A 56,267-nucleotide genomic window follows, 5' to 3' on the forward strand; every position below is an offset into this window, starting at 1 on the left:
CCCAGACGGTCTGGCAGAACTTTGCCGATTGGCTCGTGCAGGTACCTGCCGTCAACTACGGCATTTTCACCAACGAGCTCGATACGGCTGTCACGGCCAATTTCCCGGCGCTCTTGAAGGGCACACCGGTGGATGAGGTCTTGAAGGCGATCGAAGATCAGGCAGCCACTCAGATCCAGTAAACCCATCCCACAGGGGCCCGGCCGTCGCGCTGAGCCCCTGTCCTCCCGGAGACGTGCGGCGGAAACGCCGCGCGGCTTCCCTTCGCATAACAAGGTTCAGTGACCACTGATCGGGTTCGGGGATAACCGCATGGCCACCACATCCAGATCCAGCTTGAAGCGCTATTACGACGTCAACGGATGGCTGTTCGTGGCGCCCGCCATCGCGCTGATCTCGCTCTTCATGCTCTATCCGATTGCCCGCTCGCTCGTTCTCTCCCTGTATTCGGGACGCGGAATGATGCTGAAGTTCTCAGGCACGGGTAACCTCGTGCGTCTCTGGAACGATCCCGTCTTCTGGCAGGCACTGCAAAACACCGTCATTTTCTTCATCATTCAGGTGCCGATCATGATCACCATGGCACTGATCCTGGCGGCCATGCTGAACAATCCGAAACTGCGCTTTTCCGGCCTCTTCCGGACGATGATCTTCCTGCCCTGTGTTGCCTCGCTGGTGGCCTATTCCATCCTGTTCAAGAGCATGTTTTCGCTCGACGGCGTGGTGAACAACACGCTGCTGGCGATCGGCATCATCGGCGAGCCGATCGGCTGGCTAACGGACCCCTTCTGGGCCAAGGTGCTGATCATCATCGCCATTACCTGGCGCTGGACCGGCTACAACATGATTTTCTATCTGGCGGCGCTGCAGAATATCGATCGCTCGATCTATGAGGCGGCGAAGATCGACGGCGTGCCGTCCTGGGGGCGTTTCGCCTTCCTGACCATTCCGATGTTGAAGCCGGTGATCCTGTTCACCACGATCACCTCGACGATTGGCACGCTACAGCTCTTCGACGAGGTCTATAACTTCACCGAAGGCACGGGCGGGCCGGCGAATTCGACGCTGACCTTGTCACTCTACATCTACAATCTGACCTTCCGCTTCATGCCGAGCTTCGGTTATGCGGCAACCGTCTCCTATGTCATCGTGCTGATGGTGGCGGTTCTCTCCTTCCTGCAATTCTATGCCGCGAGGGAACGTCGATGATGACAACGCTTCGCCGCCGCCTGCCTGATATCGTGCAGTATGCCGTGCTGTCGCTTGCCGCCTTCCTCTCGATCTTTCCGTTCATCTGGATGGTGATCGGCGCGACCAATACGACAAGCCAGATCATCCGCGGGAAGGTTACCTTCGGCACGGCGCTCTTCGACAACATCGCGTCCTTCTTCGCGCAGGTGGATGTGCCGCTGGTGTTCTGGAATTCGGTGAAGATCGCGCTTGTGGGAACGGCGCTCACGCTGCTCGTCTCGTCGCTGGCGGGCTATGGGTTCGAGATGTTCCGCTCGAAACTGCGCGAGCGCGTCTATACGGTCATCCTGCTGACGCTGATGGTGCCGTTCGCGGCGCTGATGATCCCGCTCTTCATGCTGATGGGGCAGGCGGGGCTTCTGAATACCCATATCGCCATCATGCTGCCGATGATCGCGTCCGCCTTCATCATCTTCTATTTCCGCCAGGCCTCAAAAGCCTTTCCGACCGAGCTTCGCGATGCGGCCAAGGTGGACGGGCTGAAGGAGTGGCAGATCTTTTTCTACATCTATGTTCCGGTGATGCGCTCCACCTATGCAGCGGCCTTCGTCATCGTCTTCATGCTGAACTGGAACAATTATCTCTGGCCGCTGATCGTGCTGCAGTCGAACGACACGAAGACGATCACGCTGGTCGTGTCCTCGCTCGCCTCCGCCTATTCGCCCGAATACGGCACCGTGATGATCGGCACGATCCTCGCCACCCTTCCCACTCTTCTCGTTTTCTTCGCCATGCAACGCCAATTCGTGCAGGGCATGCTCGGCTCCGTCAAATAGGACTTATTCATGCGCATTATCGAGACTTTCAACAGGAACTGGACCTTCCGCGCCGGTTTTGAGCCGGGCTTTGCCTCGGCTTCGCAGCCGGGCGAGACGGTCCAGCTTCCCCATACGGCGGTCGAGCTGCCCTATAATTATTTCGACGAGAAGAGCTATCAGAAGGCCTTTACCTATCAGAAGGTCATCTCGTGGGATCCGCGTTTCGAAGGCAAAGAGGTCTCGCTGGTCTTCGACGGCGCCATGGCCGACAGCGTTGTCTATCTCAACGGCACCGAGATCACCGCGCACAAGGATGGCTATACGCCGTTCGAAGCCCGGCTCACGCCGCATCTCAAGGCTGGCGACAACCTCCTGACGGTGAAGATCGACGGTTCGGAAAACCCCGAGATCCCGCCCTTCGGCGGCGTCATCGACTATCTCACCTATGCCGGCATCTATCGCGATGTCTGGCTGAAGGTGACGGCACCGGTTTCGATCAAGAACGTCAAGATCGAGACGCCGGATGTGCTGGCCGAGACCAAGCAGGTGACGGCGAAGGTCTGGATTTCCAATCCGACCGATCAGGCGCTTTCGGGCAAGGTCACGGCTGTTCTCAGGGATGGTGCAGGTCAGGAGATCGCGCGGACCGAGGCGACCGTATCAGGCGCAGAGGTCTCGCTCGGCTTTTCCGGACTTCAGGGCATCACACTGTGGGATATCGACAATCCGGCGCTCTACCGTCTGACCGTTGCGCTGGAGACCGCTGCCGGTACCGATGAGACGACGAGCCGTTTCGGCTTCCGTTCTGCCGAATACACGATCGAGGGCTTCAAGCTGAATGGCCGTGTGGTCAAGCTGCGGGGCCTCAACCGCCATCAGGCCTGGCCACATCTCGGCTATGCCATGGGCCGGCGTGGTCAGGAGAAGGATGCCGATATCCTGAAGTTCGATCTTGCCTGCAACATCGCCCGGACCTCGCACTACCCGCAGTCGAAATACTTCCTTGACCGCTGTGACGAGATCGGCCTGCTGGTCTTCGAAGAAATCCCCGGCTGGCAGCATATCGGCGGCGATGCCTGGAAGGCGGAGAGCGTTCAGAACGTCCGCCGGATGATCGAGCGCGACTGGAACCATCCCTCGATCATCATCTGGGGCGTGCGCATCAACGAAAGCCAGGACGCCCATGACTTCTATATCGAGACGAATGCCATGGCGCGTTCGCTCGACACCACCCGCCAGACGGGCGGCGTGCGCTACATCACCGAGAGCGAGCTGCTCGAAGACGTCTACACAATGAACGACTTCATTCTCGGCATGGAGGAAATGCCGGGGCACAATCGCGAGCGGCTGGTGCTGCGCGAGCAGCGCGAGGTGACAGGGCTCGACCGCAAGGTGCCCTACATGATCACCGAATATGGCGGTCACATGTATCCCACCAAGCGCTTCGACCAGGAACAGCGGCAGGCTGAACATGTCGGCCGGCATCTGGCGATCCTCAATGCTGCTGCGGGCGACCCGTCGATATCAGGCTCCACCGGCTGGTGCATGTTCGACTACAACACCCACAAGGATTTCGGCTCCGGCGACCGCATCTGCTATCACGGCGTCACCGACATGTATCGCGAGCCGAAATTCGCCGGTTACGCCTATGCCTCGCAGGGCGATCCAAAGGATGGCGTGGTCTTGCAGCCGGTCAGCTTCTGGGCGCGTGGTGAGCGCAATATCGGCGGCGTGCTGCCGCTGATCGTGCTCACCAATTGCGACTATGTCGAAATCCGCATGGGCCAGATCGTCAAGCGGATCGAACCCGATACCAAGACCTATCCGCATCTGCCGCATCCGCCCTGCATTCTCGACCACAGCATGGTGACGCCGGAGGAATTCGGCGAATGGGGCATGACCTGGCGGGATGGCGAACTCGTCGGCTTTATCAACGGCGAGGAAGTGGTTCGCCGCCATCTGCCGGCCGATCCGCTTCCGACGACACTCGATATCGCGGCCGACGACACAGAGCTCAGGGCTGGCGAGAAGGACACGGTTCGCGTGATGCTGCGGGCGCTCGACCAGGGCGGCAATGTCTTGGGCTTCTTCGACGATCCGGTCGAGGTCAGCTTGCAAGGCCCGGGCCGTATTGTCGGCCCCTCGCTTCTGTCCTTCAAGGGTGGCGCGGTGGGCGTCTATGTCGAAGCCGGAAACGAAGCCGGTCACTTGACGCTATCTGCGACTTGCCGTCCCTTCGGGACCAAGCGCATCACCTTCAACGTCACCTGAGCGAGGCTTAAATGGCAGAGGTCCGGCTCACCGATATCCGCAAGTCCTATGGCTCGCTCGAGGTCATCAAGGGGGTGAACCTTGAGGTGCGCTCCGGGGAATTCGTCGTCTTCGTCGGTCCCTCCGGCTGCGGCAAGTCCACGCTGCTCCGGATGATCGCAGGGCTTGAGGATATCTCCTCCGGAGAGCTTACGATCGGCGGCACCGTGATGAACGATGTCGATCCGTCCAAGCGCGGCATTGCCATGGTGTTCCAGACCTATGCGCTCTACCCGCATATGACCGTGCGCGAGAATATGGGCTTTGCGCTGCGCTTTGCCGGCATGGCGAAGGACCAGATCGAGCGACGGGTGAACGCTGCCGCGAAGATCCTCGAACTCGATGCGCTGATGGATCGCAAGCCCAAAGCTCTGTCCGGTGGTCAGCGCCAGCGTGTTGCCATCGGTCGCGCCATCGTGCGTCAACCTGACGTTTTCCTGTTCGATGAGCCGCTCTCCAACCTCGATGCGGAACTGCGCGTGCATATGCGGGTCGAGATCGCCCGGCTGCACAAGGAGCTCAACGCCACGATCGTCTATGTCACGCATGACCAGGTCGAGGCGATGACGCTGGCCGACAAGATCGTCGTGATGCGTGGCGGCATTGTCGAGCAGGTCGGAGCGCCGCTTGTGCTCTATGACGATCCCGACAACATGTTCGTCGCCGGCTTCATCGGTTCGCCTCGGATGAACTTTTTGCCGGCGGTGGTGATCGGGCAGGCGGAGCGTGGACAGGTCACTGTCGCGCTCAAGGCGCGGCCGGATACGCAGCTGACGGTTTCCTGCGCGACCCCGCCAAAGGTCGGCGATGCCGTGACGGTCGGGGTGCGTCCTGAACATTTCCTGCCTGATGGTAGCGGGGATGCTCAGATGGTGGCGCATGTCGATGTCGTCGAACATCTCGGCAATACCAGCTATGTCTATGCCCATACGGTGCCGGGCGAGCAGATCATCATCGAGCAGGAAGAGCGCCGTCATGGGGCGCGCTACGGCGACGAGATCGCGGTGGGGCTTGCTGCGAAGACAAGCTTCCTGTTCGATGCCTCGGGGCGGCGTATTCGCTAGAAGAAAGGCCCGGATCGCTTAGGTCAAAAGGCGTGCGGAGTTGCGCTTTGTACTTTCGCATAGATGCTTGCCGCGTTAGGCTCAGACCCATGAAAAAGGTCTTCAATCCCCCCTCCGTCCGCCGTCCCTTCGGGCATTACAATCACGGTCTGCTCGTGCCCCCCGGTGCGAGCCTGGTCGTCACGTCCGGCCAGCTCGGCATCAGCCCCGACGATACGATCCCGCCTGACGTTACTGGCCAGGCCGAGCTGTGCTTCGAGGCGATCAAAGCCATTCTGGAAGAGGCGGACATGACATTCGCGGATGTGATCCGGATCTCCGGCTTTGTGACGCGGCGGGAGGATTTTCCTGACTATATGGCGGTGCGTGATCGCTATACGCTTGATCCGAAGCCGGTCTCGACGCTGCTCGTCGTCGGGGGGTTCACGCGGCCGGAATTCCTCGTCGAGGTCGAGGTGACGGCGGCCAAGGTGGTTTGACCGCCAACCTTTCTCTCAGAAGTTCTCCATCTCGCGGCGCACCTTGGCCATGAAGGCGGCGCGGGTTTCTTCCGTGCAGTTGTTCATGTCGTAATGGGCGAGATACTTCACCGGCGCGCCGATCTTGATCTGGGCGCGGATGACCCGCTTGACGATCTTTTTCGGCGGGTTGCCGGCGAGGAAGGCGCGCATTGGGGTGGCACCATAGGTCATGACGGCGGCGAGCTTCTTGATGTGGCGAAGCGTCGGGGTGAGCTTGCCGTCCACCAGGTCAAAGGAGACGCCGGGCAGCCAGACGCGATCGAAATAGCCCTTCAGCATGGCCGGAAAGCCGAAATTCCAGACGGGTGTGACAATCACAAGTGCTTCGGCTTGTTTCAGGCGGTCGACATAGGGCTGCACCAAAGAGAGGTTGTCGGGGATGTCGTGATAGACGCGGCGGTCATGGGCCGAGAGCACCGGGTCGAAGCCCTCCTCATAGAGATTGCAGCCGTCGACCTCGTGGCCTGCCTTTTCCAGGCTCTCGCAGGTGAGCTTGTAAAGCGCCCGGCCGAAGCTTTCTTCGAGGGGGTGGGAGTGAAGGACGAGTACGCGCATTTCAAAAGCTCCAAGTCGTTGCCCGCCGCTTTCGCAGTCGGGGTCCAGTTGAAAACTTCCGCGCCGTTTGTCCCAGCATCCCTGTCCTTCGCCGCCTGATGCCGAGGGATGGGGGATGCCATGTCAGGTGTTGCATGGGCCGGACTGATCCGGCCGGGAGTACCTTCGGAATAAGTTCGTTCCGGCGGTTATCCGTTGCGGCTCCGGAACGGGAAGCCGCAACGCATCTGATGTGCCTTATGAGGCTTCGGAAAACACCTCCAGGCCCGGGAACAGGTAGTTCTTGCCGGCGGAGAAATCGAAATCAGGGTTCTCCCAGGCAATCATCTTGCCAGGGTTGAGCAGACCCTTCGGATCGGTTTCTTTCTTGAAGGCGAGCTGCACCTGGTCGGTCTGCTTCATGCCGCCTTCTTCGAGCGTGTAGCGGTGCGGGTTGAAGATCGGGCAGCCGTTTTCCTCGTGAATGCGGATGATCTCTTCCAGCCGCTCCTTGGTGGTGTAGCGCACCAGCGGCAGGCCCGCGCACTGGATCTGGCCGTCGAACTTGATGAATTCGAGATGGCCGATGACCTCGTCCGGAAATAGCTCGGTCATCACGCGGACCTTTTCCACGTGATCGGGGCCGGGATACTGGACCTGGAGATAGGTGATGTTGGTATCGAGCTTCAGCGCCCGCAGCGTCGTGTGGTTCCAGGTCAGCTCATAGGCATGCGGGATGCCCTTCATGCTTTCGACCTGATCAGAGCGGAAACGCACATCGCCCTTCATCCGCTCAGTGAGTGCCAGGAAAGGCTCCATGGAATGCGGCGCGACCATCAGCACCACCACTGACTGGCCTTCCTTCAGCCAGGGCTTGTGGCGGGTGAAATAGTCGAATGGAATGGGGGCTGCGATCGGGGCGACTTCCTTCAGGAGAATGCCGTTCTTATGGGAGAGCGCATCGGCGAATTTCACCGCGTCCAGGAACTCGTCATAGCCGACGATGACATCGACCCAGTCATAAGCAGGTGCCAGCGGCATCTCGACTTCGGTGATGATGCCGTTGGTGCCATAGGCGTGGGAGACCTTTTGCAGATCCCAGGCGGAGAGTTCGAGCACGCGGGGCTCGGCCTCCATGGTCACAACACGCAGTCGCAGGATGTTGCCGAGATCGCGAAGCCCGCCCCAGGTGATCGATCCGACGCCGCCGGAGCCGCCGGCGATGAAGCCGGCGACTGAGGCTGTCTGCTTGGTCGAGGGATGGAAGCGCAGTTCCTGGCCCGAATGTTCCTTGGTCTGGCGGTCAAGCTCGGAGATGATGATGCCGGGCTCGCAGATGACGCGACCGGGCAGGATCTCCTTCACCTTGTTCATGTTGATGAGGTTTAAGACGATGCCACCCGAAAGCGGCATGGCCTGGCCGTAATTGCCGGTGCCGCCGCCGCGCGGGGTGACGGGAACGCCGTGGGCATAGGCGACCTTAAGCGTTCGGATGACCTCTTCTTCCGTCGTCGGGGAGACAACGAGGTCACCGACGACATTGTCGAGTTCTTCCTTCAGGATCGGCGAATACCAGTAGAAATCGCGGCTCTTCTGTTTGACCAGCGCCGGATTGTCCTCGACGGCGATGCCTTCCAGCTCTTCGATGATTTTGGCGTAGTCGGCCATGTCTATGCTCCAAGCAACGGGTCAAGTTCGCGGTAATCCGGCAGGCTGTGGTCGATGCCCATGCCATTCCGCATCACGATGCGGTCGGCCTGCGGACGGGAAAGGAATTCGCTCCAGCGGCGGGCACTGAAGAGGACAAGATCCGCCTTGCCGCCGACTGTGATGCGGCCGTGGTCGGGGCGCTTGAGGATATCGGCGGGGGTGCGGGTGACGACGCGGGCTGCGGTGTCCAGCGGATGGTCGAGATGGATGATGCGCACTGCCTCGCGGAAGACTTCGACGGGGTCGAGATCGCCATAGGCATAGAAGGGGTCGCGGGTGTTGTCGGAGGAGACGGCGGTGGCGACGCCGGCTGCTGACAGTTCGTGGAAGAGGGTGACGCCGCGCTGGCGGGGCGTGCGGCCCGGGTGACGGTCCTGCAGATACATGTTGCACATCGGCAGCGAGACAACCGAGAGGCCGGCCTCCGCCACCAGATCGATGGTGCGTTTCGCCATGTCCTCGTCCTGCCGGGCAAGCGAGCAGCAATGGCCGACGGTGATAGAACCCTCGAAGCCATTGCGTATCTTCGCCTCCGCGATGGTCTTCAGCGTCAGGGTTTCCTTGTCCTGCGTTTCGTCGACATGCAGGTCGATGTCGAGACCGTTATCGGAGGCGGTGCGGAACAGGATGTCGAGCTTTTCGTCGAGACCCGGCATCAGATAGGTCACGCCGCCGAGCAGGCCTTTGTTGGCGACGATGACCTCGACCAGATCCTTGAAGAAGGCCTCGTCGGTGATCTGGTCGAAGGGGAAGAGGGCGGCGGCCTGCAGGTCGATCTTGCCAGCCCAGGCGTCGCGGACTTCGGCGAAGACCTCGAAAGAGATGCGGTGCTGGGGCGCAAGGCTGTCGAGATGGGTACGGATCAGGCTGGTGCCATGGGCATAGGCCGTACGCAGCGAGAATTCCATGCGGGCCTTGACGTCTTCAGCCGACCAGCGGGCTTCGCGATCGGTTTTCACGGCTTCGAGCGCGCCTACGAAGTCGCCCGAGGGGTTGGGCCGGCGGTCCCAGATATGGCCCTTGTCGAGATGGGTGTGCATGTCGGTAAAGGTCGGCCAGACCATGCCGTTGCGCAGATCCGTCGACGGCAGGCCTGATGGAGCCTCGCCGGGCTTCAGGATCGCCTCGACCTTGCCGTCTGCAACGACGATGTCGGCGCTGATCAGGCCTTCACAGGCGGGCGCTTCGACGCCGTCGACGCAGACTTCCGGCAGCGTCGCATTGGCAAGGACGAAGCGCTTGGCGGCGGGCAGGTTGGTAATCGGGCTCGACATCAGTTTTCTCGTTTCAGGCTGCTCTCGTGCCAGCGATGCAGCGCCAGCCAGGAAATGAACGAGGTAATGGCGAAGATCACCACACCGAGGCAGGAAAGCAGGAAGAGGGCGGCAAACAGGCGCGGAATGTTCAGACGGAACTGGGCCTCGAGCAGGCGGAAGGCAAGGCCCGATCCGGCGCCCGCCGAGCCGGCGGCAAATTCTGCGACGACGGCAGCAATCAGGGCGAGGCCGCCACCGATGCGCAGGCCCGTCATGAAATAGGGAAGCGAGGCCGGGAGCTTCAGATAGAGGAGGGTCTGCCAGCGCGAGGCGCCGTAGAGGTCGAAGAGATTGAGCAGGTTATGATCGACGCTCTTCAGGCCCTGGACCATGTTCGACAGGATCGGGAAGAAGGCGACGAGGAAGGCGCAGATCAGCAGCGCCACTTGCGTCGAGGGGGAATAGATCAGGATCAGCGGGGCGATCGCGACGATCGGGGTCACCTGCAGGATGACGGTGATCGGGTAGAAGGCGATCTCGATCCATTTCGACTGGACGAGGGCAACGGCGATGCCGACGCCGCCCAACAGCGCTAGCCCAAGCGACATCAGGGTGATCTTGGTGGTGACCCAGAGGGCTGGCGACAGCGTGCCCCAGTCCTTGAACAGGGCGCCGGCAACCGCGATCGGGCCGGGCAGGATGTATTGCGGCACACCGGAGACCCAGACGCCGACCTGCCAAACGATGATCAGCAGGCAGACGACGAGGATGGGAACGAAGATCTTGAGCAGGGTTTCGGCTGGTCCGGTCATCAGTGATGCTCCCCACCCATGGCTTCGATCAGTGTCTTGGAGACGGTTTCACATGCCTGGCGATATTCCTCGGACGTCCGGTAGAAGGCGTCGCGGTCGAGGCTGGTCTGCAGTGGGAAGTCGGCATGCACGCGGCCTGGCCTTGCCTTCATCACCACAATGCGGCTCGAGAGGTAAGCGCTTTCGAAGACGGAGTGGGTGACGAAGATTACCGTGATGCCGGTCTCCTTCCAGAGGGCTAGCACATCGTCGTTCAGCTTCTGCCGGGTGATTTCGTCGAGGGCGGCGAAGGGTTCGTCCATCAGGAGCAGCTTCGGCTTGGTGACGAGGGCGCGGGCGATCGAGACGCGCATCTTCATGCCGCCGGAAAGTTCGCGCGGATAGGCGTCGACGAAATCCTTGAGGCCGACGCGGTCGAGGGCTGCGAGGATGTCGGCCTTCGCCGCAGACTTGGAGATGCCTCGGAGCTTGAGCGGCAGGTAGACATTGCCGAAGACTGTGGCCCAGGGCATCAGCGTCGGTTCCTGGAAGACGAAGGAGATGTCGCCTTCGGGCAGGCCCTTGGAATTGATCCGCGAGCTGGGCCAATCGATGGAACCGGTCGTGGTGTCGCCCAAGCCGGCGATGATGCGCAGCGCCGTCGACTTGCCGCAGCCGGAGGGGCCGAGCAGCGAGACGAACTCGCCGCCGTTGACGGTGAGCGACATGTCCGTGAGTGCGACCGTGCCGCTGGAAAAGACCTTGGACACGTCCTTCATCACCACGAGCGCCCGGCGCTGTTCGGGAGGGGGCGAGGTGATGGGGTCTTCGGTGGCTGGCAAACTGGTCATTCTGTCTCGCGTTACATCCGCGTTGCATTCTGGTGTTGCGGCAGTGGTGGTGTTGCGAGGTGGTTTACCCCCCCTCTGTCCTGCCGGACATCTCCCCCTCAAGGGGGGAGATCGGATTGCGGCTTATGCTTTACCCTCCCCTCGAGGGGGAGGGTCGGCACGCAGTGCCGGGGTGGGGTGATGTCAGCGGATACGGCCGATCACCCCCACCCGCAGCTTCGCTGCGACCTCCCCCCTCAAGGGGGAGGTGGAGACTACTTCTTCAGCGCCATGCCCACGCTTTTGCAGACGAACTGTGTGGTGTAGGCTTTCTTGTAGTCGAGGTCGGCCGGCTGGACGCCGATCTGGACCATGGCGTCGAAGAAGGCCTTGTACTTCTCGTCGGTCATGCAGCCGATGCCCTTTTCCAGCGCTTCGGCGGATTCGACGATGCCATATTCCTTCATCTTGGCGATCGAATACTCGATCTGACCATCCGTCATTTCCGGATTGTCCTTCTTGATGAGGTCGTTGGCGGCCTTGTTGTCGCCGTAGAGGTAGTTGTACCAGCCTTCAGCCGAGGCATCGACGAAGCGCTGGACGAGATCGGGCTTGCTTTCGACCATGGTCGTCGTGGTCGTGATCATCGTCGAATAGGGATTGTAGCCGTTGTCGGCGAGAAGGAAGACCTTCGGTGCCCAGCCGGCCTGCTTCTCGATCTCATAGGGTTCCGACGTCAGGTAACCCTGCTGCGCGGACTTCGGGTCGGCGATGAAGGGGGCGGGGTTGAAGGTATAGGGCTTGTACTTCTCGTCGGTGAAGCCCTCGAAGTTCTTCTTCATCCACTCATAATAGGTGACGTAGCCGTCCTTGCCCATGAAGATGCTATCGAGCTTGGCGAGGTCGGCAAACTTCTCGATGCCCTGATCGGGATGGGCGAGCAGGACCTGTGGGTCCTTCTGGAAGATGGCTGCGACGTCGATGAGCGGGATGCCTTCCTTGACGGCATCCATTTCGCCGAGCGGGCTGCCCATGTAGAAATCAACCTTGCCGGCGATCAGCAGTGCGCGGTTCGCAGCCTGCGGGCCGCCCTGGATCACGGTGACCTTCAGGCCGTATTTTTCATAGGTGCCGTCGGCCACGGCCTGGTAGAAGCCGCCATGTTCAGCCTGGGCCAGCCAGTTGGTGCCGTAGGTGACCTCGTCGAGGGCGAGAGCGGCGGAAGTTGAACCCAGCGATACTGCAAGGCCCATCAGGGCAAAGAGGCTGGTCTTGGTGAGCGTGTTGCGCATTGATCGTTCCCCTGTTCGTTGCAGGACCCGTTTTCGGGCTCCCTTTTCAGTCATTTGATCGGTCCGATTGCGTCTTGAAAAGCATCAAATTTCGCCCGCATCGATGCTTTTTTTGCACTGCTCACGAGATTGATGCATAGTGATGCGGCATGACTAATTTTTACGCAGCGGAGGCCTCGTGCTGCACTCCAGAAAGCTCATCTACATCAACGAAATCGTCCGTTGTGGCTCTATCCGGAAGGCAGCCCAGCGCCTCAATGTCGCATCATCTGCGGTCAACCGCCAGATCCTGGCGCTGGAGGAAGAACTCGGGGCGCCACTCTTCGAGCGTTTGCCGAAAGGGCTCAGGCTGACGGCCGCTGGTGAGCTCTGTGTCGAGCACATCCGCGATGTGCTGAAGAACTACGAGCGGCTTGAGGGTCGGATCCGCGGCTTGAAGACGCCGCATGCCGGCAAGGTGTCGCTGGTGACGACGGTCGGGCTTGCCTCCGGGCCGCTGCCGGAAATCCTTGCCGGTTTCGTCGCCGAGCATCCCCGCATCCAGATCAAGCTGCGCAATGATGGGGGCTCAACGACGATCAATCCCGTGCTGACCGGCGAGGTCGATCTCGGTCTCGGCTTCAACATCCCGGCGACCCCCGGTATCCGCACGCTTGCGAATGTCGATGTGCCCGTGGGCGTCGTGTTGCCGCCCGGGCATCGGCTGGCGCGGGAGGAGGGGCCAATAGACCTCGTCGAGGTGGTTCAGGAGCCCTTGATCCTGGCGCAGTCGGGCACCAGCCTGCGCAACATCATCGATCTCGCGCTCGCTCCGCTGCCGCTGCTTGTCGAGCCTGTTGTCGAGACCAATTCCTCGGAACTGATGAAGCAGCTGGTCAAGGCCGGTACGGGGCTCACCATGCTCAACCCGCTCGATGCCGTCGCCGAATGCCGACGCGGCGAGCTGATCTTCCGGCCCTTGACCGAGGCGCATGTCCGTCATCAGCCGATGAAGCTTTTTGCCCGTGCAAGGGCGCCGCTCGACTCCGCGACCAGCCTTTTCGTCGAATATCTGATGCAGGAGCTTTTGGCGCTTGTTCAGGATCTCAAGGCGCGGGGACATATTCCTGAGACCATTCGCGGTCGGAGCTGAGGGGTGAGTGTCCGGTCAGCCGGGCGTGTAGAGGTTCGAGAGCGGATAAGCCACGACGTCGCGCAAGAGTTCGATGAAGCCCGCGACCTGATGGCGGCAGATCGCGGCACCCTTTTCGGCAGTGCCCTTCGAGGCGTCGCCGACCACGCCGTGCGGGTTCAGGTCATGGGCGATCCAGGCGAGCGAATGCGGCGGCAGGGGTGTCAGATAATTCGAGCTGGCGCGCATCTCCTCGGCTTTCGAGATAAAGTTCTGGGCCTTGTCCATTCGGACGAGCTGGGGGCGAAAGTGCAGCATCAGCGATGTCTCGACTTCACCGCCATGGATGCCGTAGCGGCTCTCATGCTCGGAGATCATGCCCTCCGGGTTTCCGAAGCGGCCCCATTGGGTCGAGACGACGACCATCTGGTGTCGGACCCGCAGTTCGCGGCCGACAATGCTCATGACGTCGACATTGCCGCCATGGGAATTGACGATGACGAGCTTGCGAATACCGGCTTCGGCGACCTTGCTGCCGATCGCCGTCCAGGCAGGGATCAGGATCTCCGGACCGAAGGACAGGCTGCCAGGCCCGTACACATGCTCGTTGGCCTTGCCGATTTCCTGGGTGGGCAGAACGAGGAAGTCGAGATCATCGGGGCGCTGGGTCTGCAATTCCGCCAGCATGCCGTTTGCGATGGCCACGTCGGTGGCAATGGGCAGGTGGGGTCCGTGCTGCTCGGTCGAGGCGATCGGCAGGATGGCGATCGTCGTATCCGGCGAAAGCCCTGCAAAATCCGTCGTCGTCAGTTCGTTCCAGAAAAAAGGTCTGGTCATTGCCGTCTGCCTCTGCGTCTCTGTTCACCTCGTTCGATAAGGCAAAATCGTGGGGTCCGAAAAGCATCATATTCCGCTCGCGCCGATGCCAAATTGCGCTCGCGCGGCTTGCCGCTTTCAAGTTCCGGGTCAAAGGCGACCGGCGACAGCAGTGAGGCAGCGGCGCGACGCCGCATTGCCGGAAGGCAGCTTTGACCCCAGTTATGGAAGACGAAAACTCTCCCCGTGAAAGGCGACCATGTCCGCGCAGGTGACCGTCTGGTTCGACAGCAGTTGTCCTCTCTGCCAGCGAGAGATCGCCTTGATGCGCCGTCTCGACAGTCGCGGTGCGATCAACTTCATCGATGCGTTCGACCCTCAGGGCAGCTGTCCGATCGATCGAGCCGAGCTTCTGGCCCGTTTCCATGCAGAAGAAGCGGGAAAACTCCTGTCGGGTGCAGCGGCTTTCGCGGCGATGTGGCGGGCCATTCCCGTGTTGCGACCGCTCGGTCTCCTGGCCGGATGGAAACCGTTGACGCCCATCTTCGAAGCCGCCTATCGGGGTTTTCTGCGCATCCGCCCGCGCCTGCAGCGTCTGGTCCGTTCCTCCTCAACTTCATGATTCTGTTGCGGTAAGTTGTTCCTTGAGGCTTTCTCTTCGTGAGGTTGGCCAGCCTTGTCTGGGCGAATGACGCAAAGGCTCTGGATCGCCGATCTATTGATGTGTTTCCGTCTCAATTCTTGCTGCAATGCAGCAAACGCTCCGGCAATACAGTGACTCCTGCGACTAACGGAGAATGTACGATCTCCGGGGGATTCGTTACTCCTAAACAATTGTCTATTCCGCCTTGGGACAAGGATTGGCGGAATCGACGTGGAGGCAAGGGGCGTCCTGGGGGACGTCTCATCGAGGAAAGGGAGGAGTACTCGTGACGGATAAATCTTCGTCTAACGCTTACTGGTCAGCAAACGTTCGCATCATCTACATCTGCCTGGCGATCTGGGCCATCGTATCCTATGGGTTCGGTATCCTGCTTCGTCCGGCTCTGTCCGGCATCGCCGTCGGTGGAACCGATCTCGGCTTCTGGTTCGCCCAGCAAGGCTCGATCATCGTCTTCATCGCGCTGATTTTCGGCTACTCGGCGTACATGAACAAGATCGACCGCGAATTCGGCGTCGACGAGCAGTAAGGCGGACCAACAATGGATCAGTATACACTTAATCTGCTGATCGTAGGCGCGTCCTTTGCGCTCTACATCGGCATTGCCATCTGGGCTCGCGCCGGGACCACGGCCGAGTTTTACGCTGCAAACCGCGGCGTCAACCCGGTCATGAACGGCATGGCCACTGCAGCCGACTGGATGTCGGCGGCTTCCTTTATCTCGATGGCTGGCCTGATCGCCACTGTCGGCTACGGCAACTCCACCTTCCTCATGGGCTGGACCGGCGGCTACGTGCTGCTCGCGCTCCTGCTTGCTCCCTACCTGCGTAAGTTCGGCAAATACACCGTTCCGCAGTTCATCGGTGACCGCTTCTACAGCCAGGGCGCGCGCCTTACGGCTGTCGTCTGCCTAATCATCATCTCGGTGACCTACGTTATCGGTCAGATGACCGGTGCCGGCGTCGCCTTCTCGCGCTTCCTGGAAGTCAACGTCTCGACCGGTCTATGGATCGCGTCTGCCGTTGTTTTCTGCTACGCCGTTCTCGGCGGGATGAAGGGCATCACCTATACGCAGGTCGCCCAGTACATCGTTCTGATCATCGCCTATACCATTCCGGCGATCTTCATTTCGCTGCAGCTGACCGGCAACCCGATCCCGTGGTTCGGCCTTTTTGGCACGCATACGGAATCGGCACTGCCGCTCTTGCAGAAGCTTGACCAGGTCGTCACCGACCTCGGCTTCAACGCCTACACTGCTCAGGGCTCCATGCTGAACATGACCCTGTTCACGCTGTCGTTGATGATCGGCACCGCCGGTCTGCCGCACGTCATCATCCGCTTCTTCACCGTTCCGAAGGTGTCGGATGCCCGTTGGTCTGCCGGTTGGGCGCTCGTCTTCATCGCCCTTCTCTATCTGACGGCTCCGGCTGTTGGCGCCATGGCACGCCTGAACATCATCGACACGATCTTCCCCGGCGGCACGCAGCAGGAGGCTGTCCTTTACGACGAGCGTCCGGACTGGATGCGCAACTGGGAAGTCACGGGTCTTCTGAAGTTTGAAGATAAGAATGGCGACGGCCGTATCCAGTACTACAACGACAAGTCCGAAGGCTTTGCCGCCACGGCTGCCGAGCGTGGCTGGACGGGCAACGAGCTGACGATCAACAACGACATCCTCGTTCTCGCCAATCCGGAAATCGCACAGCTGCCGGGCTGGGTTATCGCTCTCATCGCTGCCGGCGGTCTTGCAGCCGCTCTGTCGACTGCGGCCGGTCTGCTTCTCGCCATCTCGTCTGCGATCAGCCACGACCTGATCAAGGACTTCCTGAAGCCTGATATCTCCGAAAAGGGCGAACTTCTGGCTGCCCGTATCGCGATGGCTGGTGCGATCCTGGTCGCAACGCTTCTGGGTCTGAACCCACCGGGCTTCGCGGCACAGACGGTCGCTCTCGCCTTCGGTCTTGCGGCTGCAACGATCTTCCCGGCTCTGATGATGGGCATCTTCTCGAAGCGCATCAACTCGGTCGGCGCCACGCTCGGCATGATCGTCGGCCTCGTGGTCACCTGCTTGTACCTGTTCACCTATCTGGGCTGGTTCTTCATTGCAGGCACCAACATGATGGAGAACGTTCCGGCCAACTACATCTTCGGCATCCCGCCGACGGCGTTCGGCCCGATCGGTGCACTGCTCAACTTCGCCACGGCCTATATCGTGTCGATGATGACCCAGGCTCCGCCGAAGCATGTACAGGATCTCGTCGAATCCATCCGCGTTCCGCGCGGTGCGGGTCAGGCGACTGGTCACTGATACCGATCAACCGGGAGGGGCGAGCATATCGCCCCTCCTGTCCCTCAAACAGCCAGGGCACGGTCGTGCCGCATGAGGGCAAATCCGATGATCCAGGCACAATCCGACGTGCTGGCATTTCTCGAGACGGTCCATCCTTACGACAGTCTCCCGAGAGACGAGATCGAACGGGTCTCTACCCGCTTCCAAGAGTTTTCCTTTTCGGCCGGTGCCGAAATCTATCACCGCGGCTCTCCGCTGCCCGGCATATTCCTCATCATGGACGGGGCCGTGGAAATCATGGATGCCACCAATACGGTGGTCTCCGAGCTCGCGGCTCGCAACTCATTCGGCGAACGCGGCCTGTTGGCCGACGGCTTTGCGGCAACGACGGCAACGGCCCGCGGCGACTGCGCGCTGCTGATGCTGCCGAAGGACGAGTTCAGCCGCCTGATGCAGGAACAGCCGGTATTCGCCCGCTTCTTCACGCGCGGCCGGTTTGCCGATAGCCGGCGCGGCGACATGGCCATCCAGAAGGTCAGCGAGTTGATGTCGCGACCCCCTATCGTCTGTGCGCCGACCGATACGGTGCGCTCGGCTGCCGCCCTCATGCGGGAGCGGCATGTCTCGAGCCTCGGCGTCGTCGATGGCGGGCGCTTTCTCGGTATCCTCACCACCCGAGACCTGGCGGGGCGCGTGCTCGCTGAAGGGCTCGACCCTGACGCGACCCCGGTATCTGCCGTGATGACCGCCGACCCGGTCGGATTGCCCGGAGAGGCTCTGGGCTCCGACATCCTGCATCTTATGCTCGAGCGGCGTGTCGGACATCTTCCGGTCGTCGAGGGTGAGCGGCTGGTGGGAATGATCACACAGACCGATCTCATTCGCTTCCATGCGATCAGTTCGGCGCAGCTGATCCGGGACATCGCCACGTCAGAAACGCCGGAGGCAATGCGTGCGATCACGACACGCATCCCGCAGCTGCTCGTTCAGCTCGTCGGCAGCAACAACGCCCATGAGGTGGTGACTCGGCTGATTACCGATATCGCCGATAGCGTCACTCGCCGGCTGATCATGCTGGCGGAGCGGGAGCTTGGACCGCCTCCTGTTCCCTATGTCTGGCTTGCCTGCGGCAGTCAGGGGCGGCAGGAGCAGAGTGGCGTCAGCGACCAGGATAATTGCATCTTCATCGAAGACGGCGTCGAGCCCGAGGAAATGCCCTGGTTCCAGCAACTGGCCGCCAAAGTCAGCCGTGGTCTCGACATCTGCGGATACTTCTATTGTCCGGGCGACATGATGGCGACCAATCCGCGCTGGTGCCAGCCGGTTTCGGTCTGGCGAAACTATTTCCGCGACTGGATCTACAAGCCCGATCCGACCGCGCAGATGCTGGCCAGCGTGATGTTCGATCTGCGGCCCATCTGTGGTGCGTCGTCACTCTTTCAGGATCTGCAGGCGGAAACTCTCGAAGAGGCGAGCCGCAACTCGATCTTCACCGCCCACATGATCAGCAACTCGTTGAAGCACGCGCCGCCGCTTGGACTTCTCAGGGGGTTTGCCACGATCCGCAGCGGCGAGCATCGCAACCAGATCGACATGAAGCACAATGGTGCGGTTCCAGTTGTCGATCTCGGACGCGTCTATTCGCTGATCGGCAAACTTGCCCCGGTGAATACGCGAGCGCGGCTGCTTGCGGCGGAAGAAGCGGGTATCATCTCCGGTGCCGGAGCCCGGGATCTCGTTGCAGCCTACGATCTCATCGCGGACATGCGCCTGCGCAACCAGGTTCGGCAGGTGCGCGACGGTCGCAAGCCGGATAACTTTCTGGCACCCTACGATTTCGGTGATTTCGAGCGCTCGCATCTTCGCGATGCCTTCGTCGTCGTCAGAACCATGCAATCGGCGCTCGCCAATGGCGGACGGGCGCCCGTCTGAAGGAATGAAGAATGCTGTTTGAGTTGATCGCCGCGGTGGTGACCGGTGTTGCTCTGGCCGGTGTGGCGATGCTGCTGCGCTGGATAAGCCGGGGTTTGCTGCCTAAGTGGATCGTCCCGGCCATGGCTGGCCTCGGCATGTTGAGCTATTCGATCTGGAGCGAGTACAGCTGGTTCGATCGCATGAACATCGCCTTGCCCGGTCTCGCGGTCTCCTGGAAAAACGAGCAGACGGCGTTCTGGCGCCCCTGGTCCTATATCGAGCCTGTGACCACGCGTTTCACAGCCGTTGATCTGAAGTCTGCCAAGCGGAATCCGAACCAGCCGGGTCTGGTCATGATTGACATTCTGCTGTTGGCCCGTTGGCAGCCGGTTACGCCGGTCAGAGTGGTTTTTGACTGCCAGAATGCGCGGCGCGCCGATCTGGTCGATGGGAATGTCAGCATTGCGGATGATGGGAGTCTCGTGGGGGCAGAGTGGATCAAGCTGGAACCTGACGATGCGGCCTTGAAAATTGCATGTTCGGCCGGATGAGGGGATCATGGTGACCAGGATCAGCCTGCGCGGACGTATCCTGCTCTTCTTCGTGGGGCTGGCTGTCGGTGCTGTTGCGGCTTTGGCCGTCGGTCTGTGGTTCGGCTACCACCGCGAAGGCAGCCCGGACATGCTGAACGCCTTCATGCAGAGTGCTATCGCTGCCGGCTTTCTGATCCTTGCTCTGATCACCTGGGTCTGGTTCCTCTTCGACACGCATCTCGCCCGTCCCATCGACAAGGTGGCATCGGCCATGCGTGCCCGGGCGCATGCCGATGTGGGCAATGACTTTCAGGCAGAGGAAGCGCGCTATCTTGGCGATCTTGCCGATGCCGCCTCCGCAACCGCAGCGACCCTTGCGCAGACGCGGGGCGCCCTGGCGGAACAGGTGCAGCGGGAGACCACGCGTCTGTCGTCCGACAAGAACAAGCTCGAACAGCTGCTCGCCGACGTGCCGCCTGCCGTTCTTCTCTGTACGGGCCGACATCATCTCGTCTTCTACAACGGGGTGGCGCAGCAGATGCTGACGGGCTCGCAGCGCCCGGTCTGTCTTGATCGCAATATCTTTGACTATCTGAGCGAAGGGCCGATCCGTGACGCCCATCACCGGCTTCTGGAAAGCTCGGATCCGGACACGGCGGTCGAGTTCATCTGTCTCAGCCCCTGCGGTCGGCGCCGGCTCGCCGGGCGCATGAGGCTTGCCAGCGACAACGGCGGCGATCAGGCGGCCTATGTCATGACCCTTCGCGATGTGACGACGGAGGTTGCGGCCTATGCCCGGCGTGACGCTCTTCTCGGTGATGTGTTCCTGCAGGTCGGGCCCATCGTCTCTGACCTGCGCCATGCACTTGTTTCGCATGGGCCCGGCACAGGAAGCGATGCCCCTGTTTCGGCGCAGCTTCAGGCCCTCGATGCGACGCTCGCTGATCTTGAGGCCCGCTTTGAACGCTGTCGATCCGATGGCTGGCCAATGGCGCCGACGGATGTACGGGAGCTCGCCAGTCAACTCCGCCGTGACCTTGAGGGGCAGAAGCTCACGCTCGACACCGAGGTCGCAGAAATTGCCGTCCGCTGCAATGCCTTCGATATCGTCAGTCTCCTGGGACACCTCGTTTCCCGGGTCAGCAAGGCGACTGCTGCTGCCCATTTTCATCTTGCGGTTAGCGAGGCCCAGGGGGCCGCCGATCTTACCTTGTCCTGGAAGGGCGGCGCCGTGTCGCCCGAAAACGTGGATGAGTGGCTGGGAGAGCCGGTCTTCGACGGTGGGGTGACCTGTGAGACGATACTCAGGACCCACGGCATCGTTCTGGTCGTTGGGGCCGATGATGACGCGCCGTCGATCTCGACCCGGCTGCGGCCGATCGAGCGGTTGCGACCGGTCGGGGCGGACGTGTCGCGGCATGTCGTCTACGATTTCGATCTGCTCTCGCGGCTGCACTACGAGAAACTGTCCGACGCGCGGCTCGATAGCCTGACCTATGTGGTCTTCGATACGGAAACAACGGGGTTGCTGCCGGAACAGGGCGATGAAATCGTCCAGATCGCGGCTGTCCGCATCGTCAATGGAAAGCGCGTCAAGAACGAGGTTTTCGACCTGCTCGTCAATCCGGGGCGGCCGATACCGCCGTCCGCATCCGCAATTCATGGTGTGACGGAGGCGATGGTCGCAGATGCCGTCAATGTGCAGGAGGCCGTGCGCCAGTTTCACCGCTTCGCCGAAGGGGCTGTGCTCGTGGCACACAATGCGCCATTCGACATGGAGTTCCTCACGCGGCGGGAGAAGGAAGTCGGGCTACGCTTCACGAACCCTATCCTGGATACGGTGCTGGTCTCAGCCACCGCCTTCGGCCGCGCCGAAACACATACGCTCGATGCGCTCGCCGACAGACTGGGCGTGCACATCGATGAAAAAGACCGACACACTGCGCTGGGCGATGCGATTGCGACCGCCGACGTCTTCATCAAGCTGAAGGACATGCTGGCCGGCCGCGGCCTGGTGCGGTTTGGAGAGGTCCTGACAGAGTTGCGCACTCATCAGAGGCTCGTTCGCGATCTCAATGATCAGGCCCGCGTGTCCTGAGCGTAAGTCAGCCCTGACGCTATCCCCGCCAACGACCGCTTTCAGTCAAGGTCCGTGGCGATGACAGGTGGGTGACAGGTTTCGCTGCTAGGTCTATGGTTACATCTTCCCGTGGAGGCGGGACAGGTGGGACTGGGAGGAGCAGGTCACGGCCTGAAGCGGCGTCGTCCGCATGCTGCGCATCTGCGCTCTCCCCACAGATCATTCGTAAGCGGCAATGACCGCATTGATGGTGGAGGACTATCTTGAAACACTTTTTCCTGGCTTCGTTCCTTGCAGGCGCTCTCGCCCTTCCGGCTGCGGCTGCGGACTATACGATCATGGCTCCTGCAGCGCCTGGCGGCGGCTGGGACCAGACGGCCCGCTCGCTGCAGCAGGTCATGCAGGCTGAAGGCATTTCCGGCAATGTTCAGGTCGTGAACGTTCCCGGTGCCGGCGGCACCATCGGTCTCGCCCAGTTCGCCAGCCAGCAGAAGGGCAATGCAAACGCCCTGATCGTCGGTGGTTACGTCATGGTCGGTGCGATCCTGACCAACCAGTCGCCGGTTACGCTGGCGGACGTTACCCCGATTGCGCGCCTGACCGGCGAGTACGAGGCCATCGTCGTTCCCGCCAATTCCGAGATCCAGAACATCGGCCAGCTCGTCGAAAAGCTGAAGGCCGATCCCGGCGCCGTATCCTGGGCTGGCGGTTCGGCTGGCGGCGTTGACCACATTGGTGCCGGCCTGATCGCCAAGGCTGCCGGCGTGGACCCGACCAAGATCAACTACATCGCCTATTCCGGCGGTGGTGAAGCACTTGCTGCCATCCTCGGTGGTCAGGTTACCGTTGGCATCTCCAGCTACGGCGAGTTCCAGGCACAGGTCGCTGCAGGCACGCTTCGTCTGCTGGCCGTCTCCAGCGCCGAGCGCATCGAAGGTGCGGACGCTCCGACACTGAAGGAAAGCGGCCTTGATGTGGTTCTGCAGAACTGGCGCATGGTTGCCGCGGCTCCGGGCCTGACCGACGAGCAGAAGGCGGCCGTCTCGGCAGACGTCGAAAAGCTCGCAAAGTCGGCCGGCTGGCAGGAAACGCTGAAGACCAAGAACTGGCAGGACACCTACCTTGCTGGCGCTGCCTTCGAAGAGCAGCTCGCCAAGGACATCGCTGCCACCGAGACCATTCTCAAAGACATCGGTCTGGTGAAATGAGCACGGAAGATCGTTCTTCCGGACATCGTACGCGTCGCCCAGATTGGGCGGCGCTGGCCATTGCCGCGGTACTTGTCGCCGTGGCGGGCCTTATCTTCTACGATGTCGCCCGTCTGCAAGGCGGAAACATCTATTCCGGGATTGGTCCAGCGACGGTGCCAAAGGGCATTGCCATCGGTCTGATCGGCCTTGGCATCTGGACTGTGTTCGCTGCCATACGCCGTGATTTTCCCGAGCGCGAGCACCAGGAGCTACCGCCTGTGCTTTTCATCGTGGCCGGGCTCGCAGCGCAGATGCTGCTCCTGAAAACGCTGGGCTTCTCGCTTGCAACAGGTGTGCTGTTCGCTCTGACCGCGGCCGGCTTCGGCAAAAAGCAGTTCTGGATCTCGCTGCCCGCAGGCATAGCTCTCTCGTTTGTCGTGTGGATCCTCTTCGCGCGCTTCCTGCAACTGTCCTTGCCGGCGGGTCCACTCGAACGGCTGTTCTTCTGAGGGGAACCCCGTGAATACGTTTGATTTCCTTCTCCAGGGGCTGGCGATCGCCGCTCAGCCTATCAACCTGTTCTACGCGCTGATCGGCGTTACGCTCGGTACGCTCGTCGGCGTCCTGCCGGGAATCGGTCCTGCGCTCACCGTCGCGCTCCTGCTGCCGGTGACCTACCAGCTCGATCCGGCCGGATCGCTGATCATGTTCGCCGGCATCTATTACGGCGGCATGTATGGCGGCTCGACGACGTCGATCCTGCTCAACACGCCAGGCGAAAGCGCGTCGATCGTGACCGCGCTCGAAGGCAACAAGATGGCCCGCGCGGGGCGTGGTGGGCCTGCGCTTGCCACGGCCGCAATCGGCTCCTTCGTTGCCGGCCTTCTGGCAACCATCGCGCTTGCTTTCATCGCGCCCTATGTCGTGAAGTTCGCCCTGTCCTTCGGCCCGCGCGAATACTTCGCACTGATGATGCTCGCCTTCGTCACCGTCTCGGCAGCATTCGGGGATTCGACTTTGCGTGGTCTCACCGCGCTCTTTGTCGGCCTCGCCTTCTCGATCGTCGGTATCGATCAGCTGACTGGCCAGACGCGACTGAGTTTCGGCGTGCCGGATCTGCTCGACGGCCTCGAGGTCACCACGCTTGCGGTTGCGATGTTCGCCATCGGCGAGACGCTCTACGTGGCTGCCCAGGGAGCCCGGGCTCCGGAAAAGGTCGAGGCCGTGCGTGGCTCGCTCTGGATGAACAAGTCCGATTGGAGCCGCTCCTGGAAGCCCTGGCTTCGCGGTACGGCGATTGGTTTCCCGATCGGCGCCATGCCTGCCGGTGGTGCTGACGTGTCGAGTTTTCTCTCCTATTCGACGGAGAAGCAGTTCTCCAAGCATCCGGAAGAGTTCGGCAAAGGTGCGATCGAGGGCGTCGCCGGGCCAGAAGCGGCCAACAATGCCTCGGCTGCCGGAACGCTTGTTCCGCTGTTGACGCTCGGCCTGCCGACCACGGCAACTGCCGCAATCATGTTGGCAGGTTTCCAGCAGTTCGGCTTGCAGCCTGGTCCGCTGTTGTTTGCGACCAATCCGCAGCTCGTCTGGGGTCTGATCGCCTCGCTGTTGATCGCCAACTTCATGCTGCTCGTGTTGAACCTGCCGCTGATTGGCCTCTGGGTGCGGCTCCTGACCATTCCAAAGCCCTGGCTCTATTCCGGCATTCTGGTATTTGCCACGCTTGGCACGATTGGCGCCAATCCGTCGGTGTTCGAACTCGGTCTGCTTTTGACCTTCGGTGTGCTCGGCTATGTCATGCGTGTCTTCGGTTATCCGATCGCGCCTGTGATCGTCGGTCTGATCCTGGGTCCGATGGCCGAGCAGCAGCTGCGCCGGGCCTTGTCGATCAGCCAAGGCGATCCGACCGTGCTGGTCACGTCTCCGATCGCAGCGATCCTGCTGGCGCTCGCCGCCATTGCGCTGGTTGTCCCGATGATCCTTCGGGCGCGGGGTAGGGGCCAGGTGCTGGCACAGGTTGCCGCCAGCGAAGACTGATGCCTCAATTGCCATGTGCCGATGTAGGATCCGATTAACTCGGCCTGCATCGGCTGCATGGCTGTCGTGACTTTCCGTCCATTGTAATCTGGCCTTCGGAGTATCATCTTCTGCTTGCAAACGAAGAAAGCGAGCAAAGAAATGTCTAGCCTCCGCAAGTCCATCCAGCAGGGTTTCCTCGGTCGTGCCATCGCCGTTCTCGGTGCAGCAAGCTCCGCAGCGGCTGCTGTCGAAGGGCATCGTCGTCCGAAGGATCACCACCTGAAGACACTCGGCATCAACCCTGCCGATTTCCCGCGCTACTGATTGGCCGCGAGACAAAGGGTGCCGATAAGGCGCTCGGGTGAGGGCGAATAGCCCAGATGCATGTTTCTGAGCGCTCCATCGTGGGCGCTCTTTTTGTTTGAACGATCTCGCAGCGCGCTATCTGCCGAGCCGTTCCCCTGCTGCAGTGAGGGCAATGTTCACGCCACCCGGCAGCCACTCAAAATCGATGCTTCCGCCGAGTTGATGGATAGCACTGGTTCGTGCCAGCTTGCTGCCGAAGCCTTCCTGGCTGGGAGCCTTGATCTCGGGCAGAGCGACATTCTCCTGCCATTCCAGATGTAGCGCATCCTTGTCCATCCGCCAGCGCACATCCAGTCGTCCCTCCGCGTCGCGGAAGGGGCCATACTTTGCCGCATTGGTCGCTAGCTCGTGAAAGATCAGGGCAAAGCTCGTTGACGCATGTGGCCCGAGGAGTATTTCCGGACCTTTCAGGGTGACTTGTCTGTCGCGATCCGCCAGGTGCGGGGACAGGATTTCTTCCAGAAGTGTATGGAATGCAACGGTTTCCGCAACTGATGATCCGGCAATGATGGCCGGCTGGATCAGGTGATGCGCCTTCGCCAGGGCCTGCAGGCGACCGTGCAGTGATTTTGCCATCTCGCCGACCGACGGCGATGAGCGCGCGGTCATGTTGATCATGCCGGCGGTGATGGCGAAGAGGTTCTTGACGCGATGGTTGAGCTCCCGCAGCAGAAGCTGACGTGCTTCTTCGGCCACCTTGAGATCGTGAATATCCGTGCAGGTGCCATACCAGCGGCTGACCTCGCCGTTCTTGTCGCGCACACATTGAGCGCGCCCGATGACCCAGCGATAGACACCGCTGCGATGCTGAAGACGGTACTCCACGTGATAGGGTTCACCTGTCTCGAGGCTATGGAGCCACTTCGCGCGGGTTTCTGTCCGGTCATCGGGGTGAAAGACATTCTCCCATTCCGAGCCGTCGGTGAAGCCCTCGCTGACGCCTGTGTATTCGTACCAACGCTGGTTGAAGTAGTCGTGGTAACCGTCCGGTCGCGTCGACCAGATCATCTGGTCGATCGAGTTCACGATGGCTTCGAAACGCTGTTCACTGTCCCGGAGAGCGGCCATGGCCGTTGCTGCTTCGGTGACATCAGACGCTTGGACGAAGATGCCAACTGACTGGCCAGTGGCATCAATGACAGGCTGGTAGACAAAGTCGAGATAGCGGGCCTGTCGTTCGCCCTCAGGCGAGACCAACTCGATCGGGACGGACTTGCCCTGATAGGGCTTTTGCGTCGTGTACACCGTATCGAGCAAGCTGATGAAGCCTTGATCCCGGACTTCCGGCAGTGCATCCGCGACCGGGCGGCCGACAAGATCTGAATGCTGAACCAGCGCTTCGTATGCAGGGTTTACCAGCTTGAAGGTATGCGAAGGCCCTTCCAAGATGGCGATCGCAGCCGGTGCCTGAGCAAAGAGGCGACCTAGCCGGACAATCTCTTCTTGCGCCTGCCGACGTGCCAACACTGCAGCCGTTGTTTCGTTGCCCTGGTTGAAGATGAGCAGGTGGTCGGCGGTCAGGTGGCTAACCCGCCGCCGGGCTTGATCCTCGCCAAGGGTCAGGCGGTTCAGAACGACGCCACCAGCTGACAGGGCTGGCGCGGACCGCCGCCATAAGGCTGGTAGGTGTTGTCGCTCGGACGATAGGAGCGATAGCGTTCCATGCAGGCCATGACGTGGCCTTCGTCTTCCATGCCAGCACCAGAATTGCTCCCGTCGGCACTGACGGTCATGACCCTTGCGTTGCTTTCTTCCAGCTCCGCCATGACCTCGACCTGATAGGGTGAATCACAAGCGCGAATGTCGCCGCTGAAGCTGCGATAGGCATTGCGGACGGGATCGTAGGAACGATAGCGCGCTTCACACCAGGAGAAATGCTCCGGAGGCAGCGTGTCGGCGCCGAAACCGGACGTCGCTTCGTCGATCGCTGCAGTGACAAGAGTGTCGATGTCACCAACCTCGGAACCCTGTTCTGCGGTCGCGGTCTGCACGCTCTGATCCGATGCCCCCAGGTCGGGTTCGACCATCACCACATGGCTTGCATAGCGGGGCGGCAGACGCTCCAGGTTCTGTGCGGACCTGTCGATGCGGACGGGCTCCATCGTCCAGAGGTCCCTGATATCAAGGCCGGTGAAGTTGTGGGGGGCTTCTTCCGGTGCGAGCGCCGCTGACGTGAGGACGACGCCACCAATCACCATCCCGGCGGCGAGCGCTGACGCTGACAGCAGTTTTATCAAGGGTTTCATCGGGATCTCCATTCATCGTCTGTGACAGAAGAATGAAGTTCCCGTCGGAGGGTTCCCGATGAAACGTGTCTTGCCCTTGATTATTCGACTGTTTCTCCGAAAGGAGGTTAACAATCGAAATGCTTCTCAATGGTTGTGACGCGGAGGCGTCTTGGAAATCTGGCGGAATTCCTCTGCGTTTTTGATCGTCGCGCCATCGGCCAACTGGGTGACTGTCTGACGATAGAGCCGCTGCCAGGGTGTCGCGTCTTTCGGCACGGGCGGAATGCCCTCGGCCTTGCGCCTTTCGATTTCCTCGTCGCCCACCAGCATGTCGCAACGCCCCTCATTCAGGTCGATGCGGATGGTATCGCCGGTCCTGACCCAAGCCAGACCGCCGCCGGCTGCACTTTCAGGCGATGCGTTGAGGATCGAGGGGCTGTCGGCCGTGCCGGACTGGCGGCCGTCGCCGATCGTCGGAAGGCTGAGGATGCCCCGCTTGATGAGGTGATCCGGCGGCTGCATGTTGACCACTTCGGCCGAACCCGGCCAGCCGAGCGGGCCTGCGCCGCGAATAACGAGAACGCAGTCCTCGTCGATCTCGAGAGCGGGGTCGTTGATACGCTTGTGGTAGTCCTCCGAGCCGTCGAAGACGATGGCGCGGCCCTCGAAGATGCCTTCGCGGCCCTTTTCCTGCAGGTAACGCAAGCGGAAACCCTCGGAGATGACGCTCGTCTTCATGATCGCAAAGTCGAAGAGGTTGCCCTTCAGCACCACGAAGCCGGCGCGTTCACGCATCGGTTCGTGGTAGGGCTTGATCACCTCCCGATCCGTCGCCTCCCTGCCTTGCAGGTTCTCAGCCATGGTGCGGCCGGTCACCGTGCGACAGGTGGCGTCGATCTTTCCGGCCTGCATCAGCTCCCACATGATCGCGGGTACACCGCCGGCACGGTGGAACCGCTCGCCGAGATAGGCGCCGGCCGGCTGAACGTTGGCGAGCAACGGAATGTCGTAGCCGTGAACCTGCCAGTCCTCAGGCAGGAGTTCGACGCCAGCATGTTTGGCCATGGCCATCAGATGCGGCTGAGCGTTGGTCGATCCGCCGATGGCAGAGTTGACCCGGATGGCATTGAGAAAGGCTTCGCGGTTGAGAATGTCCGAGGGGCGGATATCCTCCAGAACCAGTTCGACCGCCCGTTTGCCGGTGCGATAGGCCATTTGGCCGCGTTCGCGGTAAGCGGCGGGAATGGCAGCGCAGCCGGTGAGAGACATGCCGAGTGCCTCGGCCATCGCGTTCATGGTCGAAGCGGTGCCCATGGTGTTGCAATGGCCGGGGGAGGGGGCCGAATCGAGCGCGCGTTCGAGGAATTCCTCGCGGCTGATCTCACCGGCCGCATATTTGCGACGCGAGCGCCAGATTACCGTGCCGGAACCCACCAGTTCGCCATCATGCCAGCCGTCAAGCATCGGGCCGCCGGAGAGCACGATGGCCGGGATGTCCACCGTCGATGCAGCCATCAGGGCAGAGGGCGTGGTCTTGTCGCAGCCCGTGGTCAGCACGACGCCGTCGAAGGGATAGCCGTAGAGCAACTCGACCAGACCGAGATAGGCGAGGTTGCGGTCAAGGGCGGCCGTCGGTCGCTTGCAGTTCTCGAACAGTGGATGCGACGGGAATTCGATCGGAATCCCGCCAGCGTCGCGGATGCCGTCGCGCACGCGTTTGGCAAGATCCAGGTGATGACGGTTGCAGGGATTGATGTCGGAGCCCGATTGGGCGATCCCGATGATCGGCTTCCCGGAGCGCAGCTCCTCCGGCGTCGTGCCGTAGTTCATGAAGCGCTCCAGATAGAGCGCGGTCATGTCGAGGTGATCGGGATTGTCGAACCAGTCCTGGGAACGGAGACGGCGTTTCGGTGTTTCAGATTCGGTCATCGGCGGCACCTTTGCGGTGGTTGATCTTTTCCAGGTGAAGCAGAAGAGCACTGTGGTCGAGTTCGCCATTGCCGTCTGCAACAAAGGCTTCGAAGGCCTGGCGAACGTCCGCTGTCAGCGGAAGCTCAAGGCCAAAGGTCTCGGCCATGGCGGCGACGGCGTTCAGATCCTTCAACTGCAAGCGCGAGGGGCCACCCGGCTCGAAGCGCCGCTCGACCATGCGCTGGCCGTGCAGTTCCAGTATGCGGCTTTCGGCGAAGCCGCCGCGGATTGCTTCGCGGAACTTCTCCCGCGACGCGCCGCCGGCTTCAACGAGCATCATGGCTTCTGCAACGGCGCCGATGGTGATCGCGACGATCTGCTGGTTGGCGAGCTTGCAGATCTGGCCAGCACCTGATGGGCCGACATGCGTGACCCGGCCCAGCGGGGCGAAGATTTCCGCAAGGCCCTCGATGATCTCGGCATCGCCGCCCGCCATGATCGCCAGCGTGCCGGCTTCCGCCCCGACGACGCCACCTGACACGGGTGCATCGATATGGGCGACGCCGCGATCAGCGAGGCGTTTTGCGTGATCTTTTGCAATGGGCGGTGCGATCGATGATGTGTCGATGAAGACCGTGCCCTTTTCCAGCGCCTCGGCCGTACCCTTGGTGAAAAGCACGTCCTCGACTGCGGAGCCATCCGACAGCATGGTGAAGACCACGTGGGCGCCGGCGACGGCGTCTGCCGGGCTTTCTGCAAGCCTGGCACCGGCTGCGGCCAGAGGCTCTGCCTTGCCGCTATCGCGATTCCACACCGTGACGATGAAACCTGCCGCAAGCAGGCGCCTGGCCATGGGCGCGCCCATCAGCCCGGTCCCTAGAAAGGCGATCTGCCTGTTTTCAGTTCCCGTCAAAGCTTGCCTCCCAGTTCATCCTCGATATGCACCCGAATGATTTCATCGAAAGAGTTTTCGGCGGTGAAGCCGAGTGCGCGGGCTCGGGTTGCTTCGAAGCCCGGCGCCCAGCCGGCGCAGATGCGCATGATCATCTCGTCGGGCTCGTGGCGGATGAGCTTGACCGCTTTCTCCCCTGCCACGCGGCGCAGCGCTTCGATCTGCTCGCCAACGGTTGCGCTGAGGCCCGGCATCGACAGGTTGCGGCGTGGGCCGACCGTTTCCAGGTCGATGTTTGCGCCGTGGATGAGGAAGCCGACCGCAGATCTGGGCGAGGCATGCCAGTGGCGGACATCCTCGCCCACCGGCAAGACGGCCTCCTGGCCGACCAGCGGTTCGCGCAGGATGTTGGAGAAGAAGCCCGAGGCTGCCTTGTTCGGCTTGCCGGGGCGAATGCAGATTGTTGGCAGGCGGATGCCGATGCCGTCGAAATACCCCTTTCGGGAATAGTCCGAGAGCAGCAGTTCGCAAATCGCCTTCTGCGTGCCGTAGCTGGTCAGCGGCGTGGTGTGGAACTCGTCCGGGATCGGGTAAGGCAGCGGCGCACCGACGACCGCGATCGACGAGGTGAAGACCACTCGGGGGCAATAGCCGTCAGCCATGTGCGCAAGCCGGATTGCCTCGAACAGGTAGCGGGTGCCGTCGAGGTTGATCTTGTAGCCCTTTTCGAAGTCGAGCTCTGCTTCACCCGAGACGATCGCAGCGAGATGGAAGATGACATCGGGGCGCGATACAATCAGGCGCTCGGCAGTTACGGGCTCAGACAGATCAACGGTCTCGATCGTCACCCTGCCGTCGAAGCCTGCGGGAGCATCTGCAGCCATGACATCGGCTAGCGTCATCGCCGTGATCTGCCGTCCCTGCAGCTCACCATCGCGGGTGAGTCGTTGCGCGAGCTTGCGCCCGACCATGCCGGCCGCGCCAATCACCAGAATATGCATGTGACAAAGTCCTCCCATGTCATTCTTCGACCCTGCGTGCATCTGCACAAGGGTCTTCTTCAAAAACTATTTGTAAGGTTGTCTGATAACCTTATATCATTCTCGTGGAAACCGAATTCTTTGTCCATCTCCAGATGGGCCGACGGGGAGACTGATGATGGCCATGGAAAGCGCAATTGAGGGCAAGGATTTGTGGAGCATGGCGGGCAACCCGATTCCTAGCCTCATCGAAGTGCTCGGACCTGACATGGTCGTCGTCGGCGCCGAAGTCGAGCGCTACTGCCGGGATTGGCATGGGGATGTCACGACCGGCGCTATGGCGGTTGTCCGTCCGCGAACGACTGAGGAGGTCTCGCTTGTCGTTCGAACCATCCGCTCTCTGGGGTTAGCGATCGTGCCGCAAGGCGGCAATACGGGGCTGGTTCTCGGGGGCATTCCCGATGCACCGGCGAGCCAGGTTGTCGTCAGTCTCGAGCGCATGACGGCGATCCGCCGCATCGACGCGGATGATTTCTCGGCCGTCGTTGAGGCGGGTGTCATCCTGCAGGATTTCAAGGACAAGGTAGAGGATGCAGGGCTCTACTTCCCGCTTGCGCTCGGTGCGCAGGGTTCCTGCCGGATCGGCGGCAATGTCTCGACGAATGCGGGCGGCATCAACGTGTTGCGCTACGGCATGACGCGCGAACTCGTGCTTGGTCTCGAAGTCGTCCTGCCCGATGGCTCGATTTTCGAAGGTTTGTCCACGCTGCGCAAAGACAATCGCGGGGTCGATCTAAAGCAGTTGTTCATCGGGGCGGAGGGCACGCTTGGTATCGTCACCGCCGCTGCCTTCAAGCTTGCTCCGCCGGCTGAGAAGGTTGCGACGGCTTTGCTGGGTCTCGGAGCATTGTCGGATGCGATCACGCTCTACCGGCGTGCGCGACGAGACTGCTGCGACCTCATGTCGGCCTTCGAGTTCATGCCGCCGATCGCCTTCACCCTCGCGCAAGAAGCAATTCCTGATCTCGCCATGCCGATGAGCGCCGATTATCCGGCCTATGTGCTGCTTGAGATCTCGGGTTCCGGCCTTGTCGATATCGAAGACCTGATGCACCGCTTTCTTGAAGGCGTGCTGGAGGACGGCCTGGTGCTGGACGGCGTCGTCGCAACGTCGCGGAGCCAGGCCCGCTCTCTCTGGCTCTTCCGCGAGGGGATGAATGAGGGGCAGGCCAAACGTGGGCCGCATCTGCGAACGGATGTGTCCGTGCCCCTGTCGCGACTTCCGGAGTTCGTTGAGCAGGCTGAAGCGGCCATCGCAGCGCGCTTGCCGGATTGCACCTGCGTTTCCTACGGTCATGTCGGTGACGGCAATGTCCATCTCAACGTGTTGCCGCCCTCGGGTCTTTCCCGCGACGAGGTGGCCGCGAGGATCTACACGGCGAAAAATGTCGTGAATGATGTTCTGGATGGTTTCCAAGGTTCGATCAGCGCCGAGCACGGCATCGGTCGCCTGAAGAAGCCGGACTTTCTCTCGCGTGTGCCGGCCACGCAGCTGAAACTCCTGACTGCTATCAAGCGTGCCATCGATCCCTCTGGGGTCATGAACCCCGGTTGCCAATTGAATTCGAGTGCGGATTCGTGAAATACCGGAGCGGGTGGCAAGGAGACCAGCGGGCATGTCGATCGACCTCGGGCAATTGAATTTCGGACAGATCAGGCGCAGTGAGCACCTTCCGGCCCGAATTGCTGCGCAATTGGCCGATGAGATCAGCCAGGGACGTCTTAAGCCCGGCGAGCGATTGCCGACCGAGCATGTTCTGGCCAAGACGCTCGGCGTCAGCCGCTCTGTCGTGCGCGAGGCCATCGCGCAGTTGCGGAACGAAGGCCTGGTGGAGACCCGGCAGGGTGTCGGTGCCTTCGTCAGCGAACCTTCGGCCAGACCGATCCGTATCAAGGATGGCGAACTCTCCGAGCCTCAGAGCTTTCGCGCGCTTTTCCAGCTGCGTGTGCCACTCGAAATCGAAGCGGCGGGGCTCGCCGCCGTGCACCACACCTCGGAGGATCTTGCGAAGATCGACGAGGCGCTGTCGCGCATGACGGGGGCCGAGAAGTGGACGGAGCAGGGCATCGTCGCCGATCTCGCCTTCCACCGGGCCGTCGCCGAGGCGACACACAACGAGTATTTCGCGCTGTTCATCGGCTTCATCGCCGAGCGCATCAGCCTGGCGATCGATGCGGCACGCTCCCGCGCCGTGCTTGAGGAAATCGTTGAAGTGACCATCGCCGAACATGTCCGGCTGAGAGACGCGATCGCCAGGCGCGACGGTGCGGGCGCACGCGAGGCCATGCGCGCCCATCTGCACGGTGCTGCAAGCCGGATCGATCTCAGCCTCGAGCAATTCTGACGCGGTTCGCGCGGCGGCTTTGTCCACAAGTCTGTCGTCCGGGGTAGACAGGCGTCAAATCTGACCCTATGAATTTGCATCAAGAGTTGTCAGACATCCTGACAATATGGCAGGCGACAGGGTCGTTCATGCCGGAGGACAAGGAGGAGGTCCGTCTTGCAGCGCCGTCAAAGTCTCGAATCCGTCTATATTCTGCCGGAAGATTCCTCCCAGGCTGTGCTGGTCGGCAGGGTTTGGTCTAAGGCCGCGGCGGGTCCTTGCCCGGTAATCGTGCGCAACGGCACCCTCTACGACGTGACGGGTCTTGCCTCCACGGTTTCCGGACTGTTCGAGTTTGAAGATCTCGCCGAGCGCTTGATGGCTGAGGAGAGCCTGCCTGCTCTGGGCACGCTCAACCAGTTCCTGTCCGGCGACGCCGGTCATCTGCTCGCCCCCATTGATCTTCAAGCCGTCAAGGCCGCCGGTGTCACCTTCGCAGATAGCATGCTGGAGCGGGTGATCGAGGAGCAGGCGAAGGGCGATGCCGGGCGTGCCCAGGCCATCCGCGAGAAGCTTGCACCCGTTTTGGGCGACAGCTTGCGGGGACTGGTCGCCGGCTCCGAGCAGGCGGCGAAGGTGAAAACACTGCTGCAGGACATGGGCCTCTGGTCGCAATATCTGGAGGTCGGGATCGGCCCCGACGCGGAGATCTTCACCAAGGCTCAGCCGATGTCGTCGGTCACCTGTGGCGATACTGTCGGCATTCATCCGATTTCCCAATGGAACAATCCGGAGCCCGAAATCGTTCTTGTCGTTCGTTCCGATGGCAAGATCATCGGCGCGACGCTCGGCAACGATGTGAATCTGCGAGATGTCGAGGGCCGGTCGGCGCTGCTCCTGGGGAAGGCGAAGGACAATAATGCATCGTGCTCGATAGGGCCCTTCGTCCGGCTTTTCCATGGCAGCTTCACGATGGACGTGCTGCGCAAGGTTCGCGTCTCGCTGCTCGTGCGCGGCGAGGACGGCTTTGAAATGACGGGGGAAAGTCCGATGGAAGCGATCAGCCGGGCGCCGGAGAACCTTGTTGCCCAATTGCGCAACCGCAACCACCAATACCCCGATGGTGCTGTTCTGTTCCTCGGCACCATGTTCGCGCCGGTCAAGGATCGCCGTGCTGCTGGCCAAGGCTTCACGCATGAGGTTGGCGATCGCGTCGAGATTGCGACACCAACGCTTGGTCGTCTGGTTAACTGGGTCGATCGCACGGATGCCTGCCCGGAATGGACCTTCGGAACACGTGCTCTTTTCCGCAACCTGGCCCAGCGCGGCCTGCTCGACAAGGCGTGAGGGCGTATGACCAGAATTGTCGATCTCTTCTACAAATTCCTCGAATTGCTTCTGATCCTGCTCTTGTCGGGCATGGCGATCATGGTCTTCGTCAATGTCATTCTGCGTTACGGCTTCAACTCCGGCCTGACTGTCTCGGATGAAATGGCCCGCTATTTCTTCGTATGGTTGACCTTTGTCGGCGCGGTCGTCGGCTTTCGCGAATACGGACACATGGGCGTGGAAAGTCTGGTGGCCCTATTCGGTCGGCGCGGCCGGGTCATCTGCATGATCTTGTCCAATCTCCTCATTTTCGGCGTTTCTGCCATCTTCTTCTGGGGAACCTGGAAGCAGTTGCCGATCAATGCCAGCATGAGCGCACCCGTTACGGGACTTTCCATGGGCTGGGTCTACGGTATCGGCTTCTTCACCGGCGCCGGCTGTAGTCTGATCGCGCTCGAACGCCTCTTCCGTCTGGTCACCGGGCGTGTCACCGAAAGTGAAATTGCAGCCTTTGCAGGCGAACACCACGGCATTGAGAAGCTGGTGGAGCGCGCCTGATGACCCTTCTTGTCTTTATCACCTCGCTCCTCGGCGCCATGGCCATTGGCGTTCCGGTCGCCTTCGCTCTGATGTTCTGCGGCGTGACGCTCATGTGGTACATGGGCATGTTCAACAGCCAGATCATCGCGCAGAACATGATCGCGGGCGCCGACACGTTCACGCTGCTCGCCATCCCGTTCTTCGTGCTGGCCGGCGAGTTGATGAATTCCGGCGGCCTGTCGCGGCGCATCATCGAGTTTGCGATTGCCTGCGTTGGCCACATCCGTGGCGGCCTCGGTATCGTTGCCATCATGGCCGCCGTGATCATGGCCAGCATCTCAGGCTCGGCCGCTGCCGATACGGCAGCTCTGGCCGCAATCCTGATCCCGATGATGGCAAAGGCGGGATACAACGTGCCGCGCTCTGCCGGCCTCATTGCGTCCGGTGGTATCATCGCACCCGTCATCCCGCCGTCGATGGCGTTCATCGTCTTCGGTGTTGCCGCGAATGTGTCGATCACACAGCTCTTCATGGCGGGGATCGTGCCGGGCATGTTGATGGGGATCGCGCTTGTCATTGCCTGGCAGATCGTGGTTCGCAAGGACAACGTGAAGCCCTTGCCGAAAGCGCCGGCGAAAGAGCGCTTGCGAGCCACAGGGCGTGCGGCCTGGGCGCTCGGCATGCCGGTTATCATCCTGGGAGGGATCAAGGCCGGGGTGGTGACGCCTACGGAGGCGGCTGTCATTGCGGCTGCCTATGCCATGTTCGTCGGCATGGTGATCTATCGGGAACTGAAGCCGAGGGATCTGCCGCGGGTCATCCTGCAGGCGGCCAAGACAACCTCGATCATCATGTTCCTGGTGTGCGCGGCCCTGGTCTCCGCCTGGTTGATCACTGCGGCCAATATTCCCGGCGAGATCACGCGCTACATCGAACCTCTGATCGATCGGCCGATGCTGCTGATGTTCGTCATCATGGCACTGGTTCTCGTCGTCGGAACCGCATTGGACCTGACACCGACCATCCTGATCCTGACACCCGTGCTGATGCCGATCATCAAGCAGGCGGGCATCGATCCGGTCTATTTCGGCGTCATGTTCATCATGAACTGCTGCATCGGCTTGATCACGCCGCCCGTTGGCGTGGTGCTCAACGTGGTCAGCGGGGTCGGGCGCGTACCGCTCGGCAAAGTCGTGACGGGCATTGTTCCGTTCCTGCTCGCGCAGGTGCTCGTTCTCGTATTGCTCGTCATATTTCCCGAGATCGTCATCGTGCCGGCGCAGTGGCTACGGTGAGGAACGAAGTTCAACCAACTCATTAAAATCCAAGGGAGGATACACCATGAGGAAGATACTACTCGCAACGACAGCACTGGCATTCGCCGTTTCCGGAGCCGTTCCGGCTTTTGCGGAATTCAACGACCGCACCATCCGCGTATCGAACGGCATCAATGCCGATCACCCTGTCGGGAACGGCATCGAGGCCATGCAGAAGTGCCTGGATGACAAGTCCGGTGGCAAACTGAAGCTGCAGGCGTTCTGGGGCGGTGCCCTCGGTGGCGACCTCCAGGCGACCCAGGCTCTGCGTTCGGGCGTCCAGGAAGCCGTGGTGACGTCTTCGTCGCCTCTCGTCGGCATCGAGCCGGCGCTTGGTGTCTTCGACCTGCCGTTCCTGTTCGGCTCCGCTGACGAGGCCTACAAGGTACTCGACGGCGAGTTCGGCGACATGATGAACCAGAAGCTCGAAGCCGTTGGCCTCGTGAACCTCGGCTATTGGGAGAACGGTTTCCGCAACCTGTCCAACTCGGTTCGTCCGGTGACGAAGTGGGAAGACTTCGAAGGGATGAAGGTTCGCGTCATGCAGAACAACATCTTCCTCGATACCTTCCAGAACCTCGGCGCAAACGCTACCCCGATGGCATTCGGCGAAGTTTTCTCGGCACTCGAGACCAAGACCATCGACGCCCAGGAAAACCCCTATGTGACGATCGACACCTCTAAGTTCTTCGAGGTGCAGAAATATATCACTGAGACGAACCACGCCTATACGCCGTTCCTCTTCCTGTTCTCCAAGGCGATCTTCGATACCTATACGCCGGAAGAACAGGCGGCCTTGCGCGAATGCGCAACGGTTGGCCGTGATGTCGAGCGATCGGTTATCGCCGACCTCAACAAGCAGTCGCTGGAGAAGATCAAGGCAGCCGGCCTTGAGGTGAACACGCTTTCGCCTGAAGAGCAGCAGCGCATCCGCGAAAAGTCCATGATCGTCTATGAAAAGCACAAGGAGACGATCGGTGCCGAGGTGGTGGACGACATTCTCGCCAAGCTCGCCGAACTCCGTAAGTGACCTCCCTGGTCGTGGCGCTCTTGAGCGCCGCACCAGAAGAAGCCCGCAGCGGGAAACCGCTGCGGGCTTTTTAGTTGATCATTTGGGGGCCGAGGGCAGGACCTTGTCCCGCTTCTTCAATTGCTGCTCACGGAAGAAGATGAACAGGCCCGATCCGACGATGAGGGTCGCACCGACGATCATTGTCAGTCGAGGCACTTCGCCGAAGAAGAAATAGCCGAAGACAACAGCCCATAGCAGCAGTGTGTATTGGAGCGGCGCGACGGTCGCGGCGTCCGAGATTTTCAAGGCGCGGTTGACCAGCATGTGCGCGCTCATGGCAACGATGCCGAGAAGCCCCAGCAACAGGATTTCATTCACCGACGTGATCGGTGTCCAGCCGAAGGGGGCGGCAATCAGGCCGACCACTGCGGCTCCACCCGTCTGGAACAGTACAAGCGTCTTGTCCGGCGTGCCGCGCAGGCTGCGGCCCGAGAGCATCATGAAAGCGAAGGCGGCAGTGCCGATGATCGAGATCAGAGCGGGTGTGGTGAACATGGCGCTCGACGGCTCGAGCGTGATCACGACCCCGATGAAGCCGATAGCAATTGCGGACCAGCGCCGCCAGCCGACCTTTTCTCCCAGCAGGAAAGGCGCTGCCGCCGCCACATAGATCGGCGCTGCGAGCCAGTAGGTCATGACATCGGCCAGCGGCAGATACATGACCGCGTAGTAGAAACAGAAGAGTTCCAGCGTCGAAAGCACGACGCGCGTGAACTGCAGCCAGGGTCGCTCTGCCTCGACGATCGGCTTCAGGCCGGCCATCCAGAGGAAGGGCGCAAGGATCAGAAGTGCTGCAATGCTGCGGATCAGGATGACCTGGCCGAGGCCATAGCTCGCAACCAGCCATTTGCCCATGGCATCGTTCATCGCAAAGAGCAGCATTCCGAGCAGCATGACTGCAGGGCCTGCCATCCCGGCCAGTCCGAGTGCCCTTCGCGAAGCCTCATCTGTCGTGTGCGTTGTCATGGCTCCTCCTTACAAGCGTACGACTCTCGTCTGTCATGTTGTCTGACAATTCAACAGTTGTATTGGCTGATGGGCCGTCGGTTGACAAGACCACAAGGGTGGCGTTTCGCCTTGGACCTGCTGATCGCACGGGCTGGGCGAACTCCGTTGACGTCCCGGCTCACCCGAGAGAGGAATTTTCCCAACACGCATATCTTTAGAATACCAATCTAGTCGTGATTGTTGACGTGGCGCTGATTATGACGAAAATGTGTCAATATCAGCCGGAGCCAATGAGTGGCTCCGTTCGTGGGAGACTGCCATGTCACATGCGATCGCGAAGCTTTTCGGTGACCCCAAATCCAGGCGTTCTGTCGAGGTTTGCCGGCAGCGGGCCGCGGTTGCCGCCGCGACTGTTTCGATCGGCTTTATAGCGGTGCTGATCGTCACGCTTTAAGTTTCTGAGCATCCGGATCAGCGGGTAAACGTTGATTGTCCGTGCCGGACGATCTTCGTCACGGCCTAGGTTTTACCGGCCCTTGAGCGCCACTCCCGGGCATAATCGTCCAGTCCGTCTAGCGTGTCGACGATGCTCCGCATTTTAACATCAATCGTGATCCCCGTCAGCAAGGCCGCGCCGATTGCCGTGCCGGTGGTCGCTTCCGATGCGTGGACTGGACGCTTCATCAGCGTGTGGAGCGCGCGAAGATAGAGTTGATTGGCGGCAAATGGACCCTCGACGATGATCGGCCCCTCTGCCTCGATGAGGTCGAGACAGGTTTGGGTCATCAGGGCCTGGTAGAGGCTGGCCGCGGCCAGTCGTTCGCTCACAGAGCTCGTCTCGTTCATCCAACGGAAATGCGAATCCGGGAATGGGCCGGTACCCATCACCACGCTCGGCAGGATCATCGAACCTGCGTCGATCACCGCTGTCGCGGCAATCAGTTCCTCCTTAATGGGGACGACCGCCATGTCGCGGGTCAGAAGGTCCCATTCGCGTCCGCCCATGAAGCGGGCCGAGGGAACCGCCTGACCGTTGGCGTCGACATTGACCAGCGTATCGCGCGAGGGATCCAATCTTTGCGGCTTGGCGCCGACGCCGAAGCAGATCACCCAAGTTCCCGTGGACACGACAGTGCAAGGGCTGCCGAAGCCCACGAGATGCGGCAATAGCGACGCGTTGGAATCGTGAAGTCCGCAATAGACGGGTACCGGGATCTGCAGGCCGATCGCGTGGGCCACCTCCGGTCTGATGGGCCCGAGGGCCTCGAAAGCGGAGCGCAAGGGGGCCATCCACTCGCGGATACCAAGGGTGTCAACCAGCTTCGAATAACGCCCTTCAAACGGGTGCCAGAGATCGGTGTGGCAACCAAGCGAGGTCCGCTCGTTGGCGACAACACCCGTCAGGCGGTAAGCCCAGTACTGCGGATAAGTGAGGATCGTTGCGACCTTGTCGAACTTGTCCGAGAAAGTTGTCTTCTGATAGTGTAACTGCGCCCCGACGTTCAGGCCCCCTGTGAGAGCTGGCGAGAAGGTTTCCGAAAAATCCGGCCGCAGCTTGCCATAGGCCTCAGTTGTCTCGTGTGGGTAGAGATGTTCGTAGTCCAGCACCGGCATCGCAAGGCTGCCCTCGTCGTCCAGCAGGGCTGCCGATGCGCCATGCGTGGTGATCGACAAGGCGTCGAAGCCAGGTCCGGCGGCGAATTCCCTCAGAGACCCCAGCAGGAACGCCCAAAGCGCCTCGACATCGAAGTGCGGGTAGGGCGGGCCGGGGATGACCGTATTCGCGGTTTTTCGGACTGCCAGTTCGGTGCCGGTCATCCCATCAACCAGCACCACCTTGGCATTGGTCTTGCCGATGTCGATGACGGCGATGCGTTGGAAAGACTGGCTCATGGCATGTGAAAGACGGGTTTCAGATCGACGGCCCAGGGCGAATTGTCGGGGTTGGTGGCCATGATGTCGGACATGTGGCCCCACCAGCGTATCATCACCGGATGCGATGGCAGTGCCGCCATGCCGTGGTTCCGGGTGCGGGTCAGGACGCCGATCAGCAGGTTCGTCTCCGGATCGAGATGGATCGTGTAGTCGCTGATACCGGCATCATGCAGCAAGTCGACGAGATCAGGCCAGATCTCGTCATGGCGCTTTTTATACTCCGCCTCCATGCCCGGATTGAGCTTCATCTTGAAGACGTGGCGTTCGGTCTCGCTCATTGCGCGTTCCTCGCATGCTTGATCCGCCGCGCGACGATGGGGAGCGCGATGGTGATGATCAGGAGTAGGCCGATGAAGATCGACATGACGATGCCGGGTACGTTGAGGAGACCGAGGCCGAAGGTGACGAGGCCCATGACGAAGGCGGCGATGACGACGCCGACGATGGTGCCCGAACCGCCGAGGATGGAGACGCCGCCGAGCACGACCATGGTGACGACTTCAAGCTCCCACCCTTGAGCGATCGAGGGACGGGTCGAGCCGAGGCGCGAGGTGAGGCAGACGGCGGCGATGCCGCTCATCAGGCCCGTCAGCAGGAAGAGAATGAACTTCACGCGCTCGACCGGGATGCCGGAAAAGCGGGCGGCCAGTGGATTGTTGCCGATGACATAGACGTGGCGGCCGAAATTCGTCCGGTGCAGGAGGATGGCGAAGAGCAGCGCCATCACCAGGAACAGGACGAACTCGAAGGAGATGACCCAGAAGACGTAACCCTGGCCGAAGAAGGCAAATTCCGGCGGATATTTGCCGAAGGCCTGGTCGCCGAGAACCAGATAGGAGATGCCGCGGAAAAGGCTCATCGTGCCGATGGTCACGACGATCGAGGGCAGCTTCAGGCCGGCGACGAGCAGGCCGTTGAAGGCGCCACAGGCAAGGCCGGTGGTGATCCCGATCGCGACCAGACCGGGTGCCCCGACGCCAAGCTGTGCTGCATAGCCCATCGCGGTCGAGGCGAGCGCGATGATCGCGGCAACCGAGAGGTCGATCTCGCCGGCGATGATCAGCAGCGCCATGGCAAAGGCGATCAGCGCCTTTTCGGTGAAATTGAAGGTGGCGTCCGACAGGTTCCAGGCATTCAGGAAGTAGGGCGAGGCAAACGAATTGGCGATGAAGATCAGCACCGCCACGCAGAAGAGCAGTACTTCCCAGCTGCCGAGCAGTCGGCGGAAGGGTGTTTCTAGCCGGTCGGGGATGACGCGCTTTGTGTGTTCATGTGCGGTGCTCATGCCGTTGCCTCCTTTCCGGCTGCGCGGTCACGCAGGATGATGCGGCCCTTCTTGGCTTCGGCGCGGGCGTTGAAGACGACGGCGAGCACGATGACGATGCCCGAGATCGCCATCTGGGCGAAGGGCGAAATGCCGATGACGGGGAGCGCATTCTTGATGACGCCGAGGAAGAGGGCGCCCAAGACCGTGCCGATCACGGTGCCGATGCCACCTGCAATCGAGATGCCGCCGATGACGCAGGCAGCCACGCTGTCGAGTTCGAAGCCGGCGGCGATGTCGACATAGGCGACCGCATAACGTGAAACCCAGAGGTAACCGGAAAGGCCGGCGAGCGCGCCCGAGAGCACGAAGGCGAGGAAGCGGGCCCGACCGACGTCAATGCCGGCATAGATGGCCGCGACTGGATTGCCGCCTGCGGCATAGGTCGAGCGGCCGAAGGGGGTGCGGGCGAGGATGAAGCCGACCAGCAGGATGACTGCAATCGCCACCCAGGAGAGGATCGGCAAGCCCAGCACCGGCAGACGCGGGACGCCGAGAAAATCCGGCTGCATCTGGTGGGCGTTGACCCAGGCGCCGCCTGAAAGGACGAAGCTCATGCCGCGATAGATGGTCAGCGTGCCGAGCGTCACGACGATCGGTGGGATCTGCAGGGCCCAGACGAGGAAGCCGTTGATTGCGCCGAGGGCTGCACCAATGCCGATTGCGATGAGAACGAGGAGTGCCAGCGGCAGGCCGGGATAGGCGCTGTCGAGCATGGCGACTGCCATGCCGGTAAAGGCGAGATTGGCGGCAACCGAGAGGTCGATCGACTTGGTCAGGATCACGACCATCTGGCCGAGCGCCAGGATGATCAGGATCGAGGTGTCGTTGAAGATCGTCACCAGGTTTTCAGGTGTCGCGAAATTGGGTGCCCGCGTGGTGAAGCTCATGATCATGCCGATGATGATCATGCCAAGCAGCATTTCGCGGTTTTTCAAAAGGTTCTGCATTGTCATTCCTCACGCATTGCCGGTGGCGGCGCGCACAAGCGTCTCTGCGGTCAGGCCTTCGCGCTCGAAAATGCCAGCTTGCAGGCCCTCGCGCATCACCATCACACGGTCCGACATGCCGAGGATTTCCGGCAGTTCTGACGAGATCATGATGATCGACAGGCCTTCGCTGGCGAGTTCCGAGATGAAGGCATGGACGGCGGCCTTGGAGCCGATGTCGATGCCCTTCGTCGGTTCATCGAGAATGATGACTTTGGGCGAGGTGGCGAGCCACTTGCCGATCACGACCTTCTGCTGGTTGCCGCCCGAGAGCGTGCCGACGGGAACGGAGAGGGCGGCCGCGCGCAGGTCGAGCCGTTCGGCAAAGCGGCGAGCGAGCTTCAGCTCATTGGTCGCCTTCAGGAAGCCTGCAACCGAGGTGCGGATCAGTGAGGGCAGCGACATGTTCTGGTAGATCGGCAGTTCCAGCGCCAGGCCGTGGCGACCACGTTCCTCGGGCACATAGACGATGCCGGCTGCGATCGCATCCGAGGTGTTGCGAATGGTGATCTCGCGACCTTCGAGTTCCAACCTGCCGGATTTTGGCCTGTTGATGCCGAAAATCGACTGGCAGAGTTCGGAGCGGCCGGCACCGATCAGGCCGTAGACGCCGAGGATCTCTCCCTTGTTGAGGGTGAAGCTGATGTCGCGGAATTCGGTTTCGTGGCTGTAGCCCACGACACTGAGAACCGGTGCGCCAATCACGGCCTCGGTTTTCGGGAAGACGTCGTGCACGTCGCGTCCCACCATCATCCGCACGATCTCGTCCTGGGGTGTGTCCCTGAGCACGCCTGCGCCGACCATGCGACCATCGCGGAAGACGGCGTAGTTGTCGGCGATTTCGTAGAGTTCGTCGAACTTGTGGCTGATGAAGAGGATCGCCTTGCCCTGGCGCTTCAAACCCTCGACGATGCGGAAGAGATCGTCGATTTCCTTGCGCGAGAGGGCGGCCGTCGGTTCGTCCATGATGACGATACGGGCATCGACGGAGAGTGCGCGGGCAATCGCGACCAGATGGCGCTGGGCAATCGAAAAATCCTTGAGCTTGGTGGTCGGGTCGATGTCGCTTTCCAGCGCCTTCATCAGGTCCCGGGAGCGATCGTTGATGGTGCGCCAGTCAATCAGGCCAAAGCGCGTGCGCGGCGCGTGGCCGAGGAAGATGTTTTCGCCGACAGTCAGTTCGTCGAAGAGCACCGTCTCCTGATGGATGGCTGTCACACCTGCGTCGATCGCCTCCTGGGCGTTGGAGAAGGCGGTTGGCTTTCCGTCGATGCGGATCTCGCCTTCGTTCGGGCGATAGATACCGGTCAGGATCTTGACGAGAGTCGACTTGCCGGCGCCGTTCTCGCCGATCAGCGCGGTCACCTTGCCCGGGTGGAGGGCGATATCTACCTTGTCGAGCGCCTTTACGCCCGGAAAGATCTGGGAAATGCCGCGCATTTCGAGAATGGGCTCGCCAGCCGGGATCGCGCCCGCCGCGAGCTTGGCAGATTGAACGGTCATCATTTTACTTACCGACTGAAGGAAAATCCCGGCGGCTCGAGCCGCCGGGTCTGGTCCGCCGAGATCAGAAGATCTTGGAGAATTCCTCGATGTTCGAGGCGTTGTAGACGAAGGGGTCTGCCATGGCGGCTTCGCCACCGTCACCGACCTTGATCTTGCCCATGCGGCCGGCTTCGATTTCCGAGCCAGGAGCCGCATCGGTTTCGCCCTTGGCGAGACGATAAGCGATCTGGGTGGCGGAGTAGCCGAGATCGATCGGGTTCCAGATGGCGAATTCCTTCGTTGCACCCGACTGGATGGCGCCCGCCATTTCGGAGGGGAGGCCGAGGCCGGTGACGTAGACGTCGCCGATCTTGCCGGCATCCTTGACGGCCTGGGAGGCGGCGAGAACGCCGACGGTCGTCGGGGCCACAATGACCTTGACGTTCGGCTGCGAGGTCAGGAGGCCGTTCGCTTCGCGGTAGCTCTTGTCGGCGAGGTCATCACCATAAACTGTCGTGACGAGGTTGAGGCCGGGGAAGTCCTTCAGCTGTGCCTTCATCTCCTCGATCCAGATGTTCTGGTTGGTCGAGGTGGTGGTGGCAGACAGGATGGCGAAGTCACCCTTGCCGTCGGGCAGATGGTTGGCGGCGAGCTGCAGGCACATCTTGCCGATCAGCGCGTTGGACGACGGGTTGAGGTGCATGATGCGGCCTTCTGGGGCGACACCGCTATCCCACGAGATGACCTTGATGCCGCGGTCCATGGCCTTCTTGAGGGCGGGGACAACTGCGTCCGGGTCGTTTGCCGAGATCGCGATGGCATCGACGCCCTGCGCGATCAGCGAGTTGATGACTTCGATCTGGCCTTCGGCCGTGGTCGAGGTCGGGCCGGTGTAGATCACTTCTACGCCGCCGAGTTCCGCAGCTGCTTCCTGAGCGCCCTTGTTGGCGGCTTCGAAGAAGCCAATACCAAGTGACTTCACCACGAGTGCGATTTTCATGTCAGCTGCCTGTGCGGCAGAGCCCATGGTGGCGAGTGCAATGGCGGCACTGGCCAGCAAGATTTTCGTCAGTTTCATGTTTTCCTCCCAGGTTGATGAACTGCTTTACTCTCCCTCCCGGCGCCTCCTCTTAAGCGACCGACGAGGTATCCTCCCTTGCCGATGAAGCCATGGGCTTCACGGTTATGAGCTTCACGCCGGCGTCGGTGACCATGGCGGCCGCCTCGTCGGAAATTCCGTCATCGGTGATGATCGTCGACACCTTGTCGAGCGCGCACAGGATCAGGCTGGAGCGCTTGGCGAACTTGCTGGAATCGACCATGACGATCAGCTCTTCGGCCTGACGCACCAGCTTCTGTTCGCTCTGGATGACCAGTGCATCCGATTCCATCACGCCGTGGGCGTTGATGCCCTGGGCCCCGATGAAGATGCGGCGGGCATAGAAGTTGCGGATCGCATCATTCTCGAAGGGCGACAGGATCAGGCTCTGGTCACGATAGATCGCGCCGCCGGGAACCGAAACCGTGCATTTCGAGTGCTTCACCAGGTGCTCGGCAATGGCGAAGGAATTGGTCATCACCTGCAGGCGGCGGGCCGACATGAAATGCACCATCTGGAAGGTGGTGGTGCCGCCATTGATGATGATCGAATCACCTTCTTCGCAGAGATCGACCGCTGCGCGCGCAATTGCGCGTTTCTTGTCGATGTTGACCGATTCGGAGACGCGGAAGGGGCGTGCTGCGAGATTGCCGAGCTGCGGGGGATGGACTGCCTCGGCGCCACCGCGGACGCGTCTCAGCTTTCCCTGCACATGAAGAGACGCGATATCCCTGCGGATTGTGGCTTCTGAAGCCTCGGTAAGCTCGGCAATATCCTGCACTGTGATCACAGGCTTTTCCTGGATCGCGCTCAGAATGATGCGATGGCGTTCGCGTTCGTGCATGGGGTCCTCCTGACGGTGATTTATTCGCAATGTTTTTACGCTGTCAATCAGAAACGATCAAAAATAATAATATTGCAGCGCACAATGAAAAGAACTGATCGAAATTGATTGACAATCGGGCGGCGGCTGCGCGATATCTGCGAACAAGAAGGAGATGAGCCGTCGCCGACTGCTCATGAGATAATTGCAGGGAGGATGTCATGACGGGCCAAACCCGCCTTCTCGAAAACCGTTGGGATGATGCTTATGCCGCCACGCTTGATGAGCCCGGCAAGCTTCTGTATCGATCCAACCTGCTGGGTGCCGACAAGCGCATCACCAATTATGGGGGCGGCAATACCTCCGCCAAGGTGATGGAGATCGATCCGCTGACGGGGCAGACGGTCAAGATTCTCTGGGTCAAGGGGTCTGGCGGTGACGTCGGAACGATCAAGCTCGATGGTTTTGCGACTCTCTATCAGGATAAGCTCGAAGCACTGAAGGGCATCTACAAGGGGGTGCATGACGAAGACCGCATGGTCGGCTTCCTGCCGCATTGCACCTTCAACCTGAACCCACGTGCGGCCTCGATCGATACCCCGCTGCATGGTTTCGTATCCTTCACGCATGTCGATCACATGCATCCTGACGCGATCATCGCGATTGCGGCCTCGAAGAATTCGAAGGAATTGACGCAGAAGATTTTCGGCTCCGAGATCGGATGGCTGCCCTGGCGCCGCCCGGGTTTCCAGCTCGGTCTCGACCTCGAAGCCTTTGTGAAGGCCAATCCGACTGCAAAGGGCGTCGTGCTCGAAAGCCATGGTCTGTTTACCTGGGCCGATGACGCCAAGGACTGCTATCTCCTGACGCTCGAGATCATCAACAAGGCGATCGAGTGGTTTGCCAAGGAGACCGAGGGCAAGACGGTCTTCGGCGGTGCGGTATCGAAGAGCCTGCCGGCAGACGAGCGTCGTACGATTGCTGCCCGTCTGATGCCCGAGATCCGCGGACGGATCGGCAAGGGCGAGCGCAAGCTCGGGCATTTCGACGACCAGGATGCCGTGCTGGAATTCGTCAATTCGAAGAACCTGCAGCCGCTGGGGAGCCTCGGGACGTCCTGCCCTGACCATTTCCTGCGCACCAAGATCCGACCGCTGATCGTCGATTTCGATCCGGCAAAGCCCGATGTGGACGCGGTTCTTGCCGGTCTGGGCAAGGCTCTCGAAGCCTATCGGGCCGACTACACCCGCTATTACGAGACCTGCAAACACGACAATTCGCCCGCCATCCGTGATCCGAACCCGGTGATCTTCCTGGTTCCGGGCGTTGGCATGCTGTCCTTTGCCAAGGACAAGGCGACGGCCCGCATTGCCGGTGAGTTCTATGTCAATGCGATCAACGTCATGCGCGGCGCCTCGACGGTTTCCGAATATCAGGGACTGCCGGAGCAGGAAGCTTTCGATATCGAATACTGGCTGCTCGAAGAGGCAAAGCTGCAGCGCATGCCGAAGCCGAAGAGCCTCGCAGGACGCGTAGCCTTCGTCACCGGCGGCGCCGGCGGCATTGGCCGGGCGACCGCCGACCGGCTGATGGCGGAAGGTGCCTGCGTGGTGCTGGCCGATATCGATGCTGTAGCACTGGAGCAGACGGTCGCCGACTTCTCGAAGCGCCATGGCGCGGATGTGGTCCGCTCCGTTCAGCTCGACGTGACGCGCGAGGATGCGGTTATACGCTCCTTCTCAGAAGCTTGCGTCGAATTCGGTGGCGTCGATATCCTGGTCTCGAATGCCGGGATTGCCTCTTCGGCTCCGGTCGAGGACACGACGCTTGCGATGTGGGACAAGAATATCAGCATCCTGGCCACCGGCTATTTCCTCGTCTCGCGCGAAGCCTTCCGGCTGTTCCGGCGTCAGAAGCTCGGCGGCAACGTCGTTTTCGTTGCCTCGAAGAACGGTCTCGCCTCGTCGCCCAATGCATCCGCCTATTGCACGGCCAAGGCTGCCGAGATTCATCTCGCCCGCTGCCTGGCCCTTGAAGGGGCAGATGCCGGCATCCGGGTGAACACGGTCAATCCGGACGCGGTGCTGCGTGGGTCGAAGATCTGGAACGGCGAATGGCGCGAGCAGCGGGCGGCCTCCTCGAAGATCGAAGTCACCGATCTCGAGGAGCATTACCGCAACCGCTCGATGCTGAAGCTGAATGTTTTCCCGGAAGACATCGCCGAGGCGATCTACTTCCTCGCCTCCGATCTTTCGGCGAAATCGACCGGCAACATTATCAATGTCGATGCCGGCAATGCGCAGAGCTTCCCGCGCTGATCTCCCAAGCCGTCGCGGCGCATGCGCCGCGGCGGGATCCTACTTGCGGATGATCACCCAGATGGCATGGATGATGCCCGGGATATAGCCGAAGAGCGTGAGCAGGATGTTCAGCCAGAAATGCAGGCCGATGCCGACCTGGAGGAAAACGCCGACCGGCGGCAGGAGGATGGCAAGCAGAATGCGAAGAACGTCCATGATGGCTCCGATTTTCAATTCAGACAGCAGATAAACGCGCTTCGATGGTAATCGTTCGCGCGAGGTGGAGGAAAGAATGAGCGAGATCCGAATTCCCGTCGATATCGTTGCGGCTGACAATGACAAGCGCGAGGCGGCTCACCGCAGCGATTTCCAGGCGCTGGGCGAGAAGCTGGCGCGCAGTTCCATCGACATCGAGGCCGTCACTGCGAAGGTCGCGGAATTCTTCGTGGCCGTACCCTCCTGGGGTGTCGGGACCGGTGGCACACGTTTCGCCCGCTTTCCGGGGCAGGGCGAGCCGCGCCATATCTTCGACAAGCTCGACGACTGCGGCGTGATCCAGCAGTTGACCCGCGCCACGCCGACCGTTTCGCTGCATATCCCCTGGGACAAGGCTGACCCGAAGGAGCTGAAAGCCAAGGCCGATGCGCTCGGGCTCGGCTTTGACGCGATGAATTCCAACACCTTTTCGGATGGCGCTGATCAGGCGCATTCCTACAAATACGGTTCGCTCAGCCATGTGGACGCAGCGACCCGTCGTCAGGCCGTCGAGCACAACATTGAGTGCATCGAACTCGGCGCCGCGCTCGGTTCCAAGGCGCTGACGGTCTGGATCGGCGATGGTTCCAACTTCCCCGGCCAGAGTAATTTTACCCTCCAGTTCGAGCGTTATCTCGATGGGATGCGCGACATCTACAAGGCGTTGCCGGACGACTGGCGGCTGTTTTCCGAACACAAGATGTACGAGCCGGCCTTCTATTCCACCGTCGTGCAGGACTGGGGCACGAACTACCTGATCGCGCAGACGCTGGGAGAAAAGGCCTATTGCCTCGTCGACCTCGGGCATCATGGGCCGAACACCAATATCGAAATGATCGTTGCGCGGCTCATCCAGTTCGGCAAGCTCGGCGGCTTCCACTTCAACGACTCGAAATATGGTGACGATGATCTGGATGCCGGATCTGTCGAACCCTATCGCCTATTCCTCGTGTTCAACGAGCTGGTCGATGCCGAGCATCGCGGCGTAAAGGATTTCCACCCTGCCCATATGATCGATCAGAGCCACAATGTGACGGATCCGATCGAGAGCCTGATTTCCAGCGCCAACGAGATCCGTCGTGCCTATGCGCAGGCGCTGCTCGTCGATCGGACCGAACTGGAGGGTTATCAAAACGGCAATGACGCACTGATGGCATCCGAAACGTTGAAGCGTGCCTATCGGACCGATGTCGAGCCGATTCTTGCAGAAGCGCGGCTGCGGGCTGGTGGTGCCATCGATCCGGTGGCGACCTATCGTGCCAGTGGCTACCGGTTCCGCGTTGCGGCCGAGCGTCCTGCGGTCAAGGGTGGCTCCGGCGGGATTGTCTGAGCCAGGCTTGCTTCTCATCTCGTGAAAACGCCCGGGCAATACCCGGGCGTTTCCCTGTCAAAGCGTTCTCCCGACGCGTTTTTATCTTATTCTTCGCGCTGGCCAGTGAGGCTCAGCAGAAGCTGGAACAGGTTGACGAAGTTCAGGTACAGCGACAGAGCGCCAAAGACGGCGAGCTTCTGCTGGCTCTCCTGGTCGAAGTTCTCGGCATACTGCTGCTTGATGTTCTGGGTATCCCAGGCGGTCAGGCCGACGAAGACGACGACGCCGATCACCGAGATCGCGAACTGCAGGGCGCTCGAGCCTAGGAAGATGTTGACGATCGAGGCGATGACGACACCGATCAGACCCATCATCAGGAACGAGCCGAACTGCGACAGGTCACGCTTGGTGGTGTAGCCGTAGAGGCTCATCGCGCCAAACATGGTCGCGGTGATGAAGAACGTGCGGGCGATCGAGGTTCCGGTGAAGACCAGGAAGACCGACGACAGCGACAGACCCATCACGGCCGCGAAGGCCCAGAAGGCCATCTGCGCGGTCGCGGCCGACATCGCGTGTATGCGGAACGAGAAGAAGAAGACGAAGGCGAGCGGGGCCAGCATCACGACCCACTTCAAGGGGGTCGAGAAGATCGGCACGTAGAGCGCCGGGGTCTGGCTCACCACGAAGGCGACGATGCCGGTGATGACCAGCCCGAGGCCCATGTAGTTGTAGACGCGCAGCATGTGCTTGCGCAGACCTTCGTCGAAAAGTGCTGCGGACTGGGCCTGAGCACCGTAGCCGAAGCGGTTCTGGATGGGATCCATAGTCAGTTACCTCCTTGAATGGATCAGTAAAGGGTCCGGGCAAGCTTGCGGGCCTGTTCGGCCAGCCTGTCCGGGTTTTGGGTTTCGGAGATCAGCGCGTAAGCAACCTCGCCGATCTGCCAATAGGCTGCGTTGGTCTGACCCTCCTGCTTCAGCAGCACCTGCTGAACGGCAAAATTGCCAGGCCTGACGGCGAAGAGGGACAACCTCTCGCCGAATTGGGGCTCGACCTCGAGCTCGACGCTCGGTCCGTAGGTCGAGGGGAAAATCTGGGCGTCCCGCACGGTCCAGTCATCCGGCATGGCCGGCAGAACGATGGCCGTGGCGGAACGGATCTCGGCCGGATCGAAGCGGCTCGTTTCGGACTGCGAGCTCATCTTTTCACGCAGCTCCGCCGTCTGATGCGCGCGCACGGCCTCCTCTACGAACTGCGGCGGCGGCACTGAGGCCACAACTTCGCCGATGCTGCCGGGGGCGATCCAACCATGGGCGATCCAGCCGGCGCCCACGAGAAGCACGACTGCCGCCGCACGCCGAATGACGTCGATCGTGCGCGGACGGTTGAAGGCGCTTTCCAGCACCCGTGCCGCATCGCGCGTTTCCTGACGCACGACTGCTGGCATGCCCGCAAGCGCCAGCCGCAATTCGTCGCGCACACGCAGATCGGCCATGACCTTGGCGGCGATCGCAGGATTCTCCGACAGATAGGCCTCGACCTCGATACGGCGACCAACATCCAGCTGGTCGTCGACATAGGCGTGCAGGTCGGCCTCGATTACAGGATCATTGCTGGTCATCGGGGTTTCCTCCAACGATTCTGAGGTGGGGCACGAGGTTCGCGTCCTCGCCGCTTTCCATCGCCCTTAGCCGGGCGCGGGCGCGGGAAACGCGGGACATCAGCGTGCCCACGGGGATATTCAGGACATCGGCCGCTTCCTGATAGGAAAGCTCCTCGATGGCCACGAGATGGAGCGCTTCGCGCTGGTCTTCCGGAAGAGACAGGAAGGCGTCGCGTACCTGCGCCAGCCGTACCGAATGCTCCTGACCCGCAGGCGCCACCATATCGGTCAGCTCCAGTGTCGCATCCTGGCGCCGACTGGCGGCGCGGTCCCGGCGAAGGCGGTCGATATGCGTATTGTGCAGGATGGACATCAGCCAGTTGCGGATGCTGCCCCCGCTCTTGAAGGTCGACCTGCGCTCCAGGGCCCGGATAAGTGCATCATGAACGAGGTCTTCCGCCTCGTCCGGATTTCTGACGAGCGAACGGGCGTAGCGTCGCAGGGCTGCGAGCTGGCCAATCACATTGAACGGGTTCGAGTTCGTCGTCATGCCCCAGTATACGGAGCCGACAGCGATCCTATTCCATCGCCGAAAAGATTTTTTTCACGGGCCGACAATCGAGCCCAGTCCCCAGGCCGCAGCATAGACGAGGCCGCCGGTCGACCCAAGTGCGATCACGCCAATGCCCAAACCCAGGATCGTCACCAGACCGTCCCGCTCCATGAGGCCAAGCGCGATCATCACGAGGGCCGCCACGGGAAGCATGTTGCCGAAAGGGATCGGTAGCGCGACGGCGATGGCAAGCAAAAGAACGGGTAGGCCAAGAAATGCCTGAGCACGTGGTCCGGCGAAGCGCCGCAGGCGGTTTTTGCGCAGGAGAGTTTCCACGCGCGCCACGAGGGGCGCCGTGTAGCGAACCATGAGTTCGATCGTTCCGCCGGAAACCTGCCGTCGTCCCAGAAATTGCGGCAACCAGATGCGTCTGAAACCCGCGATGATCTGGAGCGAGATGATCGCGAGGCAACTCCCGAAGACGAGGCCAAACGGACCGGGGATGGGAGTGAGCGCCGGAAGAGAGAGGATCAGGATTGCAAAGGCGATGCTGCTGCGGCCCATGGCCGACATCAACTCATCCAGGGTTACTGAACCCGCTTCGGCGACATGGGCTCGAAGCCTGGCCAATCGTCTGGATGCCACCCCGCCCTCAGCAGTGGTGCTGTCTAGCGGCGCGATTATGGTCATGGGTTTGGCTCTCCTGTAACCGCCAAGATGTAGGAGAGCTTTTGGTCGACGCAAGATCGCCTGCCCGCATTTGGTCGGCTACTGGCGCGTCGCGATTAGCCGGACCAAAGCGCGGAAGCTTTCGACGTCGCCGTCCGCCTTGTCGAGGAGGTCGATCGGAAAGAGGACTGCCTTCCGGTTGGCGTCGGAGAGCGAGGACGTTTGCAGATCCTGTTCCGCCGCTTGCCGGGCCTCTGCCATCGCTTGATGAAGGTCATCCGGGTCGAGCAGGCCCTTGTCGATCATGCGGCGGACAAGAGCAGAAATCGCGAGATAGAGACCTTCAAGCTGAGGATTGGCTGTGTTCATGGTGATTGCCTTCAATCTATCCGACGCTTGGAATCGAGATCTACGCCCTGTTCGGTTGGTTCGTCCTCAAGGTCTGCCTTTTCGTCTCGTTCGGACAGTTCCAGGCGATCGCTCCTGGTGTCGTGCTCCTCGCGTGGCGTCTGATGGCCGTGCGCTTCGGTGGTCTTTGCGGTGGTCATGCGGGCTCTCCTCCACTTCACATGCATATCGAACGTCGTCGTCCGTCGTCGGTTCCGGCGCGGTCGTGTCGAATGGGCGGAACCTCGGCGCTTGTTTGCAGGTTTCCAATGTCCCAGCAAAGGAGACATCCATGACTGAAGAGATCGAACATTCGCGCAAGCGGCAAGTCGAACAGGACAAGTCTCACGCGGAAGACATGCCGGCGGCCGGTCCTCACGACAAGAAGGAGCTGCAGGATCCGATGAAGACGCCGGGCACGGGATCGCTGCCGGAGATCGGATCGCAAAAGACGGATCTCGGCCCGGAGTGACACTTCGCGCATCCGAACGACAAAGGCCGGCGCGAAGGCCGGCCTTTCTCACTTTTCTCAAACGCTCTCGGTCAGATATTCTCGGCGACGCTTTCGCCGGAGAGACGTTCTTCTTCTTCCCGCTCTTCCCGATTGTACTTGATCGAGGACCACAGCGAGATGCCGATGAGTGCAGCACCGCCAAGACCGGTGATCACTTCCGGGATGTGGAACAGTGTCTGCACATACATGATCACCGACAGGATCAGGATGGCGTAGAAGGCGCCGTGTTCGAGGTATCGATATTCGGCGAGCGTGCCCTTTTCGACGAGCATGATGGTCATCGAGCGCACATACATGGCGCCGATGCCAAGGCCGATCGCAATAATGAAGAGGTTCTGCGTCAGTGCAAAGGCGCCGATGACGCCGTCGAAAGAGAAGCTGGCGTCCAGCACTTCAAGATAGATGAAGGCGCCGAGGCCACCCTTGGCCGCTTCGCTCATGGCACGCTGCGAGGCGTCGAGCAGACCGCCGAGAACTTCGACGGCGAGGAAGGTCACGAGACCATAGATCGCCGAATAGACGAAGGTCGTCGCCTCTTCGCCGTCAAGAAGATTGGAGAACAGCAGGATCAGGAGCAGCACGAGCGCAATCTCGATACCCTTGATCGAGGCGGAGCGCGCCATATGACTTTCGAGCCACTCGATCCAGTGGATGTCCTTCTCCTGGTTGAAGAAGTAGGTGAGGCCGACCATCATCAGGAAGGTACCGCCGAAGGCCGCGATCGGCAGATGCGCATCGTTCATGATGCGCGCATATTCCGCGGGCTCGCGGGCGGCGAGGATCACGGCTTCGATCGGGCCGATCTGCGCCGCGATCACCACGATCAACAGCGGGAAGATGATGCGCATACCGAAGACGGCGATGAGGATACCCCAGGTCAGGAAGCGCCGTTGCCAGACGGGCGTCATGTCCTTGAGCTTGTTGGCGTTGACGATGGCGTTGTCGAAGGACAGGGAGATTTCAAGCACGGCCAGGACCGAGCAGATGAAGAAGATGGTCGCCATGCCGGAGATTGTGCCGCTCATCTGCCATCCGAGAACGGCGCCGAGAAGCAGGCCGATCGCCGTGACGATGAAGGCCCAGCGGAAGTAACCGAGAGTGGAATTGCCACTCGTTGCTGCTGCGGTGCTCATGTGCGGTCCTCCAGGCTGGAGGAGACGAAATTAGGGGAGATGCGAAGCGTCCTGCACGCCTTCGCATGAAGCATGATCCAAGTGTTCATTTTTCTAGAATCCGCCGGCTGAAATTTGCTGGCGGTACCGACATCACGAGAGCGCCGTAAACTCTCGCCAGAGGGGCCCGGCACCAGGTTTGGGCGCGGTGATGCTGAAATCACGGCGCCTCACATTCTTGTTAACGAACATTGGTCCGACGTCAAGAATTAAGGCGGATAGGGCGGATTAGTTGATCGTATCAGGCATTGGCGATGGCCTGCCCGACCAGCGTTAAGGCAAGAGGAGCAAGGCACAGATGGCTGGAGATCATTCTCTCGTCGACCTCGAGCGCTTCGTCGAAGCGCAGCGGGAAACTCACGCACAGGCGCTTCGGGAATTGCAGGGCGGCCTGAAGCGCAGTCACTGGATGTGGTTCATCTTTCCGCAACTGGCGGGGTTGGGCCGATCGCCGATTGCCCAGCGATTTGCCTTGAGGTCGCTTCATGAGGCGCGTGCCTATCTCGCGCATCCTATCCTCGGAGAGCGCCTGCGTACGGTCACCCGGGCCGTGCTGGCGCATCCGGACCGAAGCCTTTTGGAGATTTTCGGTCAACCCGACGACATGAAGTTCCGATCATCCATGACGCTGTTTGCGGCCGCTGCCGATCCCGACGACGCTGCGATCTTCCGCGAGGCTCTCGACGTGTTCTGTGGCGGAGAACCTGACGCAATCACGTTGCAGCGTCTCGCCGGTTAGGCGGAGCTGATCAGTAATATGGGGCGAATCGAGAGGCTGTTGCTGACGGTGCAGATTTCCTCGGCGCGGTGCGCAATCCTCGACTGATCATGCGGATCGAGAGTGCCCTCGAAAGCCAGTGTCACGGTGATCGAGGCGAAACGCGAGGGCTCGTCCGAGGCCTTTTCCCCTGTCACCCCGACCTGCAGCCCCTCGAACTCATCGGTGAGGC

Annotated in this window: 56 protein-coding genes and 1 pseudogene (1 of these 57 running past the window's edge); 28 read left to right on the forward strand and 29 right to left on the reverse strand. The window is 61.0% G+C overall.

Features of this window, described 5'->3' with window-relative positions; all coding sequences use genetic code 11:
• The 6 genes and pseudogenes from IP85_RS22350 to IP85_RS04810 form a co-directional block, all read left to right on the forward strand.
• A pseudogene (locus tag IP85_RS22350) lies at positions 1–182 on the forward strand (ABC transporter substrate-binding protein); the annotation flags it as partial.
• Between the two features lie 130 nt (positions 183–312).
• Positions 313–1,209: a sugar ABC transporter permease gene (locus IP85_RS04790; protein WP_054148543.1), complete on the forward strand. Its 897-nt coding sequence runs from the start codon at positions 313–315 to the stop codon at positions 1,207–1,209.
• Positions 1,206–2,027, forward strand: a complete 822-nt coding sequence (locus IP85_RS04795) for a carbohydrate ABC transporter permease (RefSeq protein WP_082347585.1) — start codon at positions 1,206–1,208, stop codon at positions 2,025–2,027. The genes IP85_RS04790 and IP85_RS04795 overlap by 4 nt, the downstream gene beginning before the upstream one ends.
• A gap of 9 nt (positions 2,028–2,036) precedes the next feature.
• On the forward strand, positions 2,037–4,280 hold the full coding sequence (locus tag IP85_RS04800; RefSeq protein WP_054148544.1) for a glycoside hydrolase family 2 TIM barrel-domain containing protein: 2,244 nt from the start codon (positions 2,037–2,039) through the stop codon (positions 4,278–4,280).
• A gap of 11 nt (positions 4,281–4,291) precedes the next feature.
• A complete protein-coding gene (gene ugpC / locus IP85_RS04805; RefSeq protein WP_054148545.1) occupies positions 4,292–5,383 on the forward strand; it encodes a sn-glycerol-3-phosphate ABC transporter ATP-binding protein UgpC in 1,092 nt (363 codons plus the stop codon).
• An 89-nt stretch (positions 5,384–5,472) separates the two neighbouring features.
• On the forward strand, positions 5,473–5,862 hold the full coding sequence (locus IP85_RS04810) for a RidA family protein (RefSeq protein WP_054148546.1): 390 nt from the start codon (positions 5,473–5,475) through the stop codon (positions 5,860–5,862).
• 15 nt (positions 5,863–5,877) lie between these two features.
• On the opposite strand, the gene IP85_RS04815 is transcribed toward IP85_RS04810, so the two are convergent.
• From IP85_RS04815 to IP85_RS04840, 6 genes are all read right to left on the reverse strand, one after another.
• Complete coding sequence (locus IP85_RS04815; protein WP_054148547.1) at positions 5,878–6,459, reverse strand: NAD(P)H-dependent oxidoreductase; 582 nt, start codon at positions 6,457–6,459, stop codon at positions 5,878–5,880.
• 237 nt (positions 6,460–6,696) lie between these two features.
• A complete protein-coding gene (locus IP85_RS04820) occupies positions 6,697–8,106 on the reverse strand; it encodes an FAD-binding oxidoreductase (protein ID WP_054148548.1) in 1,410 nt (469 codons plus the stop codon).
• Between the two features lie 2 nt (positions 8,107–8,108).
• The gene (locus IP85_RS04825; protein WP_054148549.1) at positions 8,109–9,422 is read right to left on the reverse strand and encodes a cytosine deaminase; all 1,314 of its coding nucleotides are present in this window, start codon (positions 9,420–9,422) and stop codon (positions 8,109–8,111) included.
• Entirely contained in the window at positions 9,422–10,216 is a 795-nt protein-coding gene (locus IP85_RS04830; protein WP_054148550.1) for an ABC transporter permease, read from the reverse strand. The genes IP85_RS04825 and IP85_RS04830 overlap by 1 nt, the downstream gene beginning before the upstream one ends.
• Positions 10,216–10,974, reverse strand: a complete 759-nt coding sequence (locus IP85_RS04835) for an ABC transporter ATP-binding protein (RefSeq protein ID WP_245280799.1) — start codon at positions 10,972–10,974, stop codon at positions 10,216–10,218. Before IP85_RS04835 ends, IP85_RS04830 begins: the two co-directional genes overlap by 1 nt.
• A gap of 326 nt (positions 10,975–11,300) precedes the next feature.
• On the reverse strand, positions 11,301–12,317 hold the full coding sequence (locus IP85_RS04840; protein WP_054148552.1) for an ABC transporter substrate-binding protein: 1,017 nt from the start codon (positions 12,315–12,317) through the stop codon (positions 11,301–11,303).
• A 178-nt stretch (positions 12,318–12,495) separates the two neighbouring features.
• On the opposite strand from IP85_RS04840, the gene IP85_RS04845 reads away from it, so the two are divergent.
• A complete protein-coding gene (locus IP85_RS04845; RefSeq protein WP_054148553.1) occupies positions 12,496–13,449 on the forward strand; it encodes a LysR family transcriptional regulator in 954 nt (317 codons plus the stop codon).
• A gap of 15 nt (positions 13,450–13,464) precedes the next feature.
• Here IP85_RS04845 and IP85_RS04850 read toward each other — a convergent pair whose 3' ends face one another.
• Positions 13,465–14,265: a creatininase family protein gene (locus IP85_RS04850; RefSeq protein WP_054148554.1), complete on the reverse strand. Its 801-nt coding sequence runs from the start codon at positions 14,263–14,265 to the stop codon at positions 13,465–13,467.
• A gap of 238 nt (positions 14,266–14,503) precedes the next feature.
• On the opposite strand from IP85_RS04850, the gene IP85_RS04855 reads away from it, so the two are divergent.
• From IP85_RS04855 to IP85_RS22355, 10 genes are all read left to right on the forward strand, one after another.
• A complete protein-coding gene (locus IP85_RS04855; protein ID WP_054148555.1) occupies positions 14,504–14,866 on the forward strand; it encodes a DUF393 domain-containing protein in 363 nt (120 codons plus the stop codon).
• Between the two features lie 307 nt (positions 14,867–15,173).
• Entirely contained in the window at positions 15,174–15,434 is a 261-nt protein-coding gene (locus IP85_RS04860) for a DUF4212 domain-containing protein (protein WP_054148556.1), read from the forward strand.
• Positions 15,435–15,446: 12 nt separating this feature from the next.
• The gene (locus IP85_RS04865; protein ID WP_054148557.1) at positions 15,447–17,213 is read left to right on the forward strand and encodes a sodium:solute symporter family protein; all 1,767 of its coding nucleotides are present in this window, start codon (positions 15,447–15,449) and stop codon (positions 17,211–17,213) included.
• 87 nt (positions 17,214–17,300) lie between these two features.
• The gene (locus IP85_RS04870; RefSeq protein ID WP_054148558.1) at positions 17,301–19,127 is read left to right on the forward strand and encodes a DUF294 nucleotidyltransferase-like domain-containing protein; all 1,827 of its coding nucleotides are present in this window, start codon (positions 17,301–17,303) and stop codon (positions 19,125–19,127) included.
• Between the two features lie 11 nt (positions 19,128–19,138).
• Positions 19,139–19,660 (forward strand): hypothetical protein, encoded by a 522-nt coding sequence (locus IP85_RS04875; protein WP_054148559.1) that lies wholly within the window; start codon positions 19,139–19,141, stop codon positions 19,658–19,660.
• Between the two features lie 7 nt (positions 19,661–19,667).
• Positions 19,668–21,740, forward strand: coding sequence for an exonuclease domain-containing protein (locus IP85_RS04880; protein ID WP_054148560.1), 2,073 nt, complete (start codon positions 19,668–19,670; stop codon positions 21,738–21,740).
• 245 nt (positions 21,741–21,985) lie between these two features.
• Positions 21,986–22,930, forward strand: coding sequence for a tripartite tricarboxylate transporter substrate binding protein (locus IP85_RS04885; protein WP_054148561.1), 945 nt, complete (start codon positions 21,986–21,988; stop codon positions 22,928–22,930).
• The gene (locus IP85_RS04890; RefSeq protein ID WP_054148562.1) at positions 22,927–23,421 is read left to right on the forward strand and encodes a tripartite tricarboxylate transporter TctB family protein; all 495 of its coding nucleotides are present in this window, start codon (positions 22,927–22,929) and stop codon (positions 23,419–23,421) included. Before IP85_RS04885 ends, IP85_RS04890 begins: the two co-directional genes overlap by 4 nt.
• 10 nt (positions 23,422–23,431) lie before the next feature.
• Positions 23,432–24,949 carry a tripartite tricarboxylate transporter permease gene (locus IP85_RS04895; RefSeq protein WP_054148563.1) on the forward strand — a complete coding sequence of 506 codons (1,518 nt, stop codon included), beginning with the start codon at positions 23,432–23,434 and terminating at the stop codon, positions 24,947–24,949.
• Positions 24,950–25,090: 141 nt separating this feature from the next.
• Entirely contained in the window at positions 25,091–25,255 is a 165-nt protein-coding gene (locus IP85_RS22355; RefSeq protein WP_166601365.1) for a hypothetical protein, read from the forward strand.
• Positions 25,256–25,372: 117 nt separating this feature from the next.
• Here the strand turns inward: IP85_RS22355 and IP85_RS04900 are convergent, their stop codons facing one another.
• The 5 genes from IP85_RS04900 to denD all read right to left on the reverse strand — a co-directional run bounded on the left by IP85_RS04900 (position 25,373) and on the right by denD (position 31,329).
• Positions 25,373–26,761 carry a PAS domain S-box protein gene (locus IP85_RS04900; protein WP_245280797.1) on the reverse strand — a complete coding sequence of 463 codons (1,389 nt, stop codon included), beginning with the start codon at positions 26,759–26,761 and terminating at the stop codon, positions 25,373–25,375.
• Positions 26,762–26,865: 104 nt separating this feature from the next.
• Positions 26,866–27,543 (reverse strand): BA14K family protein, encoded by a 678-nt coding sequence (locus tag IP85_RS04905; protein WP_054148564.1) that lies wholly within the window; start codon positions 27,541–27,543, stop codon positions 26,866–26,868.
• A gap of 126 nt (positions 27,544–27,669) precedes the next feature.
• Positions 27,670–29,454, reverse strand: a complete 1,785-nt coding sequence (locus tag IP85_RS04910) for an IlvD/Edd family dehydratase (RefSeq protein ID WP_054148565.1) — start codon at positions 29,452–29,454, stop codon at positions 27,670–27,672.
• Positions 29,441–30,349, reverse strand: a complete 909-nt coding sequence (locus IP85_RS04915; RefSeq protein ID WP_082347586.1) for an NAD(P)-dependent oxidoreductase — start codon at positions 30,347–30,349, stop codon at positions 29,441–29,443. The genes IP85_RS04910 and IP85_RS04915 overlap by 14 nt, the downstream gene beginning before the upstream one ends.
• Positions 30,346–31,329, reverse strand: coding sequence for a D-erythronate dehydrogenase (denD, locus tag IP85_RS04920; protein WP_054148567.1), 984 nt, complete (start codon positions 31,327–31,329; stop codon positions 30,346–30,348). The genes IP85_RS04915 and denD overlap by 4 nt, the downstream gene beginning before the upstream one ends.
• A 199-nt stretch (positions 31,330–31,528) precedes the next feature.
• On the opposite strand from denD, the gene IP85_RS04925 reads away from it, so the two are divergent.
• From IP85_RS04925 to IP85_RS04950, 6 genes are all read left to right on the forward strand, one after another.
• The gene (locus tag IP85_RS04925) at positions 31,529–32,950 is read left to right on the forward strand and encodes an FAD-binding oxidoreductase (protein ID WP_156322744.1); all 1,422 of its coding nucleotides are present in this window, start codon (positions 31,529–31,531) and stop codon (positions 32,948–32,950) included.
• A gap of 34 nt (positions 32,951–32,984) precedes the next feature.
• Entirely contained in the window at positions 32,985–33,713 is a 729-nt protein-coding gene (locus IP85_RS04930; RefSeq protein WP_054148568.1) for a FadR/GntR family transcriptional regulator, read from the forward strand.
• Positions 33,714–33,869: 156 nt separating this feature from the next.
• Positions 33,870–35,039: a fumarylacetoacetate hydrolase family protein gene (locus IP85_RS04935; RefSeq protein ID WP_054148569.1), complete on the forward strand. Its 1,170-nt coding sequence runs from the start codon at positions 33,870–33,872 to the stop codon at positions 35,037–35,039.
• A 6-nt stretch (positions 35,040–35,045) separates the two neighbouring features.
• A complete protein-coding gene (locus tag IP85_RS04940) occupies positions 35,046–35,579 on the forward strand; it encodes a TRAP transporter small permease (RefSeq protein ID WP_054148570.1) in 534 nt (177 codons plus the stop codon).
• A complete protein-coding gene (locus IP85_RS04945; RefSeq protein WP_054148571.1) occupies positions 35,579–36,856 on the forward strand; it encodes a TRAP transporter large permease subunit in 1,278 nt (425 codons plus the stop codon). Before IP85_RS04940 ends, IP85_RS04945 begins: the two co-directional genes overlap by 1 nt.
• Before the next feature lie 46 nt (positions 36,857–36,902).
• Positions 36,903–37,907, forward strand: coding sequence for a TRAP transporter substrate-binding protein (locus tag IP85_RS04950; RefSeq protein WP_054148572.1), 1,005 nt, complete (start codon positions 36,903–36,905; stop codon positions 37,905–37,907).
• A gap of 78 nt (positions 37,908–37,985) precedes the next feature.
• On the opposite strand, the gene IP85_RS04955 is transcribed toward IP85_RS04950, so the two are convergent.
• Entirely contained in the window at positions 37,986–38,861 is an 876-nt protein-coding gene (locus tag IP85_RS04955) for a DMT family transporter (RefSeq protein WP_054148638.1), read from the reverse strand.
• Between the two features lie 355 nt (positions 38,862–39,216).
• Between IP85_RS04955 and IP85_RS22620 the strand changes: the two genes are divergently transcribed.
• Positions 39,217–39,351 (forward strand): hypothetical protein, encoded by a 135-nt coding sequence (locus tag IP85_RS22620; RefSeq protein WP_256367274.1) that lies wholly within the window; start codon positions 39,217–39,219, stop codon positions 39,349–39,351.
• A gap of 65 nt (positions 39,352–39,416) precedes the next feature.
• Here the strand turns inward: IP85_RS22620 and IP85_RS04960 are convergent, their stop codons facing one another.
• The 7 genes from IP85_RS04960 to IP85_RS04990 all read right to left on the reverse strand — a co-directional run bounded on the left by IP85_RS04960 (position 39,417) and on the right by IP85_RS04990 (position 46,573).
• Positions 39,417–40,790, reverse strand: coding sequence for an FGGY-family carbohydrate kinase (locus IP85_RS04960; RefSeq protein ID WP_054148573.1), 1,374 nt, complete (start codon positions 40,788–40,790; stop codon positions 39,417–39,419).
• Positions 40,787–41,110, reverse strand: coding sequence for an L-rhamnose mutarotase (locus tag IP85_RS04965; protein ID WP_054148574.1), 324 nt, complete (start codon positions 41,108–41,110; stop codon positions 40,787–40,789). The genes IP85_RS04960 and IP85_RS04965 overlap by 4 nt, the downstream gene beginning before the upstream one ends.
• A complete protein-coding gene (locus IP85_RS04970; protein ID WP_054148575.1) occupies positions 41,107–42,117 on the reverse strand; it encodes an ABC transporter permease in 1,011 nt (336 codons plus the stop codon). Before IP85_RS04970 ends, IP85_RS04965 begins: the two co-directional genes overlap by 4 nt.
• Positions 42,114–43,106 (reverse strand): ABC transporter permease, encoded by a 993-nt coding sequence (locus tag IP85_RS04975; RefSeq protein WP_054148576.1) that lies wholly within the window; start codon positions 43,104–43,106, stop codon positions 42,114–42,116. The genes IP85_RS04970 and IP85_RS04975 overlap by 4 nt, the downstream gene beginning before the upstream one ends.
• A 9-nt stretch (positions 43,107–43,115) precedes the next feature.
• Positions 43,116–44,651 (reverse strand): sugar ABC transporter ATP-binding protein, encoded by a 1,536-nt coding sequence (locus tag IP85_RS04980; RefSeq protein ID WP_054148577.1) that lies wholly within the window; start codon positions 44,649–44,651, stop codon positions 43,116–43,118.
• 61 nt (positions 44,652–44,712) lie between these two features.
• Positions 44,713–45,708, reverse strand: a complete 996-nt coding sequence (gene rhaS / locus IP85_RS04985; RefSeq protein ID WP_054148578.1) for a rhamnose ABC transporter substrate-binding protein — start codon at positions 45,706–45,708, stop codon at positions 44,713–44,715.
• Between the two features lie 52 nt (positions 45,709–45,760).
• Complete coding sequence (locus tag IP85_RS04990) at positions 45,761–46,573, reverse strand: DeoR/GlpR family DNA-binding transcription regulator (protein WP_054148579.1); 813 nt, start codon at positions 46,571–46,573, stop codon at positions 45,761–45,763.
• A gap of 200 nt (positions 46,574–46,773) precedes the next feature.
• Here IP85_RS04990 and IP85_RS04995 point away from each other — a divergent pair, with 200 nt between their 5' ends.
• Positions 46,774–48,870 (forward strand): bifunctional rhamnulose-1-phosphate aldolase/short-chain dehydrogenase, encoded by a 2,097-nt coding sequence (locus IP85_RS04995; protein WP_054148580.1) that lies wholly within the window; start codon positions 46,774–46,776, stop codon positions 48,868–48,870.
• Between the two features lie 39 nt (positions 48,871–48,909).
• Here IP85_RS04995 and IP85_RS21865 read toward each other — a convergent pair whose 3' ends face one another.
• Positions 48,910–49,068 (reverse strand): YqaE/Pmp3 family membrane protein, encoded by a 159-nt coding sequence (locus tag IP85_RS21865; protein ID WP_069043052.1) that lies wholly within the window; start codon positions 49,066–49,068, stop codon positions 48,910–48,912.
• 76 nt (positions 49,069–49,144) lie between these two features.
• Between IP85_RS21865 and rhaI the strand changes: the two genes are divergently transcribed.
• On the forward strand, positions 49,145–50,437 hold the full coding sequence (gene rhaI, locus IP85_RS05000; protein WP_054148581.1) for an L-rhamnose catabolism isomerase: 1,293 nt from the start codon (positions 49,145–49,147) through the stop codon (positions 50,435–50,437).
• A gap of 86 nt (positions 50,438–50,523) precedes the next feature.
• On the opposite strand, the gene IP85_RS05005 is transcribed toward rhaI, so the two are convergent.
• From IP85_RS05005 to IP85_RS22150, 6 genes are all read right to left on the reverse strand, one after another.
• Positions 50,524–51,243 (reverse strand): Bax inhibitor-1/YccA family protein, encoded by a 720-nt coding sequence (locus IP85_RS05005; RefSeq protein ID WP_054148582.1) that lies wholly within the window; start codon positions 51,241–51,243, stop codon positions 50,524–50,526.
• A gap of 23 nt (positions 51,244–51,266) precedes the next feature.
• Positions 51,267–52,040 carry an anti-sigma factor gene (locus IP85_RS05010; RefSeq protein ID WP_054148583.1) on the reverse strand — a complete coding sequence of 258 codons (774 nt, stop codon included), beginning with the start codon at positions 52,038–52,040 and terminating at the stop codon, positions 51,267–51,269.
• On the reverse strand, positions 52,027–52,572 hold the full coding sequence (locus IP85_RS05015; RefSeq protein WP_054148584.1) for a sigma-70 family RNA polymerase sigma factor: 546 nt from the start codon (positions 52,570–52,572) through the stop codon (positions 52,027–52,029). The genes IP85_RS05010 and IP85_RS05015 overlap by 14 nt, the downstream gene beginning before the upstream one ends.
• Positions 52,573–52,626: 54 nt before the next feature.
• Positions 52,627–53,265: an exopolysaccharide biosynthesis protein gene (locus IP85_RS05020; RefSeq protein ID WP_054148585.1), complete on the reverse strand. Its 639-nt coding sequence runs from the start codon at positions 53,263–53,265 to the stop codon at positions 52,627–52,629.
• Between the two features lie 78 nt (positions 53,266–53,343).
• A complete protein-coding gene (locus IP85_RS05025) occupies positions 53,344–53,613 on the reverse strand; it encodes a hypothetical protein (RefSeq protein ID WP_054148586.1) in 270 nt (89 codons plus the stop codon).
• An 11-nt stretch (positions 53,614–53,624) separates the two neighbouring features.
• Positions 53,625–53,792 (reverse strand): hypothetical protein, encoded by a 168-nt coding sequence (locus IP85_RS22150; RefSeq protein WP_156322738.1) that lies wholly within the window; start codon positions 53,790–53,792, stop codon positions 53,625–53,627.
• 131 nt (positions 53,793–53,923) lie between these two features.
• Between IP85_RS22150 and IP85_RS05030 the strand changes: the two genes are divergently transcribed.
• Complete coding sequence (locus IP85_RS05030) at positions 53,924–54,103, forward strand: hypothetical protein (RefSeq protein ID WP_054148587.1); 180 nt, start codon at positions 53,924–53,926, stop codon at positions 54,101–54,103.
• 71 nt (positions 54,104–54,174) lie between these two features.
• Here IP85_RS05030 and IP85_RS05035 read toward each other — a convergent pair whose 3' ends face one another.
• Positions 54,175–55,278, reverse strand: a complete 1,104-nt coding sequence (locus tag IP85_RS05035) for a DUF475 domain-containing protein (protein ID WP_054148588.1) — start codon at positions 55,276–55,278, stop codon at positions 54,175–54,177.
• 337 nt (positions 55,279–55,615) lie between these two features.
• On the opposite strand from IP85_RS05035, the gene IP85_RS05040 reads away from it, so the two are divergent.
• Positions 55,616–56,056, forward strand: a complete 441-nt coding sequence (locus tag IP85_RS05040; protein ID WP_054148589.1) for a DUF1810 domain-containing protein — start codon at positions 55,616–55,618, stop codon at positions 56,054–56,056.
• Here the strand turns inward: IP85_RS05040 and IP85_RS05045 are convergent.
• Positions 56,053–56,267: the 3' portion of an OsmC family protein gene (locus tag IP85_RS05045; protein WP_054148590.1), read on the reverse strand. 202 nt of this gene lie beyond the right edge of the window; 215 of the gene's 417 nt are visible here — the last part of the coding sequence; its start codon lies beyond the right edge, outside the window; it ends in the stop codon at positions 56,053–56,055. The two genes, IP85_RS05040 and IP85_RS05045, sit on opposite strands and share 4 nt — an antisense overlap.

Source organism: Rhizobium sp. AAP116 (genome assembly GCF_001295785.1).
Classification (GTDB): Bacteria; Pseudomonadota; Alphaproteobacteria; order Rhizobiales; family Rhizobiaceae; genus Allorhizobium.

Bases quoted from the DNA above. Each gene is read 5' to 3' on its own strand.
- IP85_RS04790 (WP_054148543.1), top strand. From the start codon at position 313: ATGGCCACCACATCCAGATCCAGCTTGAAGCGCTATTACGACGTCAAC.
- IP85_RS04795 (WP_082347585.1), top strand. From the start codon at position 1,206: ATGATGACAACGCTTCGCCGCCGCCTGCCTGATATCGTGCAGTATGCC.
- IP85_RS04800 (WP_054148544.1), top strand. From the start codon at position 2,037: ATGCGCATTATCGAGACTTTCAACAGGAACTGGACCTTCCGCGCCGGT.
- ugpC (WP_054148545.1), top strand. From the start codon at position 4,292: ATGGCAGAGGTCCGGCTCACCGATATCCGCAAGTCCTATGGCTCGCTC.
- IP85_RS04810 (WP_054148546.1), top strand. From the start codon at position 5,473: ATGAAAAAGGTCTTCAATCCCCCCTCCGTCCGCCGTCCCTTCGGGCAT.
- IP85_RS04815 (WP_054148547.1), bottom strand. From the start codon at position 6,459: ATGCGCGTACTCGTCCTTCACTCCCACCCCCTCGAAGAAAGCTTCGGC.
- IP85_RS04820 (WP_054148548.1), bottom strand. From the start codon at position 8,106: ATGGCCGACTACGCCAAAATCATCGAAGAGCTGGAAGGCATCGCCGTC.
- IP85_RS04825 (WP_054148549.1), bottom strand. From the start codon at position 9,422: ATGTCGAGCCCGATTACCAACCTGCCCGCCGCCAAGCGCTTCGTCCTT.
- IP85_RS04830 (WP_054148550.1), bottom strand. From the start codon at position 10,216: ATGACCGGACCAGCCGAAACCCTGCTCAAGATCTTCGTTCCCATCCTC.
- IP85_RS04835 (WP_245280799.1), bottom strand. From the start codon at position 10,974: ATGAAGGACGTGTCCAAGGTCTTTTCCAGCGGCACGGTCGCACTCACG.
- IP85_RS04840 (WP_054148552.1), bottom strand. From the start codon at position 12,317: ATGCGCAACACGCTCACCAAGACCAGCCTCTTTGCCCTGATGGGCCTT.
- IP85_RS04850 (WP_054148554.1), bottom strand. From the start codon at position 14,265: ATGACCAGACCTTTTTTCTGGAACGAACTGACGACGACGGATTTTGCA.
- IP85_RS04855 (WP_054148555.1), top strand. From the start codon at position 14,504: ATGTCCGCGCAGGTGACCGTCTGGTTCGACAGCAGTTGTCCTCTCTGC.
- IP85_RS04865 (WP_054148557.1), top strand. From the start codon at position 15,447: ATGGATCAGTATACACTTAATCTGCTGATCGTAGGCGCGTCCTTTGCG.
- IP85_RS04870 (WP_054148558.1), top strand. From the start codon at position 17,301: ATGATCCAGGCACAATCCGACGTGCTGGCATTTCTCGAGACGGTCCAT.
- IP85_RS04875 (WP_054148559.1), top strand. From the start codon at position 19,139: ATGCTGTTTGAGTTGATCGCCGCGGTGGTGACCGGTGTTGCTCTGGCC.
- IP85_RS04880 (WP_054148560.1), top strand. From the start codon at position 19,668: ATGGTGACCAGGATCAGCCTGCGCGGACGTATCCTGCTCTTCTTCGTG.
- IP85_RS04890 (WP_054148562.1), top strand. From the start codon at position 22,927: ATGAGCACGGAAGATCGTTCTTCCGGACATCGTACGCGTCGCCCAGAT.
- IP85_RS22355 (WP_166601365.1), top strand. From the start codon at position 25,091: ATGTCTAGCCTCCGCAAGTCCATCCAGCAGGGTTTCCTCGGTCGTGCC.
- IP85_RS04905 (WP_054148564.1), bottom strand. From the start codon at position 27,543: ATGAAACCCTTGATAAAACTGCTGTCAGCGTCAGCGCTCGCCGCCGGG.
- IP85_RS04910 (WP_054148565.1), bottom strand. From the start codon at position 29,454: ATGACCGAATCTGAAACACCGAAACGCCGTCTCCGTTCCCAGGACTGG.
- denD (WP_054148567.1), bottom strand. From the start codon at position 31,329: ATGCATATTCTGGTGATTGGCGCGGCCGGCATGGTCGGGCGCAAGCTC.
- IP85_RS04925 (WP_156322744.1), top strand. From the start codon at position 31,529: ATGGCGGGCAACCCGATTCCTAGCCTCATCGAAGTGCTCGGACCTGAC.
- IP85_RS04930 (WP_054148568.1), top strand. From the start codon at position 32,985: ATGTCGATCGACCTCGGGCAATTGAATTTCGGACAGATCAGGCGCAGT.
- IP85_RS04940 (WP_054148570.1), top strand. From the start codon at position 35,046: ATGACCAGAATTGTCGATCTCTTCTACAAATTCCTCGAATTGCTTCTG.
- IP85_RS04945 (WP_054148571.1), top strand. From the start codon at position 35,579: ATGACCCTTCTTGTCTTTATCACCTCGCTCCTCGGCGCCATGGCCATT.
- IP85_RS04950 (WP_054148572.1), top strand. From the start codon at position 36,903: ATGAGGAAGATACTACTCGCAACGACAGCACTGGCATTCGCCGTTTCC.
- IP85_RS04955 (WP_054148638.1), bottom strand. From the start codon at position 38,861: ATGGCAGGCCCTGCAGTCATGCTGCTCGGAATGCTGCTCTTTGCGATG.
- IP85_RS22620 (WP_256367274.1), top strand. From the start codon at position 39,217: ATGTCACATGCGATCGCGAAGCTTTTCGGTGACCCCAAATCCAGGCGT.
- IP85_RS04960 (WP_054148573.1), bottom strand. From the start codon at position 40,790: ATGAGCCAGTCTTTCCAACGCATCGCCGTCATCGACATCGGCAAGACC.
- IP85_RS04965 (WP_054148574.1), bottom strand. From the start codon at position 41,110: ATGAGCGAGACCGAACGCCACGTCTTCAAGATGAAGCTCAATCCGGGC.
- IP85_RS04970 (WP_054148575.1), bottom strand. From the start codon at position 42,117: ATGAGCACCGCACATGAACACACAAAGCGCGTCATCCCCGACCGGCTA.
- IP85_RS04975 (WP_054148576.1), bottom strand. From the start codon at position 43,106: ATGCAGAACCTTTTGAAAAACCGCGAAATGCTGCTTGGCATGATCATC.
- IP85_RS04980 (WP_054148577.1), bottom strand. From the start codon at position 44,651: ATGATGACCGTTCAATCTGCCAAGCTCGCGGCGGGCGCGATCCCGGCT.
- rhaS (WP_054148578.1), bottom strand. From the start codon at position 45,708: ATGAAACTGACGAAAATCTTGCTGGCCAGTGCCGCCATTGCACTCGCC.
- IP85_RS04990 (WP_054148579.1), bottom strand. From the start codon at position 46,573: ATGCACGAACGCGAACGCCATCGCATCATTCTGAGCGCGATCCAGGAA.
- IP85_RS04995 (WP_054148580.1), top strand. From the start codon at position 46,774: ATGACGGGCCAAACCCGCCTTCTCGAAAACCGTTGGGATGATGCTTAT.
- IP85_RS21865 (WP_069043052.1), bottom strand. From the start codon at position 49,068: ATGGACGTTCTTCGCATTCTGCTTGCCATCCTCCTGCCGCCGGTCGGC.
- rhaI (WP_054148581.1), top strand. From the start codon at position 49,145: ATGAGCGAGATCCGAATTCCCGTCGATATCGTTGCGGCTGACAATGAC.
- IP85_RS05005 (WP_054148582.1), bottom strand. From the start codon at position 51,243: ATGGATCCCATCCAGAACCGCTTCGGCTACGGTGCTCAGGCCCAGTCC.
- IP85_RS05010 (WP_054148583.1), bottom strand. From the start codon at position 52,040: ATGACCAGCAATGATCCTGTAATCGAGGCCGACCTGCACGCCTATGTC.
- IP85_RS05015 (WP_054148584.1), bottom strand. From the start codon at position 52,572: ATGACGACGAACTCGAACCCGTTCAATGTGATTGGCCAGCTCGCAGCC.
- IP85_RS05020 (WP_054148585.1), bottom strand. From the start codon at position 53,265: ATGACCATAATCGCGCCGCTAGACAGCACCACTGCTGAGGGCGGGGTG.
- IP85_RS05025 (WP_054148586.1), bottom strand. From the start codon at position 53,613: ATGAACACAGCCAATCCTCAGCTTGAAGGTCTCTATCTCGCGATTTCT.
- IP85_RS22150 (WP_156322738.1), bottom strand. From the start codon at position 53,792: ATGACCACCGCAAAGACCACCGAAGCGCACGGCCATCAGACGCCACGC.
- IP85_RS05030 (WP_054148587.1), top strand. From the start codon at position 53,924: ATGACTGAAGAGATCGAACATTCGCGCAAGCGGCAAGTCGAACAGGAC.
- IP85_RS05035 (WP_054148588.1), bottom strand. From the start codon at position 55,278: ATGAGCACCGCAGCAGCAACGAGTGGCAATTCCACTCTCGGTTACTTC.
- IP85_RS05040 (WP_054148589.1), top strand. From the start codon at position 55,616: ATGGCTGGAGATCATTCTCTCGTCGACCTCGAGCGCTTCGTCGAAGCG.